Annotated in this window: 52 protein-coding genes, 1 tRNA gene and 1 pseudogene (2 of these 54 cut by a window edge); 29 read left to right on the forward strand and 25 right to left on the reverse strand. The window is 69.4% G+C overall.

The window, feature by feature from the left end; genetic code table 11:
- Positions 1-2,648, reverse strand: the 5' portion of a protein-coding gene (locus tag WDW90_RS02405; RefSeq protein WP_336485659.1) for an efflux RND transporter permease subunit. Its footprint begins 493 nt before the window's first position; only the first 2,648 of its 3,141 coding nucleotides appear in the window; the start codon lies at positions 2,646-2,648; the stop codon falls past the left edge of the window.
- 18 nt (positions 2,649-2,666) lie between these two features.
- A complete protein-coding gene (locus WDW90_RS02410; RefSeq protein ID WP_431310957.1) occupies positions 2,667-3,863 on the reverse strand; it encodes an efflux RND transporter periplasmic adaptor subunit in 1,197 nt (398 codons plus the stop codon).
- 231 nt (positions 3,864-4,094) lie between these two features.
- Between WDW90_RS02410 and WDW90_RS02415 the strand changes: the two genes are divergently transcribed.
- On the forward strand, positions 4,095-4,277 hold the full coding sequence (locus tag WDW90_RS02415; protein ID WP_336485660.1) for a hypothetical protein: 183 nt from the start codon (positions 4,095-4,097) through the stop codon (positions 4,275-4,277).
- A gap of 189 nt (positions 4,278-4,466) precedes the next feature.
- Here WDW90_RS02415 and WDW90_RS02420 read toward each other — a convergent pair whose 3' ends face one another.
- The gene (locus WDW90_RS02420) at positions 4,467-4,721 is read right to left on the reverse strand and encodes a DUF6894 family protein (RefSeq protein ID WP_336485661.1); all 255 of its coding nucleotides are present in this window, start codon (positions 4,719-4,721) and stop codon (positions 4,467-4,469) included.
- Between the two features lie 291 nt (positions 4,722-5,012).
- On the opposite strand from WDW90_RS02420, the gene WDW90_RS02425 reads away from it, so the two are divergent.
- Both WDW90_RS02425 and WDW90_RS02430 read left to right on the forward strand, forming a co-directional pair.
- A tRNA-Ser gene (locus WDW90_RS02425) sits at positions 5,013-5,102 on the forward strand.
- A gap of 159 nt (positions 5,103-5,261) precedes the next feature.
- Positions 5,262-6,140 carry a hypothetical protein gene (locus tag WDW90_RS02430; RefSeq protein WP_336485662.1) on the forward strand — a complete coding sequence of 293 codons (879 nt, stop codon included), beginning with the start codon at positions 5,262-5,264 and terminating at the stop codon, positions 6,138-6,140.
- Here WDW90_RS02430 and WDW90_RS02435 read toward each other — a convergent pair.
- On the reverse strand, positions 6,133-6,378 hold the full coding sequence (locus WDW90_RS02435; RefSeq protein ID WP_336485663.1) for a hypothetical protein: 246 nt from the start codon (positions 6,376-6,378) through the stop codon (positions 6,133-6,135). The two genes, WDW90_RS02430 and WDW90_RS02435, sit on opposite strands and share 8 nt — an antisense overlap.
- Before the next feature lie 29 nt (positions 6,379-6,407).
- Positions 6,408-6,689: a hypothetical protein gene (locus WDW90_RS02440; protein WP_336485664.1), complete on the reverse strand. Its 282-nt coding sequence runs from the start codon at positions 6,687-6,689 to the stop codon at positions 6,408-6,410.
- Between the two features lie 330 nt (positions 6,690-7,019).
- Here WDW90_RS02440 and WDW90_RS02445 point away from each other — a divergent pair, with 330 nt between their 5' ends.
- A complete protein-coding gene (locus WDW90_RS02445; protein ID WP_336485665.1) occupies positions 7,020-7,256 on the forward strand; it encodes a DUF6894 family protein in 237 nt (78 codons plus the stop codon).
- 25 nt (positions 7,257-7,281) lie between these two features.
- Here WDW90_RS02445 and rnhA read toward each other — a convergent pair whose 3' ends face one another.
- From rnhA to WDW90_RS02460, 3 genes are all read right to left on the reverse strand, one after another.
- On the reverse strand, positions 7,282-7,758 hold the full coding sequence (rnhA, locus tag WDW90_RS02450; protein ID WP_336485666.1) for a ribonuclease HI: 477 nt from the start codon (positions 7,756-7,758) through the stop codon (positions 7,282-7,284).
- A 118-nt stretch (positions 7,759-7,876) separates the two neighbouring features.
- Positions 7,877-8,494: a hypothetical protein gene (locus WDW90_RS02455; protein ID WP_336485667.1), complete on the reverse strand. Its 618-nt coding sequence runs from the start codon at positions 8,492-8,494 to the stop codon at positions 7,877-7,879.
- 141 nt (positions 8,495-8,635) lie between these two features.
- On the reverse strand, positions 8,636-9,304 hold the full coding sequence (locus WDW90_RS02460; RefSeq protein ID WP_336485668.1) for a hypothetical protein: 669 nt from the start codon (positions 9,302-9,304) through the stop codon (positions 8,636-8,638).
- Positions 9,305-9,573: 269 nt separating this feature from the next.
- On the opposite strand from WDW90_RS02460, the gene WDW90_RS02465 reads away from it, so the two are divergent.
- A complete protein-coding gene (locus WDW90_RS02465; protein ID WP_336485669.1) occupies positions 9,574-9,888 on the forward strand; it encodes a hypothetical protein in 315 nt (104 codons plus the stop codon).
- Positions 9,889-10,264: 376 nt separating this feature from the next.
- Here the strand turns inward: WDW90_RS02465 and WDW90_RS02470 are convergent, their stop codons facing one another.
- Positions 10,265-10,477 (reverse strand): dodecin, encoded by a 213-nt coding sequence (locus WDW90_RS02470; RefSeq protein ID WP_336485670.1) that lies wholly within the window; start codon positions 10,475-10,477, stop codon positions 10,265-10,267.
- A 116-nt stretch (positions 10,478-10,593) separates the two neighbouring features.
- Positions 10,594-11,286, reverse strand: a complete 693-nt coding sequence (locus tag WDW90_RS02475) for a recombinase family protein (protein ID WP_336485671.1) — start codon at positions 11,284-11,286, stop codon at positions 10,594-10,596.
- A 568-nt stretch (positions 11,287-11,854) separates the two neighbouring features.
- Between WDW90_RS02475 and WDW90_RS02480 the strand changes: the two genes are divergently transcribed.
- Entirely contained in the window at positions 11,855-12,670 is an 816-nt protein-coding gene (locus tag WDW90_RS02480) for a hypothetical protein (protein WP_336485672.1), read from the forward strand.
- A gap of 45 nt (positions 12,671-12,715) precedes the next feature.
- Positions 12,716-13,651, forward strand: coding sequence for a GIY-YIG nuclease family protein (locus WDW90_RS02485; protein WP_336485673.1), 936 nt, complete (start codon positions 12,716-12,718; stop codon positions 13,649-13,651).
- A gap of 647 nt (positions 13,652-14,298) precedes the next feature.
- Here WDW90_RS02485 and WDW90_RS02490 read toward each other — a convergent pair.
- Complete coding sequence (locus WDW90_RS02490) at positions 14,299-14,544, reverse strand: hypothetical protein (RefSeq protein ID WP_336485674.1); 246 nt, start codon at positions 14,542-14,544, stop codon at positions 14,299-14,301.
- A gap of 112 nt (positions 14,545-14,656) precedes the next feature.
- A complete protein-coding gene (locus WDW90_RS02495; protein ID WP_336485675.1) occupies positions 14,657-14,881 on the reverse strand; it encodes a hypothetical protein in 225 nt (74 codons plus the stop codon).
- A gap of 280 nt (positions 14,882-15,161) precedes the next feature.
- Here WDW90_RS02495 and WDW90_RS02500 point away from each other — a divergent pair, with 280 nt between their 5' ends.
- The 3 genes from WDW90_RS02500 (at position 15,162) to WDW90_RS02510 (ending at position 16,766) form a co-directional block, all read left to right on the forward strand.
- Positions 15,162-15,428 carry a hypothetical protein gene (locus tag WDW90_RS02500; protein ID WP_336485676.1) on the forward strand — a complete coding sequence of 89 codons (267 nt, stop codon included), beginning with the start codon at positions 15,162-15,164 and terminating at the stop codon, positions 15,426-15,428.
- A gap of 117 nt (positions 15,429-15,545) precedes the next feature.
- Positions 15,546-15,857, forward strand: a complete 312-nt coding sequence (locus tag WDW90_RS02505; protein WP_336485677.1) for a DUF6894 family protein — start codon at positions 15,546-15,548, stop codon at positions 15,855-15,857.
- A 258-nt stretch (positions 15,858-16,115) separates the two neighbouring features.
- The gene (locus WDW90_RS02510) at positions 16,116-16,766 is read left to right on the forward strand and encodes an SOS response-associated peptidase (protein WP_336485678.1); all 651 of its coding nucleotides are present in this window, start codon (positions 16,116-16,118) and stop codon (positions 16,764-16,766) included.
- Positions 16,767-16,778: 12 nt separating this feature from the next.
- Here WDW90_RS02510 and WDW90_RS02515 read toward each other — a convergent pair whose 3' ends face one another.
- Positions 16,779-18,167 (reverse strand): tyrosine-type recombinase/integrase, encoded by a 1,389-nt coding sequence (locus tag WDW90_RS02515; RefSeq protein WP_336485679.1) that lies wholly within the window; start codon positions 18,165-18,167, stop codon positions 16,779-16,781.
- 671 nt (positions 18,168-18,838) lie between these two features.
- Between WDW90_RS02515 and WDW90_RS02520 the strand changes: the two genes are divergently transcribed.
- On the forward strand, positions 18,839-19,285 hold the full coding sequence (locus WDW90_RS02520) for a hypothetical protein (protein ID WP_336485680.1): 447 nt from the start codon (positions 18,839-18,841) through the stop codon (positions 19,283-19,285).
- A gap of 876 nt (positions 19,286-20,161) precedes the next feature.
- Positions 20,162-21,301 (forward strand): HPP family protein, encoded by a 1,140-nt coding sequence (locus WDW90_RS02525; protein WP_336485681.1) that lies wholly within the window; start codon positions 20,162-20,164, stop codon positions 21,299-21,301.
- A gap of 204 nt (positions 21,302-21,505) precedes the next feature.
- On the opposite strand, the pseudogene WDW90_RS02530 reads toward WDW90_RS02525, so the two are convergent.
- Positions 21,506-23,100 (reverse strand): annotated as a pseudogene (locus WDW90_RS02530) (efflux RND transporter permease subunit).
- Between the two features lie 373 nt (positions 23,101-23,473).
- Complete coding sequence (locus tag WDW90_RS02535) at positions 23,474-23,986, reverse strand: hypothetical protein (RefSeq protein ID WP_336485682.1); 513 nt, start codon at positions 23,984-23,986, stop codon at positions 23,474-23,476.
- A gap of 236 nt (positions 23,987-24,222) precedes the next feature.
- Between WDW90_RS02535 and WDW90_RS02540 the strand changes: the two genes are divergently transcribed.
- The 7 genes from WDW90_RS02540 to WDW90_RS02570 all read left to right on the forward strand — a co-directional run bounded on the left by WDW90_RS02540 (position 24,223) and on the right by WDW90_RS02570 (position 35,249).
- A complete protein-coding gene (locus WDW90_RS02540) occupies positions 24,223-25,980 on the forward strand; it encodes an ABC transporter ATP-binding protein (protein ID WP_336485765.1) in 1,758 nt (585 codons plus the stop codon).
- A gap of 1 nt (position 25,981) precedes the next feature.
- Entirely contained in the window at positions 25,982-27,898 is a 1,917-nt protein-coding gene (gene asnB / locus WDW90_RS02545) for an asparagine synthase (glutamine-hydrolyzing) (protein WP_336485683.1), read from the forward strand.
- Positions 27,899-27,911: 13 nt separating this feature from the next.
- Positions 27,912-28,790 carry an aldose 1-epimerase family protein gene (locus WDW90_RS02550; RefSeq protein ID WP_336485684.1) on the forward strand — a complete coding sequence of 293 codons (879 nt, stop codon included), beginning with the start codon at positions 27,912-27,914 and terminating at the stop codon, positions 28,788-28,790.
- A gap of 8 nt (positions 28,791-28,798) precedes the next feature.
- Entirely contained in the window at positions 28,799-29,512 is a 714-nt protein-coding gene (locus WDW90_RS02555) for a uroporphyrinogen-III synthase (RefSeq protein ID WP_336485685.1), read from the forward strand.
- A 195-nt stretch (positions 29,513-29,707) separates the two neighbouring features.
- The gene (locus tag WDW90_RS02560; protein ID WP_336485686.1) at positions 29,708-32,080 is read left to right on the forward strand and encodes a COG4223 family protein; all 2,373 of its coding nucleotides are present in this window, start codon (positions 29,708-29,710) and stop codon (positions 32,078-32,080) included.
- 125 nt (positions 32,081-32,205) lie between these two features.
- On the forward strand, positions 32,206-33,843 hold the full coding sequence (locus WDW90_RS02565; protein WP_336485687.1) for a heme biosynthesis protein HemY: 1,638 nt from the start codon (positions 32,206-32,208) through the stop codon (positions 33,841-33,843).
- Positions 33,844-34,133: 290 nt separating this feature from the next.
- Positions 34,134-35,249 carry a DUF2336 domain-containing protein gene (locus WDW90_RS02570; RefSeq protein WP_336485688.1) on the forward strand — a complete coding sequence of 372 codons (1,116 nt, stop codon included), beginning with the start codon at positions 34,134-34,136 and terminating at the stop codon, positions 35,247-35,249.
- Positions 35,250-35,276: 27 nt separating this feature from the next.
- On the opposite strand, the gene WDW90_RS02575 is transcribed toward WDW90_RS02570, so the two are convergent.
- The 3 genes from WDW90_RS02575 to WDW90_RS02585 all read right to left on the reverse strand — a co-directional run bounded on the left by WDW90_RS02575 (position 35,277) and on the right by WDW90_RS02585 (position 36,968).
- Positions 35,277-35,411: a hypothetical protein gene (locus WDW90_RS02575; protein ID WP_336485689.1), complete on the reverse strand. Its 135-nt coding sequence runs from the start codon at positions 35,409-35,411 to the stop codon at positions 35,277-35,279.
- A complete protein-coding gene (gene cydB / locus WDW90_RS02580; protein ID WP_336485690.1) occupies positions 35,408-36,454 on the reverse strand; it encodes a cytochrome d ubiquinol oxidase subunit II in 1,047 nt (348 codons plus the stop codon). Before cydB ends, WDW90_RS02575 begins: the two co-directional genes overlap by 4 nt.
- Positions 36,455-36,665: 211 nt before the next feature.
- Positions 36,666-36,968, reverse strand: a complete 303-nt coding sequence (locus tag WDW90_RS02585) for a hypothetical protein (protein WP_336485691.1) — start codon at positions 36,966-36,968, stop codon at positions 36,666-36,668.
- A 285-nt stretch (positions 36,969-37,253) separates the two neighbouring features.
- Here WDW90_RS02585 and WDW90_RS02590 point away from each other — a divergent pair, with 285 nt between their 5' ends.
- Together WDW90_RS02590 and WDW90_RS02595 are read left to right on the forward strand one after the other, a co-directional pair.
- Complete coding sequence (locus WDW90_RS02590; protein WP_336485692.1) at positions 37,254-39,203, forward strand: sensor histidine kinase; 1,950 nt, start codon at positions 37,254-37,256, stop codon at positions 39,201-39,203.
- Positions 39,204-39,229: 26 nt separating this feature from the next.
- The gene (locus tag WDW90_RS02595; RefSeq protein ID WP_336485693.1) at positions 39,230-39,916 is read left to right on the forward strand and encodes a peptidoglycan-binding domain-containing protein; all 687 of its coding nucleotides are present in this window, start codon (positions 39,230-39,232) and stop codon (positions 39,914-39,916) included.
- 588 nt (positions 39,917-40,504) lie between these two features.
- On the opposite strand, the gene WDW90_RS02600 is transcribed toward WDW90_RS02595, so the two are convergent.
- The gene (locus tag WDW90_RS02600; protein ID WP_336485694.1) at positions 40,505-40,753 is read right to left on the reverse strand and encodes a hypothetical protein; all 249 of its coding nucleotides are present in this window, start codon (positions 40,751-40,753) and stop codon (positions 40,505-40,507) included.
- A gap of 261 nt (positions 40,754-41,014) precedes the next feature.
- Positions 41,015-41,323: a helix-turn-helix transcriptional regulator gene (locus WDW90_RS02605; protein WP_336485695.1), complete on the reverse strand. Its 309-nt coding sequence runs from the start codon at positions 41,321-41,323 to the stop codon at positions 41,015-41,017.
- Between the two features lie 111 nt (positions 41,324-41,434).
- On the opposite strand from WDW90_RS02605, the gene WDW90_RS02610 reads away from it, so the two are divergent.
- Together WDW90_RS02610 and WDW90_RS02615 are read left to right on the forward strand one after the other, a co-directional pair.
- Positions 41,435-41,800 carry a c-type cytochrome gene (locus WDW90_RS02610; RefSeq protein ID WP_336485696.1) on the forward strand — a complete coding sequence of 122 codons (366 nt, stop codon included), beginning with the start codon at positions 41,435-41,437 and terminating at the stop codon, positions 41,798-41,800.
- Positions 41,801-41,974: 174 nt separating this feature from the next.
- Positions 41,975-42,316 (forward strand): DUF1491 family protein, encoded by a 342-nt coding sequence (locus tag WDW90_RS02615; protein ID WP_336485697.1) that lies wholly within the window; start codon positions 41,975-41,977, stop codon positions 42,314-42,316.
- A 112-nt stretch (positions 42,317-42,428) separates the two neighbouring features.
- Here the strand turns inward: WDW90_RS02615 and dgcA are convergent, their stop codons facing one another.
- Both dgcA and dgcN read right to left on the reverse strand, forming a co-directional pair.
- Entirely contained in the window at positions 42,429-43,418 is a 990-nt protein-coding gene (dgcA, locus tag WDW90_RS02620; RefSeq protein WP_336485698.1) for an N-acetyl-D-Glu racemase DgcA, read from the reverse strand.
- A gap of 35 nt (positions 43,419-43,453) precedes the next feature.
- Complete coding sequence (dgcN, locus tag WDW90_RS02625; RefSeq protein ID WP_336485699.1) at positions 43,454-44,476, reverse strand: N-acetyltransferase DgcN; 1,023 nt, start codon at positions 44,474-44,476, stop codon at positions 43,454-43,456.
- Between the two features lie 205 nt (positions 44,477-44,681).
- On the opposite strand from dgcN, the gene maiA reads away from it, so the two are divergent.
- The 4 genes from maiA (at position 44,682) to WDW90_RS02645 (ending at position 47,777) form a co-directional block, all read left to right on the forward strand.
- Positions 44,682-45,326: a maleylacetoacetate isomerase gene (gene maiA, locus WDW90_RS02630; RefSeq protein WP_336485700.1), complete on the forward strand. Its 645-nt coding sequence runs from the start codon at positions 44,682-44,684 to the stop codon at positions 45,324-45,326.
- A 391-nt stretch (positions 45,327-45,717) separates the two neighbouring features.
- Positions 45,718-47,049, forward strand: a complete 1,332-nt coding sequence (locus tag WDW90_RS02635) for an NAD(P)/FAD-dependent oxidoreductase (protein ID WP_336485701.1) — start codon at positions 45,718-45,720, stop codon at positions 47,047-47,049.
- Positions 47,050-47,141: 92 nt separating this feature from the next.
- Positions 47,142-47,456 (forward strand): EthD family reductase, encoded by a 315-nt coding sequence (locus WDW90_RS02640; protein WP_336485702.1) that lies wholly within the window; start codon positions 47,142-47,144, stop codon positions 47,454-47,456.
- A 9-nt stretch (positions 47,457-47,465) separates the two neighbouring features.
- Positions 47,466-47,777 carry a hypothetical protein gene (locus WDW90_RS02645; protein WP_336485703.1) on the forward strand — a complete coding sequence of 104 codons (312 nt, stop codon included), beginning with the start codon at positions 47,466-47,468 and terminating at the stop codon, positions 47,775-47,777.
- A gap of 138 nt (positions 47,778-47,915) precedes the next feature.
- Here the strand turns inward: WDW90_RS02645 and WDW90_RS02650 are convergent, their stop codons facing one another.
- From WDW90_RS02650 to WDW90_RS02660, 3 genes are all read right to left on the reverse strand, one after another.
- Positions 47,916-51,191: a PAS domain-containing protein gene (locus WDW90_RS02650; protein ID WP_336485704.1), complete on the reverse strand. Its 3,276-nt coding sequence runs from the start codon at positions 51,189-51,191 to the stop codon at positions 47,916-47,918.
- A gap of 212 nt (positions 51,192-51,403) precedes the next feature.
- On the reverse strand, positions 51,404-52,675 hold the full coding sequence (locus tag WDW90_RS02655) for an O-antigen ligase family protein (RefSeq protein ID WP_336485705.1): 1,272 nt from the start codon (positions 52,673-52,675) through the stop codon (positions 51,404-51,406).
- 154 nt (positions 52,676-52,829) lie between these two features.
- Positions 52,830-53,816 carry a CobW family GTP-binding protein gene (locus WDW90_RS02660; protein ID WP_336485706.1) on the reverse strand — a complete coding sequence of 329 codons (987 nt, stop codon included), beginning with the start codon at positions 53,814-53,816 and terminating at the stop codon, positions 52,830-52,832.
- Between the two features lie 437 nt (positions 53,817-54,253).
- On the opposite strand from WDW90_RS02660, the gene WDW90_RS02665 reads away from it, so the two are divergent.
- A complete protein-coding gene (locus WDW90_RS02665) occupies positions 54,254-55,591 on the forward strand; it encodes an efflux RND transporter periplasmic adaptor subunit (protein WP_336485707.1) in 1,338 nt (445 codons plus the stop codon).
- Between the two features lie 13 nt (positions 55,592-55,604).
- A protein-coding gene (locus tag WDW90_RS02670; protein ID WP_336485708.1) for an efflux RND transporter permease subunit crosses the window boundary here: on the forward strand, positions 55,605-55,664 show its beginning. 3,087 nt of this gene lie beyond the right edge of the window; the window shows 60 of its 3,147 coding nt (coding positions 1-60); it begins with the start codon at positions 55,605-55,607; the stop codon falls past the right edge of the window.

Here is a 55,664-nt window from a genome sequence, read left to right on the forward strand (position 1 = left end):
GCGCCGCCGATAGAGAGCGGCAGCGAGAACAAGATCGTGACCGGCTGCAGGAAGTTGCCGAAGAGCAGGACGAGCACGCCAAACACCATCATCAGGCCGGCGCCCATCGCCATGGCGAAGCCGCCGAACACCTCGCCCATCACCTCGGCATCGCCGGTCTGGCTGAGCGTGACGCCGGGCGGAAGGTTCTTTGCGGCCGGCAGGCCCATGACGCTCTCGATCAGCGAGCCGAGGGCGTCCGATCCCTGCATGTCGGCCTCCAGGGCGACGCGGACCGAGCGGTCGTAGCGGTCGATCGCCGTCGGCCCCTGACCGAGGCTCAGGTCCGCCACCGTCGAGAGCGGCACGGCGGCGCCACCCTTCACCGGCACCTTCATGGTCTCGATCTCGGCGAGGTCGCCGCGCAGGCGCTCGGGCAGTTGCACGCGGATCGGGATCTGGCGGTCCTTGGCATTGAACTTGGCGAGGTTCGCGCCGATGTCGCCGATCGTGCCGACCCGGACGGTCTCGGCGATCAGGTCGGTTGAGACACCGAGGTCGGCCGCGACCCCGGGCTTCGGCCGGATGCGGATCTCTGTGCGGTCGAGGGGTGCGGTCGAGATGACGTTGACGAGGTGCGGCACCTCCGCGGCCTCGCGCTGCAGGCGCGCGGCGACGTCGGCCACGACCGCCTTGTCGGGCCCCGCGATGATGAGGGCGAGGTCGCGCTGGCCGCCCTCCCGCAGGGCCCAGAAGCGGATGTCGGGCTCTTGCCGCAGGATGTCGCCGACCAGGACATCGACCTGCTTCTGCTTCAGCGCACGGCTATTCTTGGGCGTCAGGTTGATCGTGAAGGTCGCGAGCCGCACCTCCTTCTTACCGGGAAGCTGGCGCCCGCCATCCACGAACACGCTGCGAACCTCGGGCAGGGACCGGATCTTCTCCACGAGCCCGTCCGTCACCCGGCTGGTGTCGGCCAGCCGCGCGCCCGGCGGCAGTTCCACGACGAACAGGGTGCGAGCCGCATCCTCGGCCGGCAGGAAGCCCGCCGGCAGAAGTCCGGTGGACATGATGGAGCCCGCAAAGCAGGCGAGACCCGCGACCAGCGTGAGATACTTGTGACGAACCGACCAGGCGACGAGGCGGGTATAGGTCCGCATCACGAGGCCGTCCCGGGTCTCGTCCGGTCCGTGGTCGCGCAGGAAGTAGGCGGCCAGCAGCGGCGTGATCAGGCGCGCGACGAGCAGCGACATGAACACCGCGGCCGCGATGGTGAGGCCGAATTGCTTGAAATACTGGCCGGCGATGCCGCCCATGAAGGAGACGGGGGCGAAGATCGCGATGATGGTCGCCGTGATGGCAATGACCGCAAGCCCGATCTCATCGGCCGCTTCCAGCGCCGCCCGGTAGGGAGATTTCCCCATGCGCATGTGCCGGACGATGTTCTCGATCTCCACGATGGCATCGTCGACGAGAATGCCGGTCACCAGCGTGATGGCGAGCAGGCTGACGGCGTTGAGCGAGAAGCCGAGCGCGCTCATCACCCAGAAGGTCGGCAGCACCGAGAGCGGCAGAGCGATCGAGGCAATCAGCGTCGCGCGCCAGTCCCGAAGGAACAGGAACACCACGACGACGGCGAGCAGGGCGCCCTCGATCAGCCCCATCATGGCTGAGTGGTAGTTGCCGACAGTGTTCACGACCGATGTGTCGATCAGGTCGAAATGCACACCGGAATTGGCCGCGCGCAGATCGTCGATCTTCCGTGCGACGCCCGCCGCGACCTCGGCGTCGCTGGCGCCGGCAGCCCGCGAGATCGCGAAGGCGACAACGGGCTCACCGTTGAAGCGCGCGAAGGTGCGCGGTTCCTCGGCACCGTCGACGAGAGTCGCGAGTTCATCGAGGCGCACCTTCCGGTTGCCCGGCACGATGATGGACGTCGCCGCCAGCGTGTCGAGGCTCGCCGAGGCCGCGAGCGTCCGGATCGACTGCTCCTGGCCGCCGACCTCGCCGCGCCCGCCCGCCATGTCGGCCGAGGTCAGACGCAACTGCCGGTTCACGTCGGCCGCCGTGATGCCGAGCGCCAGGAGCCGGTCGGGCTTCAGGGTGATGCGCACCTCGCGGGCGACGCCGCCGAGTCGCTCGACTCCGCCCACACCCCTCACGCCCTGGATCTGGCGGGCCACCACGTCGTCGACGAACCACGAAAGGTCCTCGGGCGTCATGGCGGGCGCCGAGGCGCCGTAGACCATGATCGGCAGGCCCGCGATCTCGACGCGGTTGACGATCGGCTCGTCAATCGTGCGCGGCAGGTTCATGCGCACCTTGGAGACCGCATCCTTGACGTCGTTGACGGCGCGGTCGGTGTTCACCTCGAGGCGGAACTCGATCGTTGTGACCGAGGAGCCTTCCGTGATGGTCGACAGGATGTGCTTGACGCCCTTCACGCCGGCGACCGAATCCTCGACCCACTTCGTCACCTGCGTCTGCAACTCGGACGGGGCGGCGCCAGCCTGCGTGATCGTCACCGAGACGATCGGGATGTCGATGTTCGGGAACCGCGTGATCGGCAGGCTGCGGAAGCTCACGAGCCCGAGCACCATCAGCACGATGAAGAGAACGATGGAGGGCAGCGGCTTCCGGATCGCCCAGGCGGAAACGTTCAGGCGCATGGCGCTATGTCCGATCGGTCAGCGTGGCGCGGCATCGGCCTGGACCTTCGCCCCGGGCGGGGGCACGGCCCGGACGCGGTCACCGTCCCGCAGGAAGCTGCCGGCGCGGATCACCACGGCATCGCCCTCGACGAGGTCTCCTCGCACTTCCGTGAATCCTTCGGCCGAGAGGCCGGGCGTCACCTTGCGCGCCTCGACCCGGTCGGTGTGGACTACGAGGACGCTGGCGCTGCCGTCGGTTGCGAAGAGAAGCGCCGAGACCGGCACGGCCACGCCGCGCCTGCGGGCGACCTCGACCGTGCCGCGGGCGAAGGCACCGATCCGCAGGGCGGGATCATCTCTCAGCGCGATTCGAACCTTGCCGAGGCGCGTCATGCGGTCGACCTCCGGGTAGATGCGCCGCACGCGTCCCTCGAGCTTTCGCCCGCCATCGACATCGAGGCTCGCCGGCGCGCCGACCGCGAGGCGCGCCATCCAGGATTCCGGGACCTCGCCCTCGAGTTCGATCTCGCCTCGCGCGATCAGCCGGAAGAGCGGCTCCCCGACGGCGGTAGCCGTCGCGCCGACGCGGGCGGTGCGGCGGCTGATGATGCCGGCCTCGGGCGCCCGGATCTCGGTGCGGGCACGCTTCAGGGCGATCTCGGCGGCCTGCGCCTTGGCGGTGGCGAGATCGGCCTCAGCGGCCTGCAGGCCGCCGCGCGCCGCGGCGAGCTTGCCCTCCGCGGCCTGCGCCGCGGAGACGCGCTGCTCCAGGGTGGCGGCCGTCGCGTTTCCGGTGCGGATCAGAGCCTGCGCCCGCTCCAGCGACAGCTTTGCCTCGACCTGCGCGGCCTCGGCCTGAACGATCTGGCTCCGGGCCTGCACGATGGCCGCCGCCGCCCGCGCGGTCGCGGCGACGTTTGCTGCTTCCTGAGTCTCGATCATCTCGCGCGAGAGGCGCGCGAGAACCTGCCCCCGGGCGACGCGATCACCCTCCTCCACGAGGAGTTCGGTGATGCGGTAGCCCTCGATCTCGGGCGAGACCAAGATCTCGTCGCGCGGAACGAGCGTGCCCGTCACCACGGCCCGCTCGACGACCTCGCGCAGTGTGGCGGGCGTGACGCTCACGGCGGGTGCGAGGGCCTCCACGGGCGGGACAGCGGCAGGTTCGATTGCGCGGGCTGGTTGGAGCCCGGCCACAAGCGCCCCCGCAAAGGCGAAGGCGAGACGGGGAATGGATCTCAACGATATTGATGCGGACACGATTCGCTCGCCGGGGCCGGAACGCCTGAAGCTCGCTCTCACAGGGCAGACCGGCGTTTTCATGGCGCGCATCCTACACCCTGACGATCGTTCCCGCCCATCGAGACGCCGGCCGTGAGGCGCGTCGCCGCATTGAGCGATCCTGCAACCAGATGTTCCGAACCTCGTTAACGATCTGTCAATCGTCCACGATGGAGGCGATGAATGAGCATTTTCCAGATCAGGCAGAAGAAGAGTGGCGCCGTTCTCTGGACTGGTTCCGCCGATTGCGAGCGGACGGCGCTCGACGCGATGGCGCGTCAAGCCGGTTACCGCGACTACGCGTCGCTGCCCGAGACGATCCGAGCCAAGGACCTCGAGACGGCCAAGCTCGACATGATTTCCTAGCCGGACCGGCCTGCAAGAATACCGAGCGTCGAGGCAACCGGCGCGATGACGACCCAGTCACATCCTGCCGCCACTCTCACGCATCCGGGCACAGGCTGAGCGGTGCGAGCCTACGCAGGCCCGACCCTCCCATTCCCGCCGACAGACCTTGGCTAGAGCCGCCGACGCGAGGTTGCCGCGACCGCACTCCTACGATCTGTATCCTGCCGGATGTCCCGGTGCGGCGAGCACTTCGGCAAAGGGTAGCTCGAACACCACGTCATCGGCCTCGTCGGTCACCATCATCACGGCCGTGACCAGTCGAGTATCGCCGCTTGCCGCCAGCAATTCCGCCACCATGGCGCGAGCCATCTCCCAGGCCTCGTCCGCGTCCGCGAGCGAGCGGAGATAGGGCTCGGAGGGAGCATCCTGGCCGATGACGACGGTAAACGCGTAGCGAGGCATGGCGGTGTTCCGGCGGGGAAGCGGTACCGCTCAGGGTATCGACCCCGTGCCGGTGGGTGAACCCGTCAAGCCGAGGCCAGGTGCAGGCCGCCATGCGCAGCCGCGTTGCGTGGACTGTTCCCGAGTTCAACTGCGAACCGTGCCGCCTGAACATCGCCTGCGCGAATTTTGCGCCCGGCCCAAGGTCCCGGCGCCTTGCACAGCGGGAGCGCGGCGAGTACAGCACGCCACCCGGCATGCTCCGGATCGGCCCGATGCTCGCGCGTCCCGTTCCGATCCGCCGCCGGGTCCGGAGGGGTGGCCGAGTGGTTGAAGGCGCACGCCTGGAAAGTGTGTATACCGGAAACGGTATCGCGGGTTCGAATCCCGCTCCCTCCGCCATCTTCTTTACGCAGCTAAAAGTTATTTATCCGCAATAGGTTATGGAAACAGCAGAGTCTGCTGTCCCCCAAACCGTCCCCTAAAGTGTACCCCAAGAGGTGCATCAAGATGTCACGCCCGTGGTATGAGCGCTTGCTTCAACGAGGCAGCTCGCCTCCCGTGACTGACAGCCCCGGTTTCGCAGCCCCCCTTCCATCTGTTGCCAGAGCGCCACAGGCCGAGACGCAGACCGACTCGCTTCGGCCGTGGCTTACCCTGACGGCGATCTACCTCAGCTTCGGTGCGGTACTCCTCTACGACCGCTGGGCTGAGATTGGTCCGCTGCTGGAGCCGGCCTCTGCGGCGAACTCAGCAGGGGCGGCTGGTGTCTCCCGTCTGCCCCTCAACAGCATTGGCGACGTCCTCGGCGGGTTCTTCGCGCCCCTTGCTTTTCTCTGGCTGTTTGTCGCAACCCTGCTCCAGCGCCGCGAGCTGAAGCTTCAGAGAGAGGAGCTGGCCGACACGAGGCTGGTGCTCGCGGAGCAGCGCGAGGAGCTGAAGCGGTCAGCGGAGGAGAACAACAAGCAGACCGCTATCATGCAGCGCACCCTTGAGGTCAGCCGGTCCAGAGAGGTTTTTGATGAGTTCAGTCTTAGCTTGTACTTCTTCGCCAGGGGTAACGCACAGACGCTCGCTACCCAATTAGAGTTCAATGCGGCGGCAGACGCAATGGGCGTCAAGCGCGATGCGTTGTTTGGCGTTGGCTGGAACTTCGAGTTTTCTCAAAATGAAGCCGCTACGGTTGACGATTTCTTCGAGCGCCTCCTGTCCAGAATAGACGTCTTCTTCGACAACTGGGGAGAAGACGTAATCATTTTTGCACAGTCAAATAATAATAAGCGGATAGAAAAGACTCTGAGTGACACGCTGGAACTTATAAAAATCACCGAACAGAACACATACTACGGAGACAACGTGCTTGTGAGGAGGAGGACCGCCGGGCTGAACTTTAAAGGATTGCAAGAGAGGGTGGTTAAGCTGCTTGCCCGGTTCAAGTAAGCTCCCAGCAAGCCGGTCGGTGCGTCAGGCCGCCTATGGCCCTGCCCCGCACCTCCTCGCAGCGGAACCAGGCCGATCCCGCCCGAACTCCTCGTGCGGACAGCTCGGTGAGCGCCTGCTCGGCGGCCATCTGCCCCACCTTCTCGCAGCGGTCCCGGGTGTCGAACACAGCGGTCGCGTCATCATCCCGCTGGGCACCGGCAATGATGGTCAGGATGAGAAGGAAGCCCGCCTTCACTGACCAGTCCGAGGTCGCGACACCCGCACCTACCGGCGCCCTGACATGAGGTCGTGCGTGAGCACCGTGAGTTTGCCGATCAGGCTCGTGACGTCGCCCACCTTGCAGGACCACTGCGTGCCGACCGCCTCGCCATCCGACGACACGGAGACGATAGCCACGGAGCGGAGCTTGCCCTCACGCGCCAGCGCGAGCTGGTCCTGAAGGACTTCGATGACGGAAGCGACATCTTCATCCGCCTCCACAAGCGCAATGCGCGGCCTTAAGGCCACGACCGGCGCGGTCGTAGGTGAACGCTCTGCCTTGCTCATCCTGCTCCTCCTCGCTGCGATCAATCACGCGGGTTGATCGCGAGGCTTTGTGCAGGCGGTATGGCAGCTTGAGTGTTGACTCTTTGTCTCACTCGATGGAGCGGAAGACCGTCCCGTGAGTAAGCCGCCAAGGCGTCGTGGAGGTGAGGAAGTGTATCTTCTCTCTTATGTACTATTTAATACGCAGTAGGCACCGCACACAATGCCCGAAGCTGGCACATGTTATTGCGAGCCGTATTTTGGGCATGCTCGCTGCGACCATCGAGCGTCGCCTTTAGCGCAAGCAAAGGGTGCGACGGCCTCCTTGTGCGTCGTTCAGCGGAGCACCAGATGCCGCTTTACTACTTCGATTTCCACGACGGCCATCGGCACTGCTTCGATGATGATGGACAGGAGTTTCCTGACATCATCGCGGCGCGTGATGAGGCAATCGACGCACTGTTTGATGTCGCTCGGGACAGGAGACGGGCCGGAGATCGGAGCGATTGCATCTCGAGCGTGAGCGATGAGAGCGGGAGGATTGTGTTCAGCGCGCGGCTATCACTCACACCGGGATGGCTGACGTAGGCGTCAGGCTCGCTGAGGAGCGCGGTCAGCAATCAACCTTCGCAGCCTCGGCACTCGCGATCCTGTCCGCGCGCTCGTTCAGTTCGTGCCCTGCATGCCCCCTCACCCACTCCCAGGTGACACTCTGGTGCCGCGATACAGCCGCCTCGAGCGCCTGCCATAGCTCCACGTTGGCGACCGGCTTCTTGTTCGCACCACGCCAGCCCTTGGCCTTCCAGCCCGGTAGCCACTCCGTAAAGCCCTTGATCACGTATTGACTGTCACCCAGCATGGTGACCACGGCTCCAGAGCTGAGAGCGTTCAGGCCCGCGATGGCAGCGGACAGCTCCATCTTGTTGTTCGTGGTGGCAGCCTCCCTGCCCTTCACGATTTTCTCGCGTCCCGTGCGGGTGTTGATGAGGATGGCTGCATAGCCGCCTGGGCCAGGGTTGCCGAGGCACGCTCCGTCGAAGGCAATGGTGATCTCGCGCGGCACATCCACGCTGTGGTCGTTGGACATCATTCTCTCCTGCTGAAATGAAAGGGAGGAGCCCTGTCGAGGCCCCTCCCAGCGACTTCCTTTGGTTGTCACTGCTACGCCATCGGGGTCGTTGAGCTAATCCGCGGCTTCGCGCGCACAGTCACAGCGCATCATGGGGAACGTTTATCAGGGCTCTTCTCTCGAACATGGGAACTGGCTGTTCCTTGCGCTGCTTCAATGCTTTCCGACAGGCAGCTCGTATCTTGATCTCACGGCTGACGAGCTGCTGTGAGACGCTGAGGATGCCAGCGATCTCGGTGTGCATGAGGTCGGGGAAGTGGTCGCAGAGCCAATAGATGCTCTGCTTGACGCTCAAGGGACTTCGCCCTTCTCGTGCCTGAAATGCGGTAAGCGCGGCCTCCGCTTCGGTGGCGGTCGGACCGGACCTTGTTGCCTCGACAGCAGCCGCAGCTTCAGTCCAGCGGCTCTCGATCCAAGCCCTGCCTTCTGGCCCGATCACATCAAAGGGATAGCGCCCCTTCTGGGGCCTGATCCTCTTGCCGTAGCCTCGTTCAACAAACCACGGCTGGAGACGATGTCGGGTGCTTTTCCCACGCCCCTCGATGCTGATGATGTCCATTTGCCGGAGAATGGTGCGAACCTCTCTTGAACCTACTCCGTGCAGTCCGCCAAGTTCGGTGAGGGTTATCCAATCCCCTATGTTGATTGTGTTCAGAGTGCCCGTTTGCCGATCGAGCACCTCGTCGATGTAGAGCATCAGTTCGTTTTCTCGCTTGTTGTGGGCTTGCGTAATAGATCTTGATCCCCCGGAGGGATGAGTTGCTGTGTTGAGGAGATGCCGAACGCACCGAAGAAGACGCCCTGAAGGCGGCAACCACTTCTGGCACCTTGTTCACCCTCAACTGAGCTGTGCGACTGCAGCGGAGTAATCATTGATCCGTTGCTGTCGAGCGGTGCGCTCTTCCTGCTCCAGCTTCGCGAGATGAATGCCGAGACCGCCAAACGCCTCGATGATCCAGGCTGCGATGATCATGACGGCGCGGGGTGCCAGTTCGCGGTATGCTCGCTTGCTCCTCCCGGTTGCCGGGTTGAGCCAGACGCCGGCATTGACCTCACTGAGCCCGCGCAGGCGCCTCACAAGCTGAGACCGGAAGGATGCATCAGAGCGGAACCGCCTGGGCTGGTGATCCTCAAGGAGGAACATCGCGAAGGTGCTCTCCATCACCGCCAATGGTTCGACATTGGCCGCGAGTTTGACGACCTCTTGAGCTGCGATGCGCTCGTATCGAGAGCCCGCCTGTCCACCCTGACGAGCGGTGATGATGCGTTGAGCATCCGCGACCAGAGCGTGCCATCGGGCCTCGCAGAGGGCCCAGACAGGATTGGCTCGGTTCTTCGCGATGCGTGCCTGCACGAGCTTCAGGAAGGGGTTGAGGTCGGCCTTCGTGATGGCCCGCTGCTCGGGGTGGCCGTGGCGGCGTGAGCGGGATTTGTGGGTTGAGCAGAAGCGCCCATACCGGGTCGTTCGCGCGCCACAACCGGGCGCACGGCATGTACGTGTTGTCATTGATGATCCTGATTGAAGGGGTCTAGCGTGGCAGCGGCGGGCCACTCACGGTGACCATGAGAAGCTGCGCCCATCCCTCGAGGGACAGACGCGGTCCGTGAAGAAGCAGGCGTTTGACGTTGGAACGCCAGCTCGGAAGGAACGTGCTTCTTCTAATGATGGCGGAAATAGGCCAATCTCGGCTCAACCATCTGACAGGAGTAGCATTTTCGTCCGTTGAAAGTGAGGCTCGGTGCGTATAGTGCTCTGGCTCTCTCGGAGCCGAGTTCGTGACCACTGCTGCCACTGATTGTTCGCTGTGCAAACCCTGCCGCGTAATGCTGCTGACCACACAGCAGTTCATGAGGCTGGGCGGCGAGAAGTGGGACCGGGGCTTCACCATCCGGGTAGGCAAAAGGGCACGCCTGGTCCATGAGGCGCTCCTCGGGAAGGTGCCCAAGAAGGTCCGCCCACCCGTGAAGGGGGCCTACCGTAACAAGGTCGGCCTGTACCCCTGTGGCGTGCTTGAGCAGGCTTATCGCCAGGTGCTTGCTGAGACGGCGACGGGCTCAGAGGAACGAGAGGGCGCCGCGGGAGCGGCCTGACCGCTCCGTCACGCTGCCCACTCAGTCACCTTCTTCACGCCCTGCGATCCCCGCACAGGCGACGAACCCTGTCAAACACAAGGCCGGCCATCATCGTTGTCTATACGGCGCAGCCATTGCGCTGGTTGGACGTGAGGCTGGCATGAAGTCGATGTCCGAGATAACCCACGATGTTACCGACACGTTCAAGAAGATGGTCGGACGCCTGACAGGCCGTGGTGGTCATAGCACTCACTCCAACAGACCGTCTGTGCAAGACAACAAACCGTCTGCGAAGAAGTGACTGGGTAGAGGTGGAGGCACTCTAGGAAGGTGCCCCCACCTTCATGGCCCGCCGAAACCTGCTTCTTCTTTCCACAGGCGGGGTGAAGGCGTTTCAGGCTTCCTCCATCGTGAAGCCCACCTTCAAAGTGACTTGGTAGTGGAGGACTTTGTCTCCTGCGATCTGACCGCGCGTCTCCAGCACCTCGAACCAGCGTAGGTTGTGGAGGGTCTTATTGGCTCGAGCAATGGCTGTCTGGACCGCATCCTCGATCGACTCCGTCGATGAACCGACCAGCTCAACCGTCTTGTAGATGTGCTCCGACATGACAGCCTCCTCGCTCGCGAAAGCGGTTGAGCAGTCTGGGCTGAGCGTGAGGGACGCACAAGCGCCTGGAAGACGTCTGGCGCGAGTGGCTTGCTGAACGCCACCAACGAAGGTGATTAGGTCGCGATACGGCTCATTAGGTTGATGACGCTGCGGGCTGTCCACTGCCCCCCTCTAGGCGTGGCGATGTGGCGGTCGTTGAGAGCACGGGCAATGCCGTTTGCAGAGGTGATGCCCCCAGCCTTCAGGCCAGCCAGGATGCCCGCGAGTCCCTCAGCGCGCTCCTTCGCACCAGCCTTCACGGCCTCGATGGCGGCATCGTTGCCGAGCCCCTTGAGGTGGGCAGCTCCGTTGGGATTGCCGAGCTTCACCCCCCTTGCCTTGGCCTGTGCCAGGGCGGCCTTGGTTCTGGTGGAGATCATGCGCGCCTCCTTCTCAGCCAGGGCAGCGTAGATGTGCAGGAGGAAGGGATCAGCATCAGGCCCCAGTTCAGTCACGATGAAGGGCACGCGCTTGGTCATCAGGCCGGAGATGAAGTGAACGTCACGGCTGAGGCGGTCGAGCTTGGCGACCAGCACCGGGCACTTACGAAGAGAGGCGTCACGGATAGCAGCAGAGAGCTGAGGACGAGCCTCAAGGGCATCAGCCCCTTTCCCGGTCTCCACATCCACGAACTCAGCCAGGATGGTGAAGCTCTGGTCCTGTGCGAACCGCTCCACGGCCTCCTTCTGAGCCTCCAAGCCGAGACCGCTCCGTCCCTGCGCCTTGGTCGATACGCGGTAGTAGGCCACTGCAACCCTGTCGGTCATGGTCGTCGCCTCAGTCACTTCCGATCCGTGCAAAACCAGCTAACGAACGTTTGGCAGATTTACAAGAAGCGGGCACATGGATGCCACAGCGTGCCTATTGAAGCCTTCGGTCTTGCGCGACGTGGTCCATGACGCGGCACTGACGTGCCGACCTTATCCGCTCTAGCGGGCGCCAGTTCGGCCGCAAAGTCGAACTCGGCCGCTGGGTGGCGCGAGACTGATTTCCCTTACCGTGCTCCCGATGGCCCTCACCCGGCTAAGATGGCCCCGATTGGAAAATGACGCAGTCGGAATTTGCCGGCGCTGGCTCAAATTCTTCTGCTGACACAATGGTCTATCTATCCTTGCACATACAGGAAAGAACGGTATATCTGCCCCCTCATGTCTTCTACTTGCACAGTACCCGCGACGATAAGATCTTTCAGCCATTCGTCCTGCGCACCGCAGTGAGATTGACTCGGCGTACCCCAAGGTCGATTGCAGCTTCATCGCCCCTCCTCGTTTAGGTGAATATGTTAACCCGCAGTGGTGATAGCTGCCCGCCACACCGCAGAGTGGAATCCGTTTGATGTGCTTCTGGGTCGAAAAAGCCCACCTTCAAGAGCTGATAAGGAGCGTGTCTTCTAGGGTAGATGAATTGAGGCTTGGCGCTCCAGCGAAGTCGAAAGATTTCTTGATTGAGCTGCACGGCAGAACTGCCGAGGCTGCAATTATATTCAGAGATCTACCAAAAGTGCATGGCAACGTGATTCAGCGGGCTGTTGGTATCGCACTAGAAAACCATCCGGGAGGATATTCAGAGAGTTCCAAGGATTTCACGTTTTTGTCTGGGCTCAGGGTTCAGGTAGACAACTTCTTTCTCTCCTCGAAGGGGCAAATATTTCTTTTCGAAACCAAAAGACAGCACGGGACGATCCGCGAGGACGGGGTCGCTGGTCGAGCTCTTTGGGCAACTAAGAGAATGATCGAACAGAAAGTAGCGAGGGAGACCGGGCGGCGATTGGCGCACGAGATTGTCGTTGCCTATTTTAGCTATATCGACGCAAGCTTCGGCGGCAAGCCAAAGGCGAAGTCTGTAAATATTGGGACAGCAAGCGCACCGAAAATCATTTCGATGCCTGTTTACTCTCGAGAGGAAATGAACAATATCATTGGACCTTGCTTTGGTGAGTACCTGAATAGAGTAGACCTCACGATCGCTGAGGCCGTAGCGGCTGGGGTTCCGGAACTCATGGTAAGCACAGACCGAAGGCGCGGCTCTGAAGCCCCGGGGGCATTCGAACTGTTTGAGGTGGAACCTGACGAGCGGAATGGACGAATCTTAATAGGTGACGATCCCATGCCCCGCCGCCTCAAAGTGGATGATATCCTCGCGCCGGCTTGACGTCTGCCCCAGACAACCGGAAAGGCTCGCAGGATTTGTGAGGCGTTGGGTGGGGAGCAGCTAGTGGTCCAGGGTCGAAGCGTTCGGCTGTATCTCGTGGACGGCTCGCCCACTGGCATCCTCACGGCCGAGATCATGAACTGGACTGGCCACGCTTTGGTGGCTCCACGTTCCCGGTTAGGAGAGGCACTGAGCCGAGACGAAGCGACCCGGACAGGCGTATACTTTCTCGTCGGCGATGATCCCGAGCAGCCGACAAAATCGCGCGTCTATGTCGGTGAAGGCGATAGTGTAATCGACCGCATCAGGTCGCACGCGAAGGACCCAACGAAGGACTTCTGGAGCAGGGTTTGCATTGTCACGTCAAAGGACGCCAATCTGACCAAGTCTCATGTTCGCTACCTTGAGCATCGGTTTGTGGAACTCACGAAAGGAGCGGATCGAGCAAACATCGCGAACGGGAATGAACCGGGACGGAAGGCGCTCCCGGAGAGCGACATTGCCGACATGGAGTTCTTCATCTCCCAGGTTGAGGTCATTCTGCCTGTGGTTGGCCTCGACTTCCTACGACCGAAGGGCCGGGTTGCTGTTCCGGATGCATCTGGAACGGACGTGAAGCAGCCTCCGAGGTCCCAACTCGAACTGGTGCTCGCAAGCGAGAAGCTCGGGTACAGAGCGGCGGCAGTCGAGATTGATGGCGAGTTGACTGTCCTTGCGAAATCAACCGCGACCGCGAAGAGTGACTTCTCCAGCAAGGGGTACTCTTCGCTCCGAGACCAACTGATAAGCGAGAATCGGCTGGTCGCTGTTCCAGGCAGCCAAGTGCTGGAGTTCGTAGAAGACGTGACGTTCACCAGCGCAAGCGCGGCTGCCGCTGTGATCACCAATCGGAACACAAACGGGCGGACCGCTTGGCGTCTCGTAGGGACAGGGCAGACGCTGAAAGAGTGGCAAGACGCACAGCTCGGTAACCAGCTCTGACACCATGTATCGGCCTGGGCGCTGTGGCGGCTCTACTCGCCACACCCTCGCGACATCGCGTTCCGAACGAGCCACCGCCTCGTGGGGAAGGCCAATCCGAGCTGATCCAGCCCGAACGCTCCTGTAGATGAGCCCCAATCTCCTCGTCATCATCCTCAGAGTTCAGGGGCGGCACGGGGGAAACTTGTGTGGGATGGAAGGTCGAAGCCACTTCATAAATCTGCAGCAAACATTATGACCTCCTCCGGGCAGACAGCGTTCCCCTGCGCAGGGTCCTGACGGGCTCGCAAGGTCCTATCAAGCCAAGCTCTTGCATGAGGTGCCCATTTGCATGGTGCCGGTCCTGCCTGAGAACGGCCGCGAAGCTCCGTCCGGTGGTGAGTAGTGGCGAGCCCCTGTCGGCCGGTGGCGGTCGCTACGGCGGTGCTCTTTAGGCCAGCTTCTGAGGAGGTGTTTCGAGACTGGAGCACTCAGGGCTCATTGATCGTCCTCAAGCGCCTTCCGCTGGGTGCGTAAAACCAAAAGGATGTCTTTCGCTTCCCGCAATGCAGCCTCGGCCGCAGTCGGGTCCCGCCCAAGCCGGACCAAACGCTTCACGAGTGCTCTCTGGTCGTCCCGGTGCTCTTCGGCCTCCTCGACGAGAAGGTTCAGGACGTCATGCCTGTCTGCTGCTGATCCATCCATCGCTTGGCCTCCATGGTTTGGAGACGCCGCTTGTGGGTCCGAAGGATTTGCAGGGTCTGCTCGTAATGCACCAGCACTTCTTCAGCCCTAGCGCTGTTTCGCCCCGCAGCTCTCACATGCGCGATGACGGCCGTCTGCCGAGTGCAGAGGGCCTCCTCTTCGGCCAAGTGCTGCTCGGTCAGTGCGAGCTCGTCGATGAACTGTGTCATCGTGAGCCTCAATCCCTACTGCCCCAGCTATGGGCCTCCTATCGGAGGTCCCACAAGCGATCTTAAGTCGCCCCCGACTACGGATGCCGCCACATCTGCGACGCCCGGATAGTTACGCATCCTTGATGTGGTGTTCTTCGTCGAGCCTTTCCAGCCAGCGTCTGAAGGCCCGTACCTGACGAGCTGATGAGCCCTTCACGAGGTGGGACAGCGCCTCATGAGAGACGAGGCTCATCATGTGCTCGCCCTTCACCGTAGGGATCGTGATGTAGCCCCAGGGACCCCTTGTGAGGCCATCCTGGCGGCGGTGCCTGAAGGTGGAGAGATGCCAGCCCATGGCTGCTGCCCCGTCCTTTGAGACCAATCAGAGCTGGCCCTCCCAGACTGTAGCGTGGACCCTGAAGTCCCTCCTGATGCCTTTGATCCCAGGGCTGAAGCTGAGAACCTGGGGTGATGCTCTCGCGCTCTCATCGCGAACCATTCCACCTCCTGATCGTGCCTCCATGCTTGCTGCGGGTCCACTCCTCTGCCGCATAGGTTGCGGAGTTCACTCGCAGTTCAGCTTGGTTCTCACTACTCTCCCGATGTGGAATGGCTTAGTATCTGAGGAGCTGGAGGTGCACTCGGCTACCGGCACGGGTGAGAGCATGTCGGGGTACTCTCAAGCTGGCGCGGTCCAAAACGGCGAAGCCGCCAACCAACGGCACTACCGCGCGTTCGTCCTTGACGCAGATGGCAACGTCCTGCGCATCGAGCACCTCACGGTGCAGAACGACGATGCAGCGATCTCACTCGCAGGGGCGATGGTGGAGGGCCGCGTCATCGAGCTGTGGGACGGGCTTCGCTTCATTGAGCACTTCGAGCCAAGTGCCGCCACGAAATAGTCGGCCTCAGCTCGGAACGCTTGTCGCTTGGTCGTTTTAACCCATGTCAACGCTGGCATTGGGCGGAACGCCAGCGTCTCTGGTTCAGCGCGAGCCGCCCATGATGGCGCATGAGACGTGTCACGCTTCTTCTTCGATCTGCACAGCGACAGCCTCTCCACCTGGGATGATGACGGTGTGGAGTGCGACACCAACGATGAGATTGCACACCACGCGCTGAAGCACCTTGCGGAAGCCGCAGAGGACAGCACTGCGCGCGGCAGTCACGCTGTGGTGTCTGTTCGCAACAAGGCTGACCGGGCGGTCTTGACGGCAACGTACACGCCTTTTGGCGGACCGCGTGTCGAGTGGTCAGATCGGAAGCCCGGAAAGGGCGCGGGCTTCGTACCCAATCCTCCATCACTTTCAGGGCCAGCTTCGCTGCTGTAGCCGTGACCGGAGCCAATCTAAGGCTCCAGCGTGTAGCGCGGAAACCGCTTCAACTCCTCGGCCATGCGGATGCGCTTCTCGATCTAAGCTTGTGAACGTGGCCTTGGTTGGCCTGCTCTGGTGGGCTCGGTGGGCGGAGGTAGGTCCATCGTAAGAGGTCTTGCGGTCTGGTGAAGCTGCCGCGTTCGGCCGCCCCTCTGCCCTGGTGAGTGAGGTGGTCGGGAGGCTGAACGCCTGACCTCGAACCTAGGCACCGGGATGTGCAACCTTTACAGCCTCCGAGCCAGTCCGGACGAAATGCGCAAGGCGTTCGGAGTAGAGCACGACCGCACGGGTAACCTCCCTCCGCTCCCTGGCATCTTCCCTGACCAGATGGCACCCGTCGTCTGGAACGCACCCGAGGGACGCGAGCTGGCGATGATGCGCTGGGGCATCCCCGGCCCAAAGGCGTTCGGGGAGCACCCCGTGACGAACGTGCGCAACGTCGCGAGCCCGCACTGGCGGCCCTGGTTGAAGCCCGAGTTCCGCTGCCTTGTGCCAGTGACCTCCTTCAGCGAGTACGCCGACACCAAGCCGCGCAAGACGCCGGTGTGGTTCGCGCTGTCCGAGGACCGCCCGCTGTTCGCCTTCGCGGGCATCTGGCGGCCCTGGAGGGGCGTGCGAGGGACGAAGAAGGAGAACCCGGACCGGGCCGAGGAGGAGCACCGGCTGTTCTCGTTCCTCACCATCGAGGCCAACGGGGTTGTTGGCCCCGTCCACCCGAAGGCCATGCCGGTGCTGCTCACGAACCCGGATGAGTGGGCGACGTGGCTGGAGGCTCCGACACAGGAGGCGTTGCAGCTCCAGCGCCCCCTACCGAACGAGATGATGCAGGAAGTGGCGAGAGGAGACCGTCGAGACGGAGCCTGAAGTTCTTAAGGCTCAAATCCCGGTAGGCAGCTTCACGGCCTCGACACATGCTCGCATCGCCTCCAGCGAAGCAGCGCCCGCGTACCGCCCCATCGTCATGCCGAGAGGCAGCGCCGTGCCGTCCAGCGTTCCATCCTCGGCCTTGTGCCCGACGACGTTCGCGATGGTCCACGCGGTGTACCCCTGGGCGCCACGCTCCAGCCCTTGGACAGCCTGCCGGATGAACCAGCGGCGCCATGAGTGGAAATCGATGTTGGACTGACGCTGCTCCTCTGAGCCTCGCTCATCGACTCCGAGCCGCCTTCTCTCTCGCGTGAAGGCTTGGCTGACAGGGGCGGAACGGTCTCGCTTGGAGCCCTCTCGCTGCTCCTCAAGGTCGTGGAAGAGGTACTCGTCAGGCCCCTTCCCTGCTGTCCTGCGGGCGATCAGGTCCATCAGGCCAGGATGTGCCGGGATCGTTCTGAGGCCACTCGGTGTCTTGGCATCGGTGACGCGCAGGCATCCGTTGGCACAGTCCTCCACCCGAAGCCCAGCCACCTCCTCTAGGCGCAAGCCGCTCAAGGCACTCGTGAGGGAGAACTCACGTTCCCGCTCGGAGCGCATGCCCGTCAGGAGCTTGCGCACCTCATCATCCGTGAAGGGCCGCTTCTTCCCACTGATCACCTCCCGGCGCTGCTTCGGCTTCTCCAGGGACTGCTCCAGCCAAGGATTCTCCTGAGTGCCGTGGCGCTTCTTGAGCCAGCGCCAGTAGGACCGGAGGCAGGACAAATCCTTGTTGGCGGTCTTCACGTCCACGCCGGGCTCGATGAACTGGTCGTGGATGTACCGGCCCGCAACCCGCTGAGTGATCGCCTCCACGCTCTTGGGGGTTCGCGTGCGCCCGCACCAAGCCTCCAGCCGCGCCAGTGAGCGGCGGATGTCGTCCTTGTAGCCGATGGAGAGTTCAGCCTTCTCCGCGAACCAGCGGTCCACCAGAGCCGTCAGCGGGGTCCGGTTCCCGAGCGCAACGGCAGCGAAGGTCTCGGCTGCCTCAAGCCCATGCTGTCGCTCGACGGCATCCACGGTCTCGCTGAAGGCGTCGTCCTCTGGGTCGTACCCCTCTTCCTCAGGCCCCGCGTTGTCCATCCGCAGGCGGCCCTCCTCACGAAGGCGCTTCACCTCCAGAGCCTGCTCTACCAGCGAGGATTGTACGGCGGTCGCCTTGGTGCCTGCGAGTGAGGCGCGGAGGCGCCTGATCACGTCCACCTTCTCTCGTTCGGCCTCCAGAGGATCAGTGGTCTTCAGAGTCTCTTTGAGCTTCGTCTTGCCGAGCTTGGGGACTTGGGAGGGCGGAACTCGGATCACCACACGGATTCGATTCCCGTGCCATTCGAGGTTCCTGCCTAGCTTCTTCTGGGGCATCGTGGAGGGGCCTTGGAGGTGGAGTGTCCCCCACGAAATCCCCCAATGTGTCCCCCAAATCAAGATCGAAAAACCCAACGATCTCAACAATTCAAGGACTTAGATGCCTCTTGGAGGATGGTCCCGCTCCCTCCGCCACCTGACCAGCGTCGGCTGGCACCCGCACAGCATCGCATGTTCGCGCGTCGTGCCGTGCGCGACGGCTCGATAACCGCTGGATCGCCAGGAACAAACGAACCCCTCCGGCCCGAATCGGCGGCCGAGACTACTGGTCCCGACAGTCAAGGCCAATCAGGCTCTCCCCTGCGGGAGCCTGAGCTGTTCGCTCTGACACGGTCGCCAGCCGCGCCGGCCACGCTCGGCCATTCTGAGCGTCGCCTGCGGGCCGGAATCGGAACGCCTGTCGGGCCCGCACTGTTAGACGCGGAATCTTTGCCGGGCGCCCGGCTCACATCGCCCACGCCGCCGCGCAGATTCGCGGTTCAACCCGACCGGCCGTGATGATTCAGCGTCCGACTCCGTCCGATTGTCGAACGGCTTCAGCTTCCACGACTCTATTTCAAAGCCGTGTAAGCTGGCGTTAATACTGAACGCGTCCTCTCTAACGCTTCACATCCCTCAGCCGTCCGGGTCAGCGAACCTGGACCGAAGCGCCTGGAGGCAAGCGTTCTATGCGTTACCTGCCCGAACTGCCACGTTGGAACCCGCCGGCGATCATCGCCTGGAGACCGACGCGTGTTGCTGGACTTCCTCTGGCTCTGGCCGCCTGTGCGCTGTCAGGCTGGGGGGCGTTCGCTGGCAGAGCCGCGTCGCAGCGCGACCTCGCCCAGCAAGTCAGCCTCCTGCAAGCGGATCGCGACGGGTTGACGGGCCGCCTGAGGCAGACAGAGCAGGCCAATGCCGAGCTCTTGCGCGATTGGCAGGGCAAGCTGGCCTCTGCCCGGGACGAGCTGAACCAGACTGCAGCCGCTCGCGACGGTGCAAGAACGCAACTCGCCAGCGCACAGCGCGAACTTCTCACCCTGAAGAAGCGGCTTGATCAGGCACGTGACCGCGTCGCCGAGACGGGCAGCATCAGGGCCGGCGAGACATCGAAGAAGCCTGCGGCCAAGCCGTAGCGCGATCTGATCCTCACACCCTTGGCTCGTCGGCCGAATGAGGCTTCTCGACGGGGGAGCCCCGCAGGGCGGTGCAGCCCTCTGCACCGAGGCGCTGCCGCTGGTTTGTGGTCTCGTCGCCTTCCGCGACCATGCTAAGGGGGCAGCCCGGATGGTCGTGTCGCCGTCGATCCTATCGGACAGATCCTTCAGGACGATGCGGTGGGTCTTGGCCCTATCGAACGCATATCGGCGCAGGCAGCCCAAGCTGGCGTGGACGGTGCAGTGGGCCGCCCCAGTCGAAACATGACTTCACCAGTCTTCGCAAACAGCTTTCGACGGTGCCGATTCTGTTCAGATGGCTCCGCTCCGAGAATTGGTGGCAGCAATGCACTGATCCGCAGAGGTTGGATGCGAGCGTTCAGGTTCGGAACGCACTCTCTCACTTCATTGCATCATCAATGCCGCCGCGCAGCACTGGAAGATCCGTGCCTCAGGCCCCGAAGGCTTTCCTCATGACGCAGAGAATATACCACGACGCGTGAAGGGCATCCGCGCGCCGTCCTGTGGCGAGATGTGCGCGGCCACGCTCAACCGATTGTCGAAATCGCGCGTGGCGTGACCGGCGAAGCGCGTCGCCGGATCGAGCCTTGATATCAGGCATATTGCATACCAGAGTTGCAATCCCCGGCGTCGGCAGCTATAAGATTCATGTGAGATGCACCTTTGCGGGACGCCGATGCCAACGTTAAGCGCTTTCGACGCCGTTGCGTGGTTGGGTGCCCAAAGCGGTCGCATGCACGCCGTTTTCAAAGCACCGGCTCGGTAGCCGCGCGTCGGATTGCTTTACCCGGTTGGTCGGCAAGGTTTCTCTCCAACACTGAGGCAAGCTCTGGTATGCCCGAAATCACCGGCGCACCGCGGCACGGCGGACGCATTTTCGGCTTCCGTCTTTTCCGGCCGATCCTTGCCGGTGCGACCCTGCGAGAGCGCCTCGTCGCCTGCCTGGGAGCTCTCGCGGGCATCACGCTCACTGGCTTGCTCTGCGGCTGGTTCTTCGGCGAGGGGCCGCACATCCCGCTCATCGTGGCGCCTATGGGCGCATCGGCCGTTCTCCTGTTCGCGGTCCCGGCGAGTCCGCTCGCGCAGCCGTGGCCGGTCATCGGCGGCAACACGATCTCCGCTTTCATGGGCGTCCTCGCAGCGCATCTCATTCCAGACCCCGTGGTGGCGATCGGTGTTGGCGTCTCGTTGGCGATCGCCGCGATGTCGCTTACGCGTTCTCTTCATCCTCCCGGCGGAGCCGCTGCCTTGACCGCGCTCATCGGCGGACCGGCGGTCACGTCTGCCGGTTTCCTGTTCCCTTTGTTTCCGGTCTGCATCAACTCGGTGATCCTGGTTGCCCTCGGAATCGCGTTCCACAAGGTCTCGCGTCGCAACTATCCGCATGTTCCGGTGGTGGTGCCGGTGAACAACCACGGAACCGCTGACCTGCCCGCAACGATCCGCGTCGGGTTCAAACCGGAAGATGTCGATGCGGCGCTGGTTGCCTTGGACGAGACGCTCGACATCGACCGCTCCGATATCGACAGGCTCCTGCATCAGGTTGAACTCCACGCACTGGTGCGTACAGAGGGCGATCTCACCTGCCGCGAGGTCATGTCGCGCGACGTGGTCACGATCGGTTTGGACGACAGCGCCGGGCGGGCGCGCGAGCTACTTCTCACGCACAACATCAGGACCCTGCCAGTTGTCGATGCGGCCGGCCGGCTGAAGGGAACGCTCGGCTTGCGGGAACTGGCACTCCGAGACCCCAGCAGCATCGCAGCGGCGATGTCCGATGCCAGGACTGCCGCTCCCGATGATCCCGCCGTCGGCCTGGTCCAGACGCTGACCGACGGTCGGACTCACGCGATCGTCGTCACGGCCGCGGACCGGACAGTGCTCGGCGTCATCACGCAGACGGATCTGCTGGCGACCTTGGCGCGCTCTGCATCGGCGAAGGCTTTCGGCCCGCGAGCTGATATGGCGGCCTGAAAGGGCTCGCCACGCTACGACGCTCCTCGACGGGACGAGGCCACTCCGATTCCGACACTCGAAGCGCGTCGTCCGGCACCCGCCATTGCGGCAGCTGTGAGAGGTCAACGCAATCTGTCGTGACGTCGTCCGTTCAGGTTGCATCAGGCGCATCGCAGGCGTGGAGATTTCGGATGCCGGACCGCGAGAGCGCCTTCTCCATCCTCAAACCCGCTCTCGCCATTCCGGCCTCAACGGGGCCGACTGCGTAGCGCTCGATCCCGAGGCCCGCTCGCCCGACGTCGGCATCACGCCGGAGGGCAGGGCGCGGCCCGCGAACCGCGCAAACAGGGCGGGCTTGATGACGAGCGTCAGTAAAGTCGCGCTCACGAGCCCGCCGATGACCACGGTGGCGAGCGGGCGCTGCACCTCCACTCCCGTTCCCGTCGTGAGCGCCATCGGCGGGAAGCCGAGGGCGCCCACCAGCGCCGTCATCAGGACCGGCCGCAGCCGCGCCAGCGCGCCCGCCAGGATCGCGGCATCGCGCGGGGCCCCCTCCGCCATGCCTCGGCGCATCTCGCTCAGCATCACGAGGCCGTTCAGAACCGCGACGCCCGACAGGGCGATGAAGCCGACTGCAGCCGTCACCGAGAGCGGCATGCCTCGCAGCCATAGGGCCAGAACGCCGCCGGTGAGAGCCAGCGGCACCGCGCTGAAGACGAGGAGGGTGTCGCGGGCCGAGCGGAGCGCCGCGTAGAGCAGCGGCAGTATCAGCGCGAAGCAGCCCGGGAGGCCGAGACGGGCGCGGGCCGCCGCGAGATTCTCGAACTGACCGCCCCAGGCGATCCAAGCGCCTGCCGGGAGAGGCAGAGCGTCGACCTGAACCTGCGCCACCGCGACCACGGAGGCGATGTCGCGCCCGCGCACGTTGGCGGTCACGACAATGCGCCGCTTGCCGTTCTCGCGGGAGATCTGGTTCGGACCGTCGGTCACCTCGAAGGCGGCCACTTGGCGCAGGGGCACGGAAGCCGCGTGCCGGTTCAAGCCCGTCGGCAGCGGCACGGGAAGGGCCTTCAGGGCCTCGATGTCGTCACGGACCCCGTCGGAGTGTTCTGCTCGACCGCCTCGGCGAGGTCGCTCAGAGAGAGCCCGAGACCGACGAGCTTCCCGGAATCTGGCTCGATCTGGTACTGCTTCCGGTAGCCGCCGATCACGTCGACGCCCGCCACGCCCGGCACCGTGCGGAGCAGCGGGCCGATCACCCAATCCTGCAAGGTGCGCGGGTACGAGGCCTGCTCGAAGCCGGGCCGCAGGCGCTGACCCTCCGGCGTCAGAGAGCTGCCGTCGGGCTGGAAGCCGGGCCGGCCCTCCGGCACGCTCACGTGAGGGTTGGCGAAGGCGACGGTCCACATCACGACCTCGCCGAGCCCGGTCGAGATCGGGCCGAGATGCACGTCGGTGCCCGGCGGCAGACGTCCCTTGATCTCGCCGAGGCGCTCATTCACCTGCTGGCTGGCGAAGTAGACGTCGGTGGCATCGCTGAAGATCGTGGTGACCTGCGCGAAGCCGTTGCGCGAGAGCGAGCGCGTCACCTCGAGCCCTCGGATCCCTGCGAGCGCCGTCTCGATCGGGTAGGTGACCTGCGCCTCGACATCAAAGGGCGGAAGTTGCGGCACCAATGCGTTGACCTGCACCCGGTTGTTGGTGATGTCGGGCACCGCGTCGATCGGCAGGCGCGAGACCGCGGCGAGGCCGAGCGCGGCAATTGCGAGCGAGGCGAGCAGGACTGGCCAGCGCTGCCGCACCGAGAAGGCCAGGATGGTGCCGGGTACCGTGAGGCGGCGCTCGATCGATCTGGCTTGAGCGGGCGCAACCGCGATGCCGGCAGCCTCGACCTGTTCCGGAGTCAGCACGACAGTGTCCTCCGTAGACTCCGCCTCGACGAGTCCATGGCCGGCCTCGCGACGATCGCCGTGTCGATGGCCAGCATGAGCATCGCCGTCTTGATCGGCGCCCGCCACTGATGCCACCTCGGCATGCTCGGCCTGCGTTTTCGCGGCGACGACGGGCTGCCACCACGCGAGGACGGGTTCAGCGGCCGACTGGATCGACGTGGACAGTCCCGGGACCAGGGCACTGGCCGCGGCGCCCGCCACGAGGGCCGCCGGCGGGACGAGAAAGCGAAACATGACCTTATCCCCGTGACGCCGCGGAAGCGGCTTCCATCGCGGGCCGCCGCGTGGTGCGGCGCCCAGGCGCGCCCGCGCGCGCGCGGGCGGCCACGGCCGCGCGGGCGGACGTGGAGCGCTCGGCGGAGCGCCGCCGGACGATCAGGCGCGGGGTGGCTTGCGGGGAGGCGCGAGTTCGCGCGCGGTCGGGGCCCGCCCACTCGGTGAAGCGGATCTCGGCCGGAGGGCGCAACGTCGGAGACGTCTCTGCCGTGGCGGTCAACGCCTGATGGCAGGCGCACTGCGTGCAATGATGAGCGATCCCGCCATCGGCATGGCCGCCCGGCCCATCTTCGTCCCAGTCGAGAACGGGAAGGTCGAGGCTGAGATGCGCGGCAACGGCGTGACCGTCCGAGGCGGCGGCCCGGCCCTCGTAGGCCGGCAGGCACAGGACGAGCACGGCCAGCAGTGCGACCAGCCGCCGGCGCACGCCCGCAGGGCGGTCGTTGTCGCGTCGGGGCGGGCGTTTCCGCGTCACGTGACGGTCAGGTCCTCGGCAGCCTATCGGCACGAGAGGAACTCTAGAAGGCGAACCGGACGCGAAAGGCTCCGGTTCGCATCTGCGTGCCGCAGCGCACCGAGACCGGCGGGCGGACGAGGCTCCGCCAATGCTCGACCTGGGGCGCCCCCGGAAAGCGGCGCTTCGTGGACAGCGGCGGTTCGGCGCACTATGCGCTGGGACCGCATGCCCACCGTGACGCCACCCGCCGCCCGATGCGCGCGCTGATCGACCTCGTCCGCGCCATGCGGCCCCGCGACCGGCGGCGTCTCCTGCTGATCGCCCTAGGGCTCGCCGCGGCGGCACTGTTCGAGGTGGTCGGCGTCGCCTCGGTGGTGCCCTTCCTGACCCTTGTGGGGGATCCTGCTGCTGCGGCCCGCATTCCCTATCTCGCGAGCGCCCGCGACGCGCTCGGGCTTGCCGACGACCGCGGTTTTCTCATCGCGACCGGGGCCGCGGCGCTTGTCGCCATCCTGACGACGAGCCTCGTCAATGCCGGGCTCACCTTCGCGCAACTTCTGTTCACGAACTTGGCCGGCTACAGCTTCGCGCGCAGGTTGCTGCTTCGCTACGTCGACCGGGAGCGCCTGTTCTTCGCCCAGGCTAACAGCGCGGAGCTCGCCAAGAACGTGCTCAGTGAGACCGACCGCCTCGTCGTCGGCGTGCTGACGCCCGCCACCGTGATCGCCTCGCGGGCCGTCTCGGCGCTGGCCGTGATCGCCTTCCTGCTCGCCTACGCGCCGCGGCTCGCCTTGATCCTCGGCGGCGGCTTCGGCGGCCTCTACGTGGCTCTGTACCTCGTGATGCGCGCGCGCCTGGCCCGCCTCGGCGCACGGGCGGTGGGCGACAACGAGCGGCGCTACCGCGTGGTGCAGGAGACCTTCGGGGCGCTGACCGAGCTGAAGCTCTACGGCCGGGCCGAGCATTTCGCCGCGCAGTTCGACGCGCCCGCCCGCGCCTACGCCCGCGCTACCGCCGCGAGCCTGCTGACGGGGCAGATGCCCCGCTTCGTCATCGAGAGCCTCGCCTTCGGCGGCGTCATCGTGGTCGTGCTGTTCGCGCTGTCGCAGGGGCTCGACACGGCCGGCCTGCTGCCGCTTCTCGGCCTGTTCGCCTTCGCCGGCTACCGGATGCTGCCGGCCTTCCAGAACATCTTCACCTCGCTGGCACTGCTGCGCTTCTACCTGCCGGCCGTGCGCGTGGTGGTGGACGAGCTGGCCGGCGAGCGGGCCGCCCGACCCCGCACGATCGAGCGCCTTCCCTTCCGCGACCGCATCCGCGTGTCGGCGGTCAGCTTCGACTACGAGCCGGGACGCCCTGCCCTCTCGGGCATCAGCCTCGACATCGCGGCGCACGCCACGGTCGGGCTCGTGGGCCGCACGGGCTCGGGCAAGTCGACGCTCGTCGGGCTCCTGCTCGGCATCCTGACGCCGCGGGCGGGGCAGATCACGGTCGACGGCGTTCCCCTCGACGCCGGCAACCTGCAGTCGTGGCAGAATCGGATCGGCTACGTCCCGCAGGACGTGTTCCTGATCGACGGGACGGTGGCCGAGAACATCGCGCTCGGGCTCGCGGAGGTCGACATGCGGGCGGTGGAGCGGGCGGCGCGGCTCGCCGGCCTGCACGACGTCATTGCAATCCTGCCGGGTGGCTACGGTGCCCATGTCGGCGAGCGCGGGGCCCGGCTCAGCGGCGGCCAGCGCCAGCGCATCGGGATCGCGCGGGCGCTCTACCATGATCCCGACGTGATCGTGTTCGACGAGGCGACCTCGGCGCTCGACGGCGAGACGGAGGCCGCCGTGATGGGCGCGCTGTCCGAACTCGCGGGAACGCGCACCCTGATCATGATCGCCCACCGCCTCACGAGCCTCGCCCGCGCCGACACGGTGCACGTGCTGGAAGCCGGGCGCCTCGTCGCCTCGGGTCCGCTCGGAGCCGTCATGCCCCATCTCGGCCAGACCGAGCCGGCCTGACATGTGCGGCATCGCCGGCCTCGTCGATCCGCGCCTCTCCGCCGACGCGCTCGGCGCGGGCGCCTCCGCCATGGCGGACGCCCTCGCGCATCGCGGGCCGGACGGGAGCGGGGTCTGGTGCGCGGCGGAGCGCGGCGTCGCCTTAGCCCACAGGCGGCTCGCGATCGTCGAGCTCAGCGAGGCCGGGGCTCAGCCGATCCTGTCGGCCGATCGGCGGTGGGCGCTCAGCTACAATGGCGAATTGTACGACGCGGCCGAGCAGAGGCCGGCGCTCGCCGCCGCCGGCCACACCTTCCGAGGCACGTCCGACACCGAAATCCTGGTCGAGCTGATCGCCCGCCACGGGGTCGCGGGGGCACTCGACAAGGTCGAGGGCATCTTCGCCTTCGCGGCCTATGACCGGGCCGAGGACAGGCTCTGGCTCGCGCGCGACCGGATGGGCGTGAAGCCGCTCTTCTATGCCGCGTCGGAGCGGGGCCTGCTCTTCGCCTCGCAGCTCTCGGCGCTCGCCGCCTGCCCGGGCTTCGCGCCCGAGATCGACCCCGCCGCCGTGTCGAGCCTGCTGCGCCACGGCTACGTGCCGGCACCGGGCGCGATCCTGCGCGGCGTGCGCAAGCTCGAGGCCGGCCACATCCTGTCCTGGCGGCCCGGCGAGATGCCGGCGATCACGCCCTACTGGAGCCTCGACGCGGCCATCGCGGCGGGCCGCGACGACCCGTTCCGGGGCACGCCCCGGGAGGCCGCCGACGCGCTCGAAGAACGGCTGCGGAGCGCGGTCCGGCGGCAGTTGATGAGCGACGTGCCGCTCGGCGCCTTCCTGTCGGGCGGCATCGATTCCTCGACCGTCGCCGCAATGATGGCCGCGAGCGGGGCCCGGACCCGCACCTTCGCGGCGGGGTTTCCGGAGGATCCGCGCTTCGACGAGAGCCGGTACGCCGAGAGCGTGGCCCGCCATCTCGGCACCGACCATACGACGATCCCGATCGGCGAGGCGCAGGCGCTCGCGCTGGTCGAGCGGCTTCCCGAGATCTTCGACGAGCCGCTGGCCGACCCGTCCGGCCTGCCGACCCACCTCCTCTGCGCCGCCACACGCGCGGCCGGCATCACGGTGGCGCTCTCGGGCGACGGCGGCGACGAGCTGTTCGCGGGCTACGACCGATACGCGCTCGCCGCCCGCTTCGCCCGCCGCGTCGAGCCCGTGCCGCGTCCCCTGCGCAGCCTCGGCGCGGCGGCGCTCGGCGGGCTGCCGCGGGGGCCGGCGGCCCTGCTGGCGCGGGCCCTGCCCGACCCCTGGGGCGGGCCCGAGGGCGTCGACCGCCTGCGCAAGGCGGCGGCGCAACTGCCCGGCAGCGGGTTCGACCTCTACCGGCGGCTGCTGACCCTCAATCCGGACGCCGCCGCGCTCGCCCGCGGCGTGCCGGGCCTGCCGAGCCCGATGGACGCGCCCGGATCGCTACCCCTGCTTGCACGGATGCGCCGTCTCGACAGCCTCGCCTACCTTCCGGACGACGTTTTGGCGAAGGTGGACCGCGCCAGCATGGCGGTCGGGCTCGAGGCGCGGGTGCCGCTGCTCGACCGCGAGATCGTGGAGTTCGCCTGGCGCCTTCCCGACAACATCCTGAACTATCAGGGAAAATCAAAATGGCCGCTGCGCGCCGTGCTGGCCCGGCACGTGCCGGCCGCCCTGTTCGAGCGGCGCAAGCAGGGCTTCGCGCCGCCGCTCGCGGCCTGGTTGCGGGGGCCCCTGCGCGATTACGCGCGGGACCTGCTCGCGAGCCCCGGATCCGGCGGCGGATTCCTGGATCCGGCGCGCGTGCGCCGCAAGCTCGACGAGCATCTGGCCGGTACGCACAACCATGCGGTGGGGCTCTGGCCGCTCCTCACCTTCGAGGCGTGGCGGCGGCGCTGGATTCGGTGAAGGAGAGGACGGCATGAGCGACACCATCACGCTGACGGCCACCGACGGGACGCGCGCCGCCCTGGCGCTGCGGGGCGCCGAGCCGATCTCCTGGCAGGTCGGGGGCCGCGAGTATCTCTGGAGCGGCGATCCCGAGCACTGGAACCGGCAGGCGCCCTGGCTCTTCCCCGTGGTCGGCGCTTCCTCGGGCGGCGTTGTGCGGGTGGAGGGTCGGGAATTTCCCATGGCGCAGCATGGCTTTGCGCGCGATCTCCGCTTCCGCGCGGTGGCGCACGACGACACCTCCGCGACGCTGCGGCTGGAGGACGGGCCCGAGACGCGCACGCACTATCCCTTCGCCTTCCGGCTCGACATCACCGCGCGGGTGAGGCCGGCGGGGCTCGATCTCGCGGTCGAGATCGGCAATCCGGGCGAGGTTCCTCTGCCCTACGCGGTCGGCTTCCACCCGGCCTTCCCCTGGCCGTTCGCGGGCGGGACCCGGGCGGCGGGCGGCGGCTACGCCGTCGTGTTCGAGGAGCCGGAACGGCCGATGGTGCCGGAGGTGGGCGAGGGCGGGCTGCTGGCGCGGGCCGAGCGGCCGGTCCCGCTCGAGGGCGATACCCTGGCGCTCGACCCTGAGTTGTTCACCGAGGCCCTGGTTTTCCGGAACGCACGCAGCCGCTGGTTGAAGTTCACCGGCCCGGGAAACGGAACAATTCATGTACTCGTGGACGACTTCCCGCACCTCGCGATCTGGACGAAACCCACCGCGCCGTTCCTGTCGCTCGAATGCTGGACCGGGCACGCCGATTGGGTAGGGTTTGCCGGCGAATTGTCGGAGCGCGACTCGCAGCGCAGCCTGCCGCCCGGCGCCGTCGCGCGGCACGGGGTGCGGCTGAGCGTCGAGGGCTGAGGCGGGGCATGCGGATCTGGGTGTCGCGGCCGGAACCGGGCGCGGGGCGCACCGGGCGGCGTCTGGCCGGTCTCGGCCACGTGCCGCTCGTCGCGCCGGTGCTGGCGGTGCGCCCGACCGGGGCGGCGCTGCCGGCCGAGCCGCCGGACGCGCTCCTCGTGACGAGCGCCAACGCGGTCGAGGCCCTGGCGGCGACGGCCGGCGCCGGCGCCCTGCGGGGCCTGCCCGTCTTCGCGGTGGGGAGCCGCACGGCGGCGCTCGCGGAAGCGGCGGGGTTCGGGCCGATTTACGATGCCGGCGGCGATGCGGGCGACCTCGCGCGCCTGGTGGCGGCGCGGCTCGCCCGGGGCAGGCGCCTCCTCCACGTGGCGGGGGCCGAGCGCAAGGCGGAGCCCGGCGCCTCGCTCGCACGGGCGGGCTACGCGCTGGCGACGCTTGTCGCCTACGCGGCCGAGCGGGTGCCGGCGCTGCCCGAGGCGGTCGCGGCGGCCTTGGCCGCCGGGCAGCTCGACGCGGCCCTGCACTACTCCCGCAGAAGCGCGGCGGTGGCGTACGATCGTGCCGAGGCGGCCGGGCACGGCGGAGCTTTCCGGGCGCTCAAACATTACTGCCTGTCGGCTGACGTGGCCGTACCCCTGGAAGCCGGGGGAATCGTGGCCCATTTCGTCGCGGTGCGGCCGCGGGAGGAGGATCTCCTCGCGGGGCTCGCGGAGGCGTTCTGAGATCCGCCCGGCATCGGCTCTCGCCCCGGCGAGGCTCGCGGTGCTAGGAGGGACCGAAACCGCGGCGCCGCAGGGCGGCCCGCAGCGGCATGGCGCCTCGGTGCGGCCGCCCTCGACCGGGCCGGCGGGCGCGCCCCGCACGACGGCCGCCCGTCGGGGCGCCATCGGGCGTCGAGAATAGGGAGACCAAGGGCCGTGAAACCCCCGAGCGACGCCAACCGCCCGAACCAGGGCTCCCCGAACAAGGGCGCCGGCCCGGAGCCCGGCAAGGGCGGCGCGTCCGGCAGGCCCGGCGCCGGCCCGACGCCCTCCACCCCGGCGGGCAAGGACGCAGCGGCCGGCATCAGGGCCGACGCACCGAAGCCCGGCGGCGCGACGCCGGAGGCGGGCAAGGGCGAGATAGGCAAGGGCGAGCCGGGCAGGACCGACGCCCCGAAGGACGCGCCCAGGTTCGAGCCCGCAAAGGGCACGCCGGCCGCGACGGGCGGCGCTCCGACCGCCGCTCCCAAGCCTCCGGAAGCCGGCAAGCCCGGCGAGGCCGCCAAACCCGCGGCTGCGGGCGCGGACCCGGTCAGGACGACGGGCGGCTCGGCCGGAGGGCCGGCAACGCCCGGCGGTCCGGCCCCGGCCGCCAAGCCGGCCACCCCCGCCTCCGGTCCCTCTCAAACCGGCGCAACCGGCCCGGCGCCGGCCGGGGTCAAGGCCGACGCGCCAAGGACCGAGCCGGGCAAGACCGAGCTGGGCAAGACGGAACCGGGCAAGTCCGAGCCGGGCAAGTCCGAGCCGGGCAAATCCGAGCCGCCGAAGTCCGAGTTCTCCAGAGCGGAGGCGCCCAAGACGGAACCGCCCAAGACGGAGGCGCCGAAGTCGGATCCTCCGAGGAGCGGCTTCGCCGGCACGCAGCCGCCGGGCGGCCCGCGTCCGGGCGGCGCCACCGACGGACCCATCATCGATCTCAAGGCCAACCGGGTCCCGGATCCGGCGGGGAGCAAGGATACGGCCAAGGCGGCGGCCGGCACGATGGCCGCCGGCCTCGCCAGCGCGCCGAAGGCGGGCGATCCCAAGTCCGGCGATCCCAAGTCCGGCGATCCCAAGTCCGGCGACCTGAAGCCAGGAGACCTGAAGCCCGGCGAGAAGCCGGCCGCGGAGAAGCCCGCGGGCGCGGCGCCGCGCATCGCGCCCGAGGCAGCCGCCGCGCCGGACCGGCGCGGGCCGGGCTTCGGCTCGGTCGCGGCCGCGGGTCTACTCGGCGGCGTGATCGGCGCGGGCCTGCTCTTCGCGGTGGAGCGGGCGGGCGTGCTGCAGAACCGGGGCGAGGACCAGCGGATCGCCGCCCTCGACCAGCGGGTCGCGGGGCTCGCCCCGCGCGACGCGCTCAGCGGTCTCGAGAAGCGCGTCGCCGCCAACGAATCCGCCCTCAAGCCGCTGCCCGAGGCGGTGCGGAATGCCGAGGCCACGGCCAAGCAGGCGCTCGCGCAGGCGGGTGCCGGGCAGGCGGGTGCCGCCCAGCCCGGCGAGAGCGGCGGCCAACCCGCCGCGGCCCCGGACGGCGCGCAGGCCGCCGCGCCCGCGCTCCCCGCCGATCTCGCGGCCCGTCTCGACGCCCTCGACCAGCGCGTCTCGGCCCTGCAGGAGGAGCCCGGCCGCGAGCAGCCCGGCGATTCGAAGCTCACGGCGACCCAGGCCGGGGATGGCGGCCAGAGGCTCGCTGCCCTCGACGACCGCCTGAAGGCGCTCCAGGGCGAGGTCGAGAGCCGCAGCCAGGCGAACGCGCAGGCCGATCAGGCGGTGGCCAGGCGCCTCGACGAGGTCCAGCAGAGTCTCGACGCCCGCGTGAAGTCGGCGACCGAGGCGGTGCAGGCCGCAACCCGCGCCACCGAGCAGGCGGCCGAGGCCGGCAAGACCCAGGCGCAGGAGACCCAGAAGACCTTCGAGCGCCAGATGCAGGAGCAGCGCGATCGGATCGCCGCCCTCGACACGGCACTGGCGCAGCGCGCCGAGGCGAGCACCGTGCAGGCGGCGCTCAAGGTTGTCACGGCGGACCGGGTCTCGACGGCGCTCGGCACCGGCGTGCCCTATGCCGAGCCGCTCTCGGTCCTGCGCAAGCTGGAGACTGGCGATGCGGGCCGGATCGACGCGCTCGCGCCCTTCGCCGACAAGGGGGCGCCGGGCGCCGCCCAGCTCGCCGCCGAGTTCAGGCCGATCGCCCAGGCGATCGCGGTGAGCCGGCGCAAGGCGGCGGTTCGGGACGTCGCCGAGACCGGCGGCTTCCGGCAGAAGCTCCTCAGCATGGCGGAGTCGATCGTCCAGGTCCGCAAGGTGGACGGTCCGGACGCGGATGCGGCCGAGGCCGGCGATCCGACGGCCAAGGTGCAGGCGGCCCTCGACCGCGGCGCGATTCAGGAGGCGGCCGCTGCCTTCGACGCGATGCCGGAGGATGCCAGGGCGCAGGCCCGCGATTTCGGCGCGAAGCTGAAGACGCGTGCCGCCGCCGGCCGGGCAGCGCAGGCCCTGCTCTCGGACGCGTTCAAGGGCCTTCCGGCCGGCGCTCCCGAGGCCGGTCGCTGAGCCGATGCCCGCCGAGACAGGCCGCGCCCGCGGCGACCAATCCCTGAGGGCGGCGCCCGCCGCCCCCACCCTGCACAATCGCGTCGACTGCCCCGCGCGGGCGCCGAACAGGAGTTTCTGATCCCATGTGGCGCGCCCTCGCCTATCTGGCCCTGCTTGCCATTGCCGCCTTCGGGGCGGTCTGGATCGCCGACAGGCCCGGCACGGTCACCATCGTCTGGAACGGCTACGAGTTGGCCACCAGCCTCGCCATCGCGCTCGTCGGCGTGCTCGTCGCGGCGATCGTCGTCGGATTCGTCTGGGCGATCGTGCGCGGCGTGATCGGCCTGCCCGAGAACCTTGTGCGCGGCTCGCGCGAGCGCCGCCGGGCCAAGGGCTTCACGGCGCTCTCGCGCGGCATGGTCGCGGTCGGCTCCGGCGACCCGCTCGCCGCCCGCCGCCACGCGGGCGATGCCGAGCGGCTGCTCGGCGCCGAGCCGCTGGCGCTGCTCCTCAAGGCGCAGGCCGCGCAGATCTCGGGCGACCGCGAGGCGGCCGAGCGCGCCTTCCAGCGCATGGCGGGCGATCCCGAGACGCGGGTGCTCGGCCTGCGCGGCCTGTTCGTCGAGGCCCGCCGCCGCGAGGACGAGTCCGCCGCGCGCGCCTACGCCACCGAGGCCGCGCGGCTCGCGCCGAGCGTGACCTGGGCCAACGAGGCCGTGCTCGAGGCGCAATGCGCCGACGGCGACTGGGGCGGCGCGCTCGAGACCGTCGAGCGGCGCGCCTCCCTCGGCCTCATCGAGAAGGCGACCGCGCGGCGCCAGCGCGCGGTGCTGCTCACGGCCTCCGCGCAGGTGCTGGAAGCGGGCGAGCCGGAGGCCGCCACCGAGCGCGCCCTCAAGGCCGTGAAGCTGAGCCCCGACCTCGTGCCGGCGGCGACCATCGCGGGCCGCCTCCTGACGCGGCGCGGCGACCTGCGCAAGGCCGCCAAGATCGTCGAGGCCGCCTGGAAGGCGAACCCGCATCCCGACCTCGCGAAGGTCTACCTGACGCTGCGCACGGGCGATTCCGTGCGCGACCGGCTCTCCCGGGCCGAGACGCTCGCCAAGATCTCCTCCTGGCACCCTGAGGCGCGACTCGCCCTGGCGCAGACCGCCTACGAAGCCCGGGAGTTCGCGCAAAGCCGCGAGGCGCTGCAGCCGCTGCTGGCCGACCGTCCGACCGTGCGCGCCTGCCTGATGATGGCCCGCATCGAGGAGGCCGAGCACGGGACCGGCTCCGGTAGCGCCCGCCAGTGGCTGGCCCGCGCGGCGCATGCCCCCCGCGACCCGCTCTGGATCGCCGACGGCATCGCCTCGGAAACCTGGGCTCCGGTCTCGCCGGTGAGCGGGCGCCTCGACGCTTTCGTGTGGAAGGCCCCCACCGATCTCCTGGCCGGCCCGGCCGACGCGCAGGCGGAGCCGGACGAGGCACCGGCCGCGCGGCGCGATCCCGTGGCGATCGGCCCGGCGCCGGAACCGGCGCCGACCGCCTCCTCCGCCGCCGCGCCCGCGCCGGCGGTCAAGCCCGCGGCAGCGATCATGCCCGCGCCGGCCGCGGCCGAGGCGGGAAGCGGCCGGGCGCCGGCCGGGGATTCGAAGGAGCCCGGAAAGCCTGCATCGCCGGCCTCGGGCCCGCTGGCGGCCGGCACGCCGAACCCGGTCGTGCTGCCGATGCCCCAGGCCGCGGACGATCCGAGCGCGACCCCCGAGGAAGCCGAGGCCAAGGCCCGCCGCTTCGGGTGAGAGGGAGCCGCGTTCCGGCCGCGGCTCTCCTCCCCTCGGCTCCCCTCCCGCCCGGGCCAAGCTCCGCCCGTCCCAACCTCGACCTCATCCTGAGGCGCCGCAGCGCAGTGGAGGCCTCGAAGGAGGGTTCCAGGGAGCGCGAGGGGCCGCTGGAAGCCTCCTTCGAGGCCGCTGACGTGGGGCCCGCCCTGGCGCAGGGCGGGACGGTGGATGGCGGGCCGGCTTAAAGGTCGATTCACGCAAAGCCGTTTAGCCTTCGGTTACTCAAGTTCTGCGTAACCCGAAGTGCCATGTCCCAATCCGTCGACGATGCGCCGGACTTGTCCGGGCTCATCGAATTGTCGCGCATCGAGCATCTCGATCTGAAGCCCGTGATCCTGCGGGTGCAGACCGACCTGTTCGTCCAGGCCGCCCAGCGCGACCGGGCCGCGACGGAGGCGTTCGAGGCGCTGGCCTGCGGGCTGATCCCCACCGTCGACGACGAGACCGCGGGAATCGTGGCGCGCAAGCTCGCGCCCTTCGCGGGCACGCCGGAAGCCGTGCTGGCGCGCCTCGCCGCACGCGGCGGAGCCGTCCGCGACATCGTGGTGGCGCGGGCCGCCCGCCTGACGCCCGCCGTGATCGAGGCCGCCCGGCGGGACGGGACCGAGATCGGCCCGGCATTGGCGGCCCGGGCCGACATCAGCCGCTCGACCATGCAGGATCTCGCCGGGCGCCACGATTCCGAGATCGACCGCGCGCTCGCGGCCAACACCCAGGTGCCCCTGCGCGGCGAGACGCTCGCGCGCCTCGTCGCCCGCGCCCGCTCCGCCCCCGACCTCGCCCGCACGCTGCTGGCCCGCCCCGATCTCGAGGCCGGCGAGGTGGTGCCGCTCTATCTCCACGCCGAGGCCGAGCGGCGCGCGGCGATCGCCGACGCGGTCGCCCACACCGCGGCCCTGCGGCCCTGCCCGCCGCCGCCGAGCGAGGCGGGCGCCCTGCTCACCGGCCTGTCGGCGGCCCGCGACGTGCCGGGCTTCGTCGCGGCGCTCGCCGAGTGCCTGGGCCTGCCCGGGAACTTCCTCGCCGCCGCGCCCGATCCGGCGCTGCGCTACGAGCTGCTGACCCTGGCCCTGCGCGCCGCCGACCTGCGCGAGGAGGAGGCGGTCTACGTCTTCCTGACGCTCAACGAGGGCGTCGCGCGCTCGGCCGAGCGGGTCTTCGAGCTGGTGCGCCTGTTCCGCACCACGCCGCGCCCGGCCGCCCGCGACCTCCTGTCGGCGATCCTCGACGCCCCCTTGCGCGAGCGCTCGGGCGGCGCGGACGCGCACCAGCCCTACCACGCGCCGGACGCGAAGCCCCGCCAGGCCGCCGAGCGCGCGCCGGCCCGCCCCGCTTTGCCGGGGCGCGTGCGCAAGACCTCGTGAAAGTCCTCGTGAAAGACGTCGTGATCCCTATCCGCGCACGATGACGCGCAGGAGATAGACGAGCGCCGTGAAGGCCGCGAAGCTCGCGGCGTAGAGGCCGACGAACCAGAGAACCCGCCGGAGCCCCCGGAGCGCGGCGGGCTTTCCGGGGCCGCCGCTCAATGCCCGTAGCCCCCGGCCTCGACATCCTCCGCCACCTTGCCGCGGAACACCCAGTAGGCGTAGCCCGTGTAGGCGAGCGTCAGCGGCATCACCACCGCGTAGCCGATCAGGGCGAATTGCAGGGCGCTCACCGCGTTGGCCGCCTGCCAGATCGTCAGCTTCGGGGGCACGATGTAGGGAAACAGGCTGACCGCGAGCCCGAGGAAGCCGAGCAGGAACAGCCCGATCGTGAGCAGGAAGGGCGCGACCTCGCGACCCTCGTCGAGCGTCCTGAAGATGCGCCAGCACACGAAGGCGGTCACCAGCGGGACGGGCGCGACGTACAGCAGGTTCGGCCAGGAGAACCAGCGCCACTGGATGTCGAGCCCGAGGAAGGGCACCCAGGCACTGACGATCGCCATAGACAGGATGGTGCCGGCCAGGAACTGCTTGCTCTTGCGGCGCGCCCAGATCTCGAGCTCGCCCGAGGTCTTCATCACGCACCAGGTGGCGCCGAGGAGCCCGTAGCCGCAGACGAGGCCGATGCCCGTCATCACGCTGAAGGGGGTGAGCCAGTCGAGGGTGCCGCCCGTGAAGCCGCGGCCCTCGATCCGGAAGCCCTGCACGAAGGCGCCGAGCACCACCCCCTGCGCGAAGGTCGCCGCCAGCGACCCGTAGTGGAAGGCGTAGTCCCAGATCGGCTGCGACGTGTCGGCCTTGAAGCGGAACTCGAAGGCGACGCCTCGGAAGATCAGGGCGATCAGCATCAGGATGATCGGCAGGTAGAGGGCCGGCAGCAGGATCGCGTAGGCGACGCTGAACACTGCGAACAGGCCGCCGCCGCCGAGCACCAGCCAGGTCTCGTTGCCGTCCCAGATCGGCGCGACCGAGAGCATCATGCGGTCGCGCCAGTTGCCGCGCTCGGCCGCCGTGAACAGGATGCCGACGCCGAGATCGAACCCGTCGATGACGACGTACATGGCGACCGCGAGCGCGAGCAGCGCTGCCCAGACGAGCGGCAGCCAGAAGGCCGCGCCCTCGTACTCCATGCCGAACCCGAACATCGCCGAACGCCCTCCCCGCTCCCGACCCGCAGACAGGAGGACTATGCACGACCGGGCGGTCAGGCCAATACGGCGGCTGCCCCCGGTCACGACAAGACCGAGGCCCGTGAGCTGGGCCCGGCTCACGGGCGGGCGGGCAAGGGCGGATCTCGGGCACGCCCGAGATCTGCGGAGAGGAGAGACGCGCCGAGCCCTGGACCGGCCTTCCGCCTCAGCGGGCCTCGGCGCCGCGCCAGGCGGGGCGGCGATCGGCCTCCGCCAGGGTGTCGCGCGAGGCCGAGCCGCCGAGGTGCCGGCCCAGTTCCGCCAGACCCTCGCGGGCCATGCGCTCGCGAGTCGCCGGGGCCACGGCGCTCACCGCGTCGACCGCGGCGGGCAGCGCCCCAGCGACCGAGGGAAGCGCGGCCTGGATCGCCGCCGGGCTCGGCGGCGTCGACACCCCCGGCATCCCGCGCTGGGCCGCGAGGTACGAGAGCGTACCGATCACCAGGGCGGCGCGCAGGAGAAACGACATCGCGGGCGGGTCCTCGGGCCCCGAATCCGGTCCCGGCCGCCAGCATCGCCGATCCGCCCCGGCCTGCCCACGGGCCGAGGCGCGGAATCGCGCGGCATGGTGAATCGCCCCGGGCTCCCGGAACGGGGCCGCGATCCGCTCCGGTTACCTCGCGGAAAGCATCCGCGTAGAAACGCTGCCTTGCCCGCAACACTCGCTTAAGCCGCCTCTGCGAGGGTCAGGCTCAGTTGTGAGAAGTCGAGCCGAGGGGCGCGGACGAGCCGATCAGGCTACGAGGCGCTGCGCGTGTCTGTATTGCGTATCCACAATGCCCTGACCGCGATCATCGACGCGCGCCTCGCCGGGCTCGTGCACGAGTCGGCGGTGGACGATGCCGGCATGCGCTTCCGGCACGAGCGCTTCCTGGTCTCGCGGCTCGCCACCGGCGCCGTGATGATGGCGGTGCTGCCCCCCTACCTGCTCTGGCGCGGCGTGCCCTCGGGCGCCGAGGCCCTCGCCGCCGCCTCGCTGCTGCTGCCGGTCCTCGCGGCCGTGCTGCTGTCGCGCACCGGCTCGCTCTGGATCGCCCACGCGCTCTCGTCGGCGGGGCTGACGAGCCTGATCGTCTGCCTCTCGGGCATGACCGGCGGCGCGCACTCGGCCGCCGCCATCTGGCTCGCGGCGATCCCGCTCGAGGCGGTGATGTCGGGCTCGCGCCGGGCGACGCTCGCCGCCACCCTGATCGCGATGGCGGGCGCCCTCGCGGTGGCGCTGAGCGGCTCCTGGCTCGTGAGCGTGCCGGAACTCGGCTGGCCCGCGCAGGTCGCGATGCCGGTCTTCGCCATCACGGCGATCGGCCACATTGCGGCGCAGGCGCTCGAGCACATGCGCCGCGAGGGGAAGTGGCGCGAGCGCATGCGCGACAACGAGGCCCGGGACCGGATGCTGCTCTCGGCCATCGACGACCTCGTGACCTGGCACGATCGCAACGGGCGGGTCCTGGAGGCGAGCGCCTCGGCCGCCAAGTTCGTGGGCGTGGAGGCGGCGCGCCTGCGCGGCCACGGCCTCCTCGACCGGGTGCACGTGGCCGACCGGCCCGCCTACCTGCAGGCGATCAGCGACGTGGCAGCCCGCGGCAAGCCCGCCACCGTCCAGTTCCGGCTGCATCTCGACGCGGGCGCGCCGCGCGCCGACGGCGCCCGGGTGATCCATGCCGAGATGCGCGCCCACCCGATCGCGGGCGACCTCGCGGGCGCGGCGCCCTCCACCGTCGTGGCGGTGACCCGCGACGTGACCGAGCATCGGCGCCACGCGGCCGAGCTGGAGCGCGCGCGCGCCGAGGCCGAGCGCGCCGACGAGGTGAAGAGCCGCTTCCTCGCCAATGTCAGCCACGAGCTGCGCACGCCGCTGAACGCCATCATCGGCTTCTCGGAGGTGCTCACCGGCGAGGGCGCGGTGGCGCTCGGACCGGAGCGCGCGCGGGAATATGCCGGGATCATCGGCGCCTCGGGCCACCACCTCCTCGGCGTGGTCAACTCGCTCCTCGACATGAGCCGCATCCAGAGCGGCAATTTCGACTACGCACCGGAGACGATCGACGCGGCCGGGCTCGTGAAGACCTGCTGCGACCTGATGCAGCTGCGCGCCGACGCGGCCGGCGTGGCGCTGGTGCGCGGCGCCCTGCCGGCCCTCGAGATCACGGCCGACCCGCGCGCCTGCCGCCAGATGCTGATCAACCTGATCTCGAACGCGGTGAAGTACACCCCGGCGGGCGGGCGCGTGGAGGCGTCCTTGCGGCGCTCGGGCGCCGGGCTGCAATTCGTGGTGGCCGATTCCGGGCTCGGCATCGGCGAGTCCGACCTGCCCCGCCTCGGCACGCCCTTCTTCCAGGCGGGAAGCGGCGGCTACAAGCGCAGCCACGAGGGGACCGGCCTCGGCCTCTCCGTGGTGCGGGGCCTCGTCGGGCTGCACGGCGGCACCATCGCGATCGAGAGCGCGATCGACGACGGTACCACCGTGACGGTGACGCTGCCCCTCGACTGCCGGCGCGGCCACGCGGGCGCGGCTCCGGCCCCGATCGCCACGGCCGTGCGACGGCCCGGCCGGGGCCCCGGTCTCGCCGGGACCGGCCCCGCCCGCCTGCCGCTCGGCCTGTTCGAGCCCGGCCCCCTCGCGCTTCCCGCTCCGATCGCGCCCGCGCCGGCCTCCGACGCGGGCGGCGACGGGGCCCTCGTGCCGATGCGCCGCGCGGGATGAGGCCGCCCAACCGACAGGGACAGACGATGCGCGAACTGCCGAAATCGAGGGACCCGCGCGAGATCAGCGTCGCCGGGGAGACGCGCAGCACCCGGCCCGCCGCCGCCCCGCGCCGCCGCCCCGCCGCGCCGGCCGGAGCCGGCGAGCTGCGCGCGGCCCTCCGGGATTTCGCGGGCGGTCTCGGGCGGCTCTGCCGCCGGCATCCGGGCGAGGTCGTGGGCTCGCTGGCGGCCCTCGGGGCGGCCGGCTACGTGGCGCTGAACGCCCTCGGCTTCCAGGACGGGCGCCACCCCGCGCCGATCCTGCCGAAGATCGCGGCGCGCCAGGACGTGCCGGCGAAGAAGCCCGTTCCCGAGAAGGCGGCGCAGGCGCCCGCCCCGGCCGAGGCGAGGGCCGAGGCGCCGCGCCCGAAGGAGCAGGCCCCCAAGGAGCAGGGCCAGAGCCAGGCCGCGCGCGACCCGATCGGCGCCCTGATCCGCGCCGACGACACCACCGCCTCGGTGACCCCGAAATCCGACCGGGCCGTGCTGCAGGCCCAGCGCGCCCTGTCCAAGCTCGGCTACGGCCCGATCAAGGCCGACGGCCTGATGGGCTCGAGCACCCGCGCGGCGATCGAGAAGTTCGAGCGCGACCGCAAGCTGCCCGTGAAGGGCGAGGCGGCCGGCCGCACCCTGCGCGAGCTCGCCGCGCGGGCCGGGCTGCCGCCCGGTTGACGCATGCTCCGCCGAAGCGCACCGGTTCGGCGCGAGACGATGCGGCGGCGTGGCGGGTTGGCGCCGGCCGTTCCGGAGATCAGGGATGGCTCCGGGACCGGCCGGAGGTTGCGCCGGCCGCGAAGCTCCGGCCCGGATGCGCGCGCACCCCTGCTCAGCTTTCAGCCCGGCACGGCGGGCGGCTCTTCAGTTCTCGCGAGACCGCGCCTTTGCCGAGCGCGCCATCCCGACGAGTTCGCGGGATGTAAGGCAGTGAACCGAGGGCATGAAGCCCTCGCTTGTCGGGCGATGACCAGCAATGCGGTCTTGCCAGGCCCTGACGCTCCAGTCGCGCCAAGTCGAGGCGACACGAATCAGCGGTGTGAAGACTGGCATCATTGCCCCCTGCAAATCAGCTCCGAAAAACTATCGAAGTCCCGATTCCCGTGGAAGCATGCAGTTTCTGATTGTACGAACTCGGACGGAAAGGTCCGCGGTCGTACCGGGGCGGGGCTCGCCGCCGGCCCGGGACCGGACCGCGCGCCCGCTCGCGCGACAGGGGCGATGCGATCCGGATGATGCGATCCGGGCGACGCGATCGGCCGGGCGCTACCGGCGCGTGCGCCGATGCGCCTTTGCCGCCCATCGCGGCGCGGTCCGGCCCTCGGCCACCGCCAGCGCGCCGGTCGCCTGCGGCTCGGGTGACGAGGCCGGCCGCCAGACGTTCTGGCTGTAGGAACTCATAAAGGCGCCGCCCGCCGGCTGGCGGCTGCCGTCGTCGGCGAGGACCGCGGCGGGGAGCGCGAGGCCGGCGGCGATCAGGGCCACTGCCAGGGCCACTGCGAAGATCCGCGTCATGACGGCATCCTCCCGGAGCACCGGTGCCCCGGTCCCGTCGGGACGCGGGTCTCCGCGGACCCCGATCCAGGACGAGGCGCAACTGCCCGGCCTGCGACGTAGCACGCGCCGCCGAGGGCGGCTCCGCTTCCCGGCGTACGCGGCCCATGCGTGCGGAAGCTGGCCGTGGCGCGGCGAGCATCCGTGCGGGATGGGACGACGCCCGGCTCCGCCGGCTTCCGTCCCTGCCGAATCATCGCCCGCGCCGCCCGGGTGCTCCGCTCAAGGCTGCGGCGTGGCCGCGGGCTCTCCCGGGTTGCCGGCGCCCGCCGCGCGGGACGGCGCCCGGACGACGGTGCCGAGGGCCCGCTCGAGTTCCGGGTTGGGCCGCTTCAGGCCGTTGAGGAAGCGCGAGATCCGCGGCTGGCGCACGCCGATCTCCCAGGCCAGCCGCGCTTGGCTCCAGCCCGTGCGCTGAAGGAACTCCGCCACCTCGCGCGGGCCGACCGACACGGCATTCTCCTCGCCCGGCGCTCCGCCGCGCCGGGCGCGGATTGCGAAGCTCGCCTCACAGCACGTCAGGTGTGGCACGAATAATCCCTGGCCAATCGGGATAAGTTGTCGCACCCCGTCCTTTCCCTCTGTGTCGGGAGTAGCTGGGCCATAGGTAATCCGGTCCTACGTCACGGGAGGAAAGACACGATGAGACAATTGTTCCTCGGGGCCGCGCTGGCCCTGCTCGCCCCCCTGGCCGCGCAGGCGCAGGATGCCGGCGACGCGGCCGCCGGCGAGAAGGCCTTCGCGCCCTGCAAGGCCTGCCACCAGATCGGTAAGAACGGCGTCGGCCCGAATCTCGTCGGCGTCGCCGGCCGCAAGGCCGCGACCTACGAGGGCTACAATTACTCGGCCGCGCTGAAGAACTCCGGCATCACCTGGGACGACGCCAACCTGCACGAGTGGCTCAAGAACCCGAAGACCAAGGTCCCGGGCACCAAGATGGTCTTCGCGGGCTATCCCGATGACAAGAAGATCAACGACGTGATCGCCTACCTGAAGACCCTGAAGTAACCCTCCCTCCCCTCGATCCGACGCGGCGAGCCGCTCCCGCTTGGGGCGCGCGGGTTCTCGCGCGCCGGTCCGGCCGTCCGCGCCGAGGCTGGACGAAGCCGGCCCGGGATGGTTTCGGTGGCGGGATGGTCTCGGTCGGGCTGCGCCCGATCCGCCGGGCCCGAGGGAGGGACGATGCCGCGCCTGCGCTCCGATTTCTGGGTCTCGGCCCAGATTCGCCGCCTCGACGTCGAGGGCGTCCCGGCGGTGCTGCGGCGGCGCGGCGCGGCGGAGGCCGGGGCGATCTTCGTGAAGGTCGACCGCCTCGACGGGACCGCGGACCTCTACGGCCCGGCCCCGCAGGCCCTGTTCGACGCCGAGCAATCCGGCGAGCGCCGCTTCACCGCGATGCTGACCGGCGCCACGCCCCTCGACGTGGAGGAGCGCCTCGGCAAGGAGCAGCGCTTCGACGACGATCTCTGGATCGTCGAGATCGACGACCGCGCGGGCCGGCATTTCCTGGACCTCGCCGAGTGAGCGCCGCCGCGGGCGCAGGGCTTGGCCGCAGCTTCGCTGCGGCACCTCGGGATGACGGCTGCGGGTGGGGGCACCACCCGGTTCGGGCCGTGGCCGCGAGGGGGGCGAAGCCCTATCCCCACAGCTCCGGCCGCGGCGGCTGGATCGTGCTGCCCTCGAAGACGAGGCCGGGCTCGCGGTCGCGGGCGAGCAGCAGCGGACCGTCGAGGTCGACGTAGTCGGCATGGTGGGCGAGCAGCATCGCGGGCGCCATGGCAAGCGAGGTCCCGACCATGCAGCCGACCATCAGCGAGAGCCCGCGCGCCCGCGCCTCGTGGGCGAGCATCACCGCCTCGGTGAGGCCGCCGGTCTTGTCGAGCTTGATGTTGATGGCGTCGTAGCGGTCGGCGAGGGCGTCGAGGCCGGCGCGGTCGTGCAGGCTCTCGTCGGCGCAGATCGGGATCGGGCGCGCGAGGCCGGCCAGGGCCGCGTCGTCGCCGGCCGGCAGGGGCTGCTCGATCAGCCCGACGCCCGCCTCGAGGCAGGCCGCGAGGTTGGCCGCGAGCGTCTCCGGGCGCCAAGCCTCGTTGGCGTCGACGACGAGGCGCGCGTCCGGCGCGCCCCGGCGCACCGCGGCGATCCGCGCCGGGTCGCCCTCGCCGCCGAGCTTGACCTTGAGGAGCGGGCGCCCGGCCGCCGCGCGGGCGGCCGCCTCCATGCTCTCGGGGGAGCCGAGGCTCAGCGTGTAGGCGGTGACGGCGGGCGCCGGCGGCGGCAGGCCGGCGATCTCGAAGGCCCGGCGCCCCGTGAGCTTGGCCTCGAGGTCGAACAGGGCGCAGTCGAGCGCGTTGCGCGCCGCGCCCGCCGGCATCCGCTCGAGGAGCTCGGCCCGGGTGAGGCCGGCCGCGACCGCCTCGCCCTGCGCCCGGATCAGCTCGAGCACGCTCTCCGGGCTCTCGCCGTAGCGGGCATAGGGCACGCACTCGCCCCATCCCGCCGCGCCGGCCGCGTCGTCGGCGATGCGGGCGCAGACCACGACGGATTCGGTGCGGCTGCCCCGCGCGATGGTGAAGGCGCCCGCGATGGGGAAGCGCTCGACGGCGACGGAGAGGCAGCGGCTCATGGATGCGGGCTCATGGATGCGGGCTCCTCGCGGCGTCAGGTCCGGGCGGTCTCGGGGAACTCGGCGACGAGGCGGTCGACGAGGCCCTCGACGCCGAAGCGGACGGGGTCGGTGGCCGGCAGGCCGTGCTCGGCCGCGAGGTCGGAGAGCAGCCTGCGCGCCTCGTCCTCGCCGAGCGCCTGCGTGTTCACCGCGATGCCGGTGGCGCGGATGCCCGGGTTCGTCAGGCGCCCGAGCTGCACCGTGAGGTCGATCACCGCGCGGATCGAGGGCAGCGCGTGCTCGACGCCCCGCATGGTGGTGCGGGTCGGCTCGTGGCAGACGATCACGGCGTCGGGCTGCGCTCCGTGCAGCAGGCCGAGGCTGACGCCCGCGAAGGACGGGTGGTAGAGCGAGCCCTGGCCCTCGATCAGGTCCCAGTGGTTCGGGTCGGCTGCCGGCGAGATCCACTCGACGGCGCCCGAGATGAAGTCGGCCACCACCGCGTCGATCGCCGCGCCGCGGCCGGAGATGAACACGCCGGTCTGGCCGGTGGCGCGGAAATCCGCGTCGAGGCCGCGCGCCCGCATGCCCTTCTCGAGCGCCAGCACCGTGTACTTCTTGCCGACCGAGCAGTCGGTCCCGACCGTGAGGAGCCGCTTGCCGGGTCGGCGCGTGCCTTTGCCGGTGGCGAAGGCCTCGCTGGTGTGGCGCACGTCGTGGAGGGTGCGCCCGTGGGCCCTGGCGGCCTCCGCGATGGCGGGAATCGAGCCGAGGCGCACGTGCAGGCCGCTCGCCACGTCGAGGCCGGCCTCGAGCGCCGCCACGATCTCGGCGACCCAGTGCTCGGGCAGCACGCCACCGGCGTTGACGACGCCGATCACCAGCGTGCGGCAGCCCTTGGCCAGCGCCTCCGGCAGGGTGAGGTCCGGGATGCCGAGATCGGCCGCGCAGCCCGGCAGGCGCATCTGCCCGATGCACCATTCCGGGCGCCAGTCGACAATGCCGTAGGCGGTCTTGGCGGCGAGGCGGTCGGGCACGTCGCCGAGAAACATCAGGTAGGGCGTGGCGATCTGCATCGGTCGGGTCACCCTCTCGGGGATCGGGGCGGGCTGCTGCGCCGCACTCTATAACGGCATCGCGCGGCCGAACGCCAATGCAGGTTCGCGGCCCGGGCCCCGGCGGCCATCGGCAGGCCAGGATCGCCGCGCGGACGGGGCCGCCAGGGCTTGCGGACCGCCCCGTTGTGGGCTCTGGTCCCGCGGCCATGCGGGAGGGAAGCTCATGAAGATGTACGGCAACTGGCGCTCGGCCGCGGCCTTCCGGGTACGCATCGCGCTGAACCTCAAGGGCATCCCCTACGAGGAGATCTTCATCGACCTCGACGCGGGCGACCAGCACAGGCCCGAGTTCAGGGCGATCAACCCGCAGGGCGCGGTGCCGGCGCTGTTCGACGGCGACGGGCCGCCGCTCACCCAGTCGCTCGCGATCCTCGACTACCTGGAGGAGACGCGGGGCGGGCCCGCCTTGCTGCCGGCCGAGCCGCGGGCCCGGGCGCGGGCCCGCTCGCTGGCGCAGGTGGTGGCCTGCGACACCCACCCCCTCTACGTGCCGCGGGTTCGCACCTACCTGATGGAGGCCTACGACCTGCCGCGGGAGCGCATGATGGGCTTCGTGCGCCACGCCTTCGAGACCGGGCTGAGGACGCTCGAGACGCGCCTCGCGGGCGAGGACGGGACGGGGCGGTTCTGCCAGGGCGACGCGGTCAGCCACGCCGATCTCTGCCTCGTCAGCCTCTGGGTCGGCACCGGCATCTTCGGCGTCGAGACGGCGCCCTACCCGACCGTGCGGCGCATCGCCGAGGATTGCCTCGCGCTCGACGCCGTCGCGCGGGCCCACCCGCTGCGCCAGCCCGGCGCGCCCGCCTGATACGGCGTCCGCTCGATCCTTTCGGTTCGGCGATAGCCTTCCCACCCTCGCCCTCATCCTGAGGCGCCGCAGCGCAGCGGAGGCCTCGAAGGAGGGCTCCAGGGAGCGCGGGGGCCGCTGTAAGCCTCCTTCGAGGCCGCTGACGCGGCACCTCAGGATGAGGTCGAGGGTTCGGACCGTCAGCGCCGAACCGAAGGGATCAACAGGCGACGGTATGAGAGGGATCGCCTCCCGGCACGGAACCCGAGGCGCGCCTATTGGAATTTTCTCAAAGTTCGTGCCTAGGCTGGCTGCGCGCTCGTATCGGCCGCGACCGGCGCGGGCGGATCTTCGCGGAAGCGGCGGACGTCGCGTCGGGCGGCCCCGGCGGACGAGAGGGAGGCGTTACAGGATGGGACCGGGCGAGAACGAGGACGGCCAGCACCGCATCGTGGTGGTCGGCGGCGGCGCCGCCGGGCTTCAGCTCGCGACGAAGCTCGGCGACAGGCTGGGGAGAGGCAAGTCGGCGCATGTGACGCTGGTCGACCGGGCGCGCACGCATATCTGGAAGCCGCTCCTGCACGAGGTCGCGGCCGGCAGCCTCGATGTCGGCCACCACGCGGTCGACTACCTGCACCACGCCCACGAGCACCAGTTCCGCTACCGAATCGGCGAGATGACGGGGCTCGACCGGGGCGCGAAGACGATCCAGCTCGCCGCGAGCCACGACCGGGAGGGCCGCGAGGTCACGCCCGTGCGCGCGGTCGGCTACGACACGCTCGTGCTGGCAGTGGGCTCCACCACCAACGATTTCGGCACGCCGGGCGTGCAGGAGCACGCCATCGCGCTCGACACGCAGGACCAGGCGGTGCGCTTCCAGCAGCGGCTCATCAACGCGATGCTGCGCGCCCACACCCAGCCCGGGCCGGTGCGGCCCGGCCAGCTCCACGTCACGGTGATCGGCGCGGGCGCGACGGGCACCGAGCTCGCCGCCGAGTTGCACCGCACGACCCGCCAGGTGGCCTCGACGGGCCTCGACCGGATCGACCCGGCCAAGGACCTCAAGATCACCCTGGTGGAGGCGGCCGACCGCATCCTGCCCGCCGTGCCCCAGCGCCTCTCGGCCGAGGTGATGGTGCTCCTCAGCAAGATCGGCGTCGAGGTGCGCACGCAGGCGCGCGTCACCGAGGTGCGCCCCGACGGCGTTGAGCTCGCCGACGGCGGCTTCATCCCGTCCGAGCTCGTGGTCTGGGCGGCGGGGGTGAAGGCGCCGGCCTTCCTCAAGGACCTCGGCGGCCTCGAGACGACGCGCACCAACCAGCTCGTCGTCACGCCGACGCTGCAGACGACGCGCGATCCCGACATCTTCGCGATCGGCGACTGCGCCTATCTCGTCGAGCCCGGCTCCGACACGCCGATCCCGCCCCGCGCCCAGGCCGCCCACCAGCAGGCGAGCTACCTGATCAAGGCGATCCCCCTCAAGATGGCCGGCAAGCCGCTGAAGGCCTTCAAGTATCGGGATTTCGGCTCGCTCGTCTCGCTCGGCGAGTACTCGACGGTCGGCAACCTGATGGGCTTCATCCAGGGCCGCAACATGTTCATCGCGGGCCTGTTCGCGCGCTTCATGTACCGCTCGCTCTACAAGATGCACGAGCAGGCCCTGCACGGGACGTGGAAGACCACGCTCGACACGCTGGCCCGGGCGCTGACCCGCCGCACCGAGCCCCGGGTGAAGCTGCACTGATGCGGCGCCGGGGACGCGTTGCGCTCCCGGCCGAACGGTGATCCTGTCCGCCCGAGGGCTCCGGCGAGACGGAAGCCCCGGGAGGGCAAGCCATGATCCTGGTCAGCGTGATGTATCCGGGCGGCGACGGCACGAAGTTCGACATGGACTACTATCTCGGCCACCACATGCCGCTCGTGCGCGAGCGCTGGGCGCCGATGGGCCTGCACGAGGCGAAGGTCGTGAAGGGCGTCGCGACGCCGGACGGCGCACCCGCGCCGTTCCAGATCATGGCGCTCCTCACCTTCGCGTCGGAGGAGGCCTTCCGGCAGGCGGCCGCCGTGCACGGCCAGGAGATCTTCGCCGACATCCCGAAATTCACGGACGTGCAGGCGAACGTGCAGATCAACACGTTCCCGGAAAGCTAGCCCCGCGTCATGATCGACATCATCAAGGCCCTGCAGGAGCGCAACCCCGCGCTCGGCAGCTACATCCTCGTGCTGCGCCCCGATTCCCGGGCGCTCGCCGGTCCGGAGCGCCTGACGCTCGAGGCCGAGACCTGGATGCGGCTGCGCACGCCGGGCGCGCGCCTCTCCCGCGAGACCGTGCTGCTCGCCCCCTATCCGGGCGGCACGCCGGCCGAGCGCACCGTGACGGTGCTGGCCTTCGGCCAAGCCCAGGACCTCGCCGCCTTCGCGACCGCCTGGACGGCCGACCCGGAGCCGGAGGAGGCCGGAGCGGAGGGCTGAGGGCCGCTCCACCCCGCCGTCGCGAGCGGCGGGGTCGGATCTCGATGCGGAGACCGGACGCGTTCTCCTCCCTTGCGGGACGGGACAGGGGAATGGAGGTGGTGCGGACGCCGCCGCGCCGATCGGACGGCGGCGCGCTCAGGCCGCCCGCAGCGCCCGGATCGTGCTGAGCGCGTCGGCGCGCCGGGCATCGAGGCGGCGGATCAGGGGCGGCAACTCGGCGCCCGCATGCGCGGCGGCCTCGATCTCCCGGCACAGCTCCGACAGGCCCGTGAAGCCGAGCATGCCGGCCGCCGAGACCAGGGCATGCGCGTCGTGGGCGATCTGCATCCGGTCGGTCTCGCCGGGCCGGAAGCGCTCGCGCAGCTCGCTCTCGAGCAGCGCCAGGAGCGATCCGACCCGGGCGTCGCCGACGCTCTCCCGCACGGCCGAGAGGGCGGAGCGGTCGAGCGGGACCGGCGCGGCCTCGCGCCCGCCCGGCCCGGTCCAGCGGGCGATCGTCGCGAAGAGGTCAGCGCGCCGGAAGGGCTTTCCGACATGGTCGTCTAGGCCCGCCTCGTGCAGGGCCTCGACCTGCTGCGGCAGGACGTTCGCCGTCATGGCGACGATCGGCACGCTGCGGGCCGGCTCCGGGAGGGCGCGGATGCGGCGCGTCGCCGTGAGCCCGTCCATGCCGGGCATCTGCACGTCCATGAGGACGAGGTCGTAGGCGCGGCCGGCGCCGGCCATGGCCTCGACCGCCGCGATCGCCTCGGCGCCGTCGCCCGCGACGTCGACCGTGAAGCCCTGCGCCTCCAGGACCGCGCGGGCGAGTTCCTGGTTGATCGGCACGTCCTCGACCAGGAGGAGGCGTAAGGCCCCGCCAGCCGCGGCGGGCGCGACGGGCGGGGCCGGGCGCTCGACCGGGACCTGCAGGACGGGCGGCTCCCGCCGGCTGCGCGGCAGCGTGAGGGTGAACCAGAAGGTCGAGCCGACGCCCTCGCGGCTCTCGAGACCGATCTCGCCACCCATCATGGTGACGAGGTGGCGGCATATGACGAGGCCGAGGCCGCTGCCGCCGAAGCGGCGGCTGATCGAGCCGTCCACCTGGCTGAAGCGCTTGAACAGCCGCTCCTGCTGCGCAGGCGAGATGCCGATCCCGGTATCGGTCACCTCGAAGCGCATGGCCTCGCCCTCGGGCCGCGTCCCGGCATGGCGGACATTGAGCGTCACGGCGCCGGCGGGCGTGAACTTCACGGCGTTGTTCAGGAGATTGAGCAGGACCTGGCGCAGGCGGTTCGGGTCGCCGACGACGAAGTCGGGCAGGCCCGGGCCGAGGCGCGCGTCGATCCGCAGGGTGCTCTTCAGCGCGGCGCCGCGCACGATCGAGACCGTGTTGTCGATCACCGAGAGCAGCGGGAAGGCCACCGGGTCGAGGCTGAGCTGGCCGGCCTCGATCTTCGAGAAGTCGAGGATGTCGTTGACCACCGTGAGCAGCGCCGCGCCCGAATTCTGGATCAGCTCCAGGCGGCGGCGGTCGTCGTCGGCGAGGTTCGTCTGGTCGAGAAGGAGGTCGGCGTAGCCCAGGATGCCGTTGAGCGGCGTGCGGATCTCGTGGCTCATCGCGGCCAGGAACTCGCTCTTGGCCTCGCTCGCCCGCTCGGCCTCGGCCCGAGCGGCCAGCGCCTCCTCGGTCGCGGCCCGCAGGGCCCTCTCGACCGATTTGCGCTCGGTGATGTCGAGATGCAGCCCGACCATCCGGTAGGGCCGCTCGTCCGGGCGGTAGAGGGTGCGGCCGCAGGCGTAGATCCAGCGCTCGCCGACCCGGAACTCGGTGGCGTAGGCGACGCGCTGGTCGACCGCCCGGTGGATCGCCTCCCAGGCCTCGCCGATGTCGTCGGGGTGGACCAGCGCGGTCCATTCGGCCGTGGTGATGTCCTGCGAGCCGAGCCGGTCGGGCAGCCCGTACATCCGGGCGCTCTCGGGCGAGAGCGTGCTCACGCCGCGGAGCATGTCCCAGTCCCAGGTGCCGGCATCGGCGGCCTCGAGCGCGATGTGCAGGAAGCCCTGCGCCTTCTCGAGGGCGAGGCGCGCCGTGACGATCTCGTCGATGTCGAGGGCGGTTCCGAGCCATTCCACCACGGTGGCGGGGTCGTCGTGGTGGTGCACCGGCGTCATCGACAGCTTGTGCCAGCGATAGCGGCCGTCGTGCCGGCGCAGGCGCCATTCCCCGGCATAGCCCTCGCCGGCGGCGAGCGCCCGCCGCCAGGCCGCCTCCATCGCCGCCGCGTCGTCGGGATGGTTGCGGGAGATCCGCGCCGTGCGGTCCGTGCCCATCGGCCCGTAATACTCGTGGAAGCCGAGATTGCCGTAGGTCTCCTCGCCGTCGGCGGCGCGCATGGTCCAGACGAGGAGCGGCAGGGTGTCGGCCAAGCTGCGGTAGCGGATCTCGCTGCGGCGGACTTCGGCCTCGGTCTTCCGCCGGTCGGTGACGTCGATCATGATGCCGAACAGGCCCATGGTCGCGCCCGCCGCGTCGGTCCGGCAGGTGCCGCGCACCTCGACGTCCCGCACCGTGCCGTCCGGGCGCAGCACCCGCGCCTCGAAGTCGAAATCCTCGGCCCGGTCGATCGCCCGGCCGACGAGCGCGTCGAGGGCCGCGCGGTCGTCCGGGTGGTAGAGCTCCGCGAAGACCGGCAGGCGGGGCGGCGGCGTCGCGGGATCGCGGCCGGCGATGCGGTAGAGCCCCTCCGACCAGACGGGCCGGCCATCGGCGAGGTCGACCCGCCAATGGCCGATATGGGCCATCTCCTCGGCCATGACGAGGAGGCTGTTGGCGCTCGCCTGCGCCTCGCCGCGCCGCGCGATCTCGGTCGCCTGCCGGGCGATCAGGGCCTCGCCGGCGGCGCGTGCCTCCGCCTCCCGGCCGCGCAGCACGCTGGTGCGGTGCAGGTGCAGATGCGCGACGACGACCCGGGCGAGGTCGGCCAGCGCCGCCGCGTCGTCCTGCGTGAAGTCCCGCGGCGCGGTGTCGATCAGGCAGAGGGCGCCGACCCGGATGCCGTCGCTCAGGACGAGCGGCGCGCCCGCGTAGAACACGATCCCGGGCGCGCCCGTCACCAGGGGAGCGCCCGAGAAGCGCGGATCGCGGCGCGCGTCCGCCACCACCAGGACGGCGTCGGTCTCGATCGCGCGGTGGCAGAAGGAGGTCTGGCGCGGCACCACGCCGGGGACGAGGCCGCAGCGCGTCTTCAGCCATTGCCGATCGGCGTCGATCAGCGAGACGAAGGCGTCCGCCACCCCGAACAGGCGGCGGGCCGTGCGGCAGACCGCCTCGAAATGCTCCTCGGGCGGCGTGTCGAGGATGTGCAGGTCGCGAAGCGCCGCGAGGCGCGCCGCCTCGGCGTTCGGCCCGATATACGGCGGCGTGTCCACGGGTCCGGTCCCGAATCGTCGAGGGCGACAAGCAGTCCCGCGGACCTTGTGCCGCGTCGGGCGCGAAAAATCAGCACACAGCCGCGCGAGAAATGCGGCGCGCCCGCGCTACGGCATGTTCTGTGACTCTCGGATCACGGACAATGCTCCAAACCATTGATCTGGCGCGCCTTCCGATCGCCGAACCGGCAACCGCTTCGGCGGAGGGCGCGCTAGGCCCGCGCGGAGGGCGCGCCGGCCAGCCAGCGCAGGCGCGCGGCCTCGAGCGCCCAGACCATGCCGAGCATCATGTAGACGTGGCGCCACTTCTCGATGTCGATCTGCAAAGCCTGCAGGAAGAACATCAGCAGCGCCGGCCACACGATCTGGGCATGCGCCCGCACGGGCGAGTCGCTGGCGATGAGCCGGAAGCCGACGAAGCCCGTCGCCAGCACGAGGCCGATGAAGACCGCGCCCCCGAGCCAGCCGCCGTTGGCGAAGCTGCCGATGTAGGAATTGTGCGGCTCGAGCCCGAAGGTGAGGCGCCAGTGCATCGGCCCCATGCCGAGCGGCATGGAGACCAGCATGCCGATGCCGCGCAGCTGGTTGCCGAAGCGCCCGGTGACGCCCTCGTCGTAATCCTGCGTGAGCGCCGCCCGGGTCTCGAACATCCGCTGCACGTGATCGACCGACAGGAGGCCGATCACCGCCGCGATGCCGAGCCCGGTCGTCACGAGGGTGAGGAGCACGATGCGGCGGCGCAGGCGGGCCGATCGCGTCGCGGCATGGACCGAGACCACCATGACGAGGACGGCCACCGCGGTGCCGCCCCAGGAGCCGCGCGAGAAGGACAGGAAGATGCCCGCCAGGATCACGAGCAGCCCGGCGAGCGCCAGGACCGGCCGGCGCGCCGTCCCGTCGAGGAGCCCGTGCATCAGGTAGAGGGCGCCGAGGGTCAGGAACGAGCCGAACACGTTCGGGTCCTGGAAGGTGCCGGACGCCCGGCCGTACTTGTAGAACAGGTCCTCGATGCCGATGAGGTCGAGGTAGCCGACGATGCCGAGCGCCGCCGAGAAGACGCAGCTCGCCGTGTAGGCCTTGAGCGCCAGCTCCATCCGGCCGCGCGTGTCGTCGGAGAACAGCATCGCGAAGAACACGCACGTCGCCGCGAGATAGACGAGCTGGATCGTCCAGGTGAGCGGGAACGCCTCGTCGAGATAGGGGATCAGCGCCGCGCCGATGGCGGCGAGATAGAGGATCAGCAGCCCGAGGAGCGGCAGCACGCCCCTGTGGAGGCGCAGACCCAGGCAGGCCCAGAGCAGCATGGTGGGGATCGCCACGAGGTCGTAGGGCGAGGTCTCCGAGAAGGCGAAGCAGGCGAAGAAGATGAAGGCCGCGAGCAGGAGGCGCGCGAGGCCCTCGACGAGCCGCCGAACCGGGATCGCCGCCCAGGCCAGGGGAGCACCGGCAGGGGGCGCGCCCGACGGGGCGATGGTGGAGGCCATGCACGCGAACTCCGCGGCCCCGATACGCCGGGCCGTTCGATGCGCGTGACGATAAGGCCGGAGAGATTGAGATTTCGCTGACGGGGCCGCGTCCCCTTGCAGAGCGAGGACGTCAGACCGGGCCCGCTCGGATCCGAGCGGGCGCCATCCCGGTTCACGCCCGGCAGGCCAGGAACTCGGCCCGGATCGCCTCGGGATCGAGGTTGCGCCCGATGAAGACGACGCGGGAGACCCGCTTCTCGTCCGCGCCCCAGTCGCTCTGGAGATCCCCGTCGAGGATCATGTGGACGCCCTGGAAGACGAAGCGCTTCGGCTCGTTCGGAAAGGCGACGATGCCCTTGCAGCGCAGGATGTCGGGGCCCCGGACCTGGGTCAGGTTCGAGATCCAGGGCATGAACGTCTCGGGGTCCACCGGCCCGTCGAGGCTCGCCGACACCGACTGCAGGTCGGCGTCGTGGTGATGGTGGTGGCCCTCCTCGAGGAAGTCGGGCTCCACGTCGAGGATGCGGCCGAGGTCGAAGGCGTTGCGCTCCAGCACCGCGTCGAGGGGCACCGCGCAGTTCCGCGTGCGGTGGAGCTTGGCGTAGGGGTTGATGCCGCGGATCTCGGCCTCGACCCGGTCGAGGTCGGCCGGCTCCACGAGATCGGACTTGTTCAGCAGGATCACGTCCGCGAAGGCGATCTGGTTCTTGGCCTCGGGGGCGTCCTTGAGGCGGTCGGAGAGCCACTTGGCGTCGGCCACCGTCACCACGGCGTCGAGGCGGGCCGCCTCGCCGACATCCTGGTCGACGAAGAAGGTCTGGGCGACGGGAGCCGGGTCGGCGAGCCCGGTCGTCTCGACGATGATCGCGTCGAACTTGCCGCGCCGCTTGACGAGCCCGTCCATGATGCGGATCAGGTCGCCCCGCACCGTGCAGCAGACGCAGCCGTTGTTCATCTCGAACACTTCCTCGTCGGCGCCGACCACGAGGTCGTTGTCGATGCCGATCTCGCCGAACTCGTTGACGATCACGGCGTAGCGCTTGCCGTGATTCTCGGTGAGGATCCGGTTGAGGAGGGTGGTCTTGCCGGCGCCGAGATAGCCGGTCAGCACGGTGACGGGGATCTTCGACGAGGCGGCAGCGGTCGGGGCGTCGGACATGGCAACCCTTCGATGCGGGCGGGGCGCGGGCGGGTGGTATAGATCGGGTTGTTATATTGTGTCATCCACCGCCGGATGGAAGGCCGGCGCCGGCGCGGCACCGGACTTCACGAAACCGGCGCACGGCACCGCTAAGCCGCGGGGGACGCTCGGCTTTCGGACCGTGATACTCAATCGATGGTTGTAAATTGTGCAGCCCGGAGGCAACGCCGGCCCGAGAAATCGGTCCGGACGCGGCGGCGTCTTGACGATGACAAGATCCGGAGACCATGCACACGCTTTCCCGGCGGGACGCCGGGGCGGCATCACGGCCGGGTCAGCCCGTCCGCCATCCACCAAGCGCCAAGCGCCGGTTCGGTGCTTCCGGAAGGCCCGGCACGTCACAGATTGAAGCCCGGCGCGCCCGGCGTGCCGCACGGACCGAAGATCCAGACTCGATGGACGCTCGCAACCCCCTCGACCACGATGTGAGCACGACGGACGCCCCGCGCGCGCATGGCCGCCGCGCCGCCCTCCTGCCGATCGTCGCCGTGCTCTCGCTGGTCGTCGCGGGCGTGGCGGCGGTGGCGGTCTATCCCGAGCCCGTGCGCGGGCTCGCCGAGGCCGCGATCGCGCGGATCCAGGGCCTGATGCAGGGCGGCAAGGCGGAGGAGGACGCCGAGGAGCCCGCGACGGCGCAGACGGGCGGGCGCGTGTTCCGCCCGACCAAGGAGCAGCGCGCCGCGCTCGAGATCCGGCCGGTCGAGACCATGGTGTTCCGCCCCGAAGGCTCGGCGGAGGGACGCATCGCGCTCAACGAGGACGACAACGTGCCGGTCGCCTCGCCCTATGCGGGCCGGGTCACGAAGGTGCTGGCGCGGGCGGGCGACGACGTGAAGGCCGGCGACGTGCTGCTGACGCTCGAGGCCACCGACATGGTCCAGGCGCAGAACGACTACCAGAGCGCCCTCAACACGCTGAACAAGACGAGCGCGCTGCTGAAGCTCGACCAGACCATCGCGGCCCGCCAGCAGGAGCTGTTCGCCGCCAAGGCGGTCGCCCTCAAGGATTACCAGTCGGCCCAGAACGACGTGATCGCGGCGCAGAGCGACCTGAGGACCGCGGAGGCGACCCTGCAGGCGGTCAAGAACCGCCTGCGCCTCCTCGGCAAGACCGATGCGGAGATCGCGGCCTTCGAGAAGAGCGGCATGATGAGCGCGGAGACCCAGATCCGCGCGCCGATCGCCGGCACCATCGTGCAGCGCAAGGTCGGCATCGGCCAGTACCTGACGACGTCGAGCGACCCCGTCTTCGTGATCGGCGACCTCTCGACCGTCTGGCTCGTTGCCAACGTGCGCGAGAGCGAGATCCCGAAGATCCGCCTCGGCCAGGAGGTGGAGGCGCGGGTCGCGGGCTTCGGCAACCGGGTGTTCCGGGCGCGGGTCAACTACATGGCGGCGAGCCTCGACCCGGCCACGCGCCGGCTCGCGGTGCGCAGCGAGGTCGACAACCCGGACCGTTCCCTCAAGCCCGAGATGTTCGCGACCTTCACGATCATCACCGGCAAGGCGCAGCCCTCCCCGAGCGTGCCGCTCGCGGCGGTCGTCTACGAGGGCAGCAACGCCCATGTCTGGGTGGCGCGCCCCGACGGGACCATCGAGGCCCGCAACGTCCGGCTCGGGCTCGTCAACGGCGACAACGCGCAGGTCGTGGACGGCCTGAGCGAGGGCGACCAGGTCGTCACCCGCGGCGCGCTCTTCATCGACCGGGCCGCCAGCGGCGACAAGGCGTCGTGAGGGACCGCGCGCGATGAACGCCCTGATCGTCTTCTCGCTCCGCCAGCGCGTGCTGGTGTTCCTGATGTTCGTG

Origin of the sequence: Methylobacterium nigriterrae, from assembly GCF_037106235.1 — a bacterium.
In the GTDB taxonomy this organism is placed as follows: Bacteria; Pseudomonadota; Alphaproteobacteria; order Rhizobiales; family Beijerinckiaceae; genus Methylobacterium; species Methylobacterium nigriterrae.

What these genes read in the sequence shown, in the direction of transcription:
- WDW90_RS02415 (WP_336485660.1), top strand. Translation starts at nt 4,095, where the DNA reads ATGAGCATTTTCCAGATCAGGCAGAAGAAGAGTGGCGCCGTTCTCTGG.
- WDW90_RS02420 (WP_336485661.1), bottom strand. Translation starts at nt 4,721, where the DNA reads ATGCCTCGCTACGCGTTTACCGTCGTCATCGGCCAGGATGCTCCCTCC.
- WDW90_RS02440 (WP_336485664.1), bottom strand. Translation starts at nt 6,689, where the DNA reads ATGAGCAAGGCAGAGCGTTCACCTACGACCGCGCCGGTCGTGGCCTTA.
- WDW90_RS02445 (WP_336485665.1), top strand. Translation starts at nt 7,020, where the DNA reads ATGCCGCTTTACTACTTCGATTTCCACGACGGCCATCGGCACTGCTTC.
- rnhA (WP_336485666.1), bottom strand. Translation starts at nt 7,758, where the DNA reads ATGATGTCCAACGACCACAGCGTGGATGTGCCGCGCGAGATCACCATT.
- WDW90_RS02455 (WP_336485667.1), bottom strand. Translation starts at nt 8,494, where the DNA reads ATGCTCTACATCGACGAGGTGCTCGATCGGCAAACGGGCACTCTGAAC.
- WDW90_RS02460 (WP_336485668.1), bottom strand. Translation starts at nt 9,304, where the DNA reads ATGACAACACGTACATGCCGTGCGCCCGGTTGTGGCGCGCGAACGACC.
- WDW90_RS02470 (WP_336485670.1), bottom strand. Translation starts at nt 10,477, where the DNA reads ATGTCGGAGCACATCTACAAGACGGTTGAGCTGGTCGGTTCATCGACG.
- WDW90_RS02475 (WP_336485671.1), bottom strand. Translation starts at nt 11,286, where the DNA reads ATGACCGACAGGGTTGCAGTGGCCTACTACCGCGTATCGACCAAGGCG.
- WDW90_RS02480 (WP_336485672.1), top strand. Translation starts at nt 11,855, where the DNA reads ATGTGCTTCTGGGTCGAAAAAGCCCACCTTCAAGAGCTGATAAGGAGC.
- WDW90_RS02490 (WP_336485674.1), bottom strand. Translation starts at nt 14,544, where the DNA reads ATGACACAGTTCATCGACGAGCTCGCACTGACCGAGCAGCACTTGGCC.
- WDW90_RS02495 (WP_336485675.1), bottom strand. Translation starts at nt 14,881, where the DNA reads ATGGGCTGGCATCTCTCCACCTTCAGGCACCGCCGCCAGGATGGCCTC.
- WDW90_RS02510 (WP_336485678.1), top strand. Translation starts at nt 16,116, where the DNA reads ATGTGCAACCTTTACAGCCTCCGAGCCAGTCCGGACGAAATGCGCAAG.
- WDW90_RS02515 (WP_336485679.1), bottom strand. Translation starts at nt 18,167, where the DNA reads ATGCCCCAGAAGAAGCTAGGCAGGAACCTCGAATGGCACGGGAATCGA.
- WDW90_RS02520 (WP_336485680.1), top strand. Translation starts at nt 18,839, where the DNA reads ATGCGTTACCTGCCCGAACTGCCACGTTGGAACCCGCCGGCGATCATC.
- WDW90_RS02525 (WP_336485681.1), top strand. Translation starts at nt 20,162, where the DNA reads ATGCCCGAAATCACCGGCGCACCGCGGCACGGCGGACGCATTTTCGGC.
- WDW90_RS02540 (WP_336485765.1), top strand. Translation starts at nt 24,223, where the DNA reads ATGCGCGCGCTGATCGACCTCGTCCGCGCCATGCGGCCCCGCGACCGG.
- asnB (WP_336485683.1), top strand. Translation starts at nt 25,982, where the DNA reads ATGTGCGGCATCGCCGGCCTCGTCGATCCGCGCCTCTCCGCCGACGCG.
- WDW90_RS02550 (WP_336485684.1), top strand. Translation starts at nt 27,912, where the DNA reads ATGAGCGACACCATCACGCTGACGGCCACCGACGGGACGCGCGCCGCC.
- WDW90_RS02555 (WP_336485685.1), top strand. Translation starts at nt 28,799, where the DNA reads ATGCGGATCTGGGTGTCGCGGCCGGAACCGGGCGCGGGGCGCACCGGG.
- WDW90_RS02565 (WP_336485687.1), top strand. Translation starts at nt 32,206, where the DNA reads ATGTGGCGCGCCCTCGCCTATCTGGCCCTGCTTGCCATTGCCGCCTTC.
- WDW90_RS02570 (WP_336485688.1), top strand. Translation starts at nt 34,134, where the DNA reads ATGTCCCAATCCGTCGACGATGCGCCGGACTTGTCCGGGCTCATCGAA.
- cydB (WP_336485690.1), bottom strand. Translation starts at nt 36,454, where the DNA reads ATGTTCGGGTTCGGCATGGAGTACGAGGGCGCGGCCTTCTGGCTGCCG.
- WDW90_RS02585 (WP_336485691.1), bottom strand. Translation starts at nt 36,968, where the DNA reads ATGTCGTTTCTCCTGCGCGCCGCCCTGGTGATCGGTACGCTCTCGTAC.
- WDW90_RS02595 (WP_336485693.1), top strand. Translation starts at nt 39,230, where the DNA reads ATGCGCGAACTGCCGAAATCGAGGGACCCGCGCGAGATCAGCGTCGCC.
- WDW90_RS02600 (WP_336485694.1), bottom strand. Translation starts at nt 40,753, where the DNA reads ATGACGCGGATCTTCGCAGTGGCCCTGGCAGTGGCCCTGATCGCCGCC.
- WDW90_RS02610 (WP_336485696.1), top strand. Translation starts at nt 41,435, where the DNA reads ATGAGACAATTGTTCCTCGGGGCCGCGCTGGCCCTGCTCGCCCCCCTG.
- WDW90_RS02615 (WP_336485697.1), top strand. Translation starts at nt 41,975, where the DNA reads ATGCCGCGCCTGCGCTCCGATTTCTGGGTCTCGGCCCAGATTCGCCGC.
- dgcA (WP_336485698.1), bottom strand. Translation starts at nt 43,418, where the DNA reads ATGAGCCGCTGCCTCTCCGTCGCCGTCGAGCGCTTCCCCATCGCGGGC.
- dgcN (WP_336485699.1), bottom strand. Translation starts at nt 44,476, where the DNA reads ATGCAGATCGCCACGCCCTACCTGATGTTTCTCGGCGACGTGCCCGAC.
- maiA (WP_336485700.1), top strand. Translation starts at nt 44,682, where the DNA reads ATGAAGATGTACGGCAACTGGCGCTCGGCCGCGGCCTTCCGGGTACGC.
- WDW90_RS02635 (WP_336485701.1), top strand. Translation starts at nt 45,718, where the DNA reads ATGGGACCGGGCGAGAACGAGGACGGCCAGCACCGCATCGTGGTGGTC.
- WDW90_RS02640 (WP_336485702.1), top strand. Translation starts at nt 47,142, where the DNA reads ATGATCCTGGTCAGCGTGATGTATCCGGGCGGCGACGGCACGAAGTTC.
- WDW90_RS02645 (WP_336485703.1), top strand. Translation starts at nt 47,466, where the DNA reads ATGATCGACATCATCAAGGCCCTGCAGGAGCGCAACCCCGCGCTCGGC.
- WDW90_RS02655 (WP_336485705.1), bottom strand. Translation starts at nt 52,675, where the DNA reads ATGGCCTCCACCATCGCCCCGTCGGGCGCGCCCCCTGCCGGTGCTCCC.
- WDW90_RS02660 (WP_336485706.1), bottom strand. Translation starts at nt 53,816, where the DNA reads ATGTCCGACGCCCCGACCGCTGCCGCCTCGTCGAAGATCCCCGTCACC.
- WDW90_RS02665 (WP_336485707.1), top strand. Translation starts at nt 54,254, where the DNA reads ATGGACGCTCGCAACCCCCTCGACCACGATGTGAGCACGACGGACGCC.